Origin of the sequence: Microbacterium sp. M3 (genome assembly GCF_033548675.1) — a bacterium.
In the GTDB taxonomy this organism is placed as follows: Bacteria; Actinomycetota; Actinomycetes; order Actinomycetales; family Microbacteriaceae; genus Microbacterium; species Microbacterium arthrosphaerae.
The window spans coordinates 225959-281536 of sequence record NZ_JAWTZT010000002.1; the positions used below are offsets into that span (position 1 = coordinate 225959).

General features: G+C 70.4%; 57 protein-coding genes, 1 tRNA gene and 1 pseudogene (2 of these 59 only partly in view). 35 read left to right on the plus strand and 24 right to left on the minus strand.

Going from position 1 to position 55578, the window contains the following annotated elements:
- On the plus strand, positions 1-340 hold the final stretch of the coding sequence (locus R8Z57_RS06360) for a dihydrolipoamide acetyltransferase family protein (RefSeq protein ID WP_318352942.1). 1076 nt of this gene lie to the left of the window's left edge; the window shows 340 of its 1416 coding nt (coding positions 1077-1416); its start codon lies beyond the left edge, outside the window; it ends in the stop codon at positions 338-340.
- 38 nt (positions 341-378) lie between these two features.
- Here R8Z57_RS06360 and R8Z57_RS06365 read toward each other — a convergent pair whose 3' ends face one another.
- The gene (locus tag R8Z57_RS06365; RefSeq protein WP_318352943.1) at positions 379-2196 is read right to left on the minus strand and encodes an alkaline phosphatase family protein; all 1818 of its coding nucleotides are present in this window, start codon (positions 2194-2196) and stop codon (positions 379-381) included.
- Between the two features lie 30 nt (positions 2197-2226).
- Positions 2227-2823: a TetR/AcrR family transcriptional regulator gene (locus tag R8Z57_RS06370; RefSeq protein ID WP_318352944.1), complete on the minus strand. Its 597-nt coding sequence runs from the start codon at positions 2821-2823 to the stop codon at positions 2227-2229.
- Positions 2824-2979: 156 nt separating this feature from the next.
- On the opposite strand from R8Z57_RS06370, the gene R8Z57_RS06375 reads away from it, so the two are divergent.
- The 5 genes from R8Z57_RS06375 to R8Z57_RS06395 are packed head-to-tail and all read left to right on the plus strand — an operon-like array spanning position 2980 to position 9275.
- Positions 2980-4584 carry a carboxyl transferase domain-containing protein gene (locus R8Z57_RS06375; RefSeq protein WP_318352945.1) on the plus strand — a complete coding sequence of 535 codons (1605 nt, stop codon included), beginning with the start codon at positions 2980-2982 and terminating at the stop codon, positions 4582-4584.
- A 53-nt stretch (positions 4585-4637) separates the two neighbouring features.
- The gene (locus R8Z57_RS06380; protein ID WP_318352946.1) at positions 4638-6737 is read left to right on the plus strand and encodes an acetyl/propionyl/methylcrotonyl-CoA carboxylase subunit alpha; all 2100 of its coding nucleotides are present in this window, start codon (positions 4638-4640) and stop codon (positions 6735-6737) included.
- A 12-nt stretch (positions 6738-6749) separates the two neighbouring features.
- Entirely contained in the window at positions 6750-7919 is a 1170-nt protein-coding gene (locus R8Z57_RS06385; protein WP_318352947.1) for an acyl-CoA dehydrogenase family protein, read from the plus strand.
- A 16-nt stretch (positions 7920-7935) separates the two neighbouring features.
- The gene (locus tag R8Z57_RS06390; protein ID WP_318352948.1) at positions 7936-8469 is read left to right on the plus strand and encodes a MaoC family dehydratase; all 534 of its coding nucleotides are present in this window, start codon (positions 7936-7938) and stop codon (positions 8467-8469) included.
- Positions 8466-9275 (plus strand): CoA ester lyase, encoded by an 810-nt coding sequence (locus tag R8Z57_RS06395; protein ID WP_318352949.1) that lies wholly within the window; start codon positions 8466-8468, stop codon positions 9273-9275. Before R8Z57_RS06390 ends, R8Z57_RS06395 begins: the two co-directional genes overlap by 4 nt.
- A gap of 29 nt (positions 9276-9304) precedes the next feature.
- On the opposite strand, the gene R8Z57_RS06400 is transcribed toward R8Z57_RS06395, so the two are convergent.
- From R8Z57_RS06400 to R8Z57_RS06410, 3 genes are read right to left on the minus strand one after another with little or no spacing between them, the layout of a single operon-like run.
- Complete coding sequence (locus R8Z57_RS06400) at positions 9305-9685, minus strand: hypothetical protein (protein WP_318352950.1); 381 nt, start codon at positions 9683-9685, stop codon at positions 9305-9307.
- Between the two features lie 10 nt (positions 9686-9695).
- Positions 9696-10301: a histidine phosphatase family protein gene (locus tag R8Z57_RS06405; RefSeq protein WP_318352951.1), complete on the minus strand. Its 606-nt coding sequence runs from the start codon at positions 10299-10301 to the stop codon at positions 9696-9698.
- Between the two features lie 23 nt (positions 10302-10324).
- Positions 10325-11179: a Sir2 family NAD-dependent protein deacetylase gene (locus R8Z57_RS06410; protein WP_378722206.1), complete on the minus strand. Its 855-nt coding sequence runs from the start codon at positions 11177-11179 to the stop codon at positions 10325-10327.
- A 130-nt stretch (positions 11180-11309) separates the two neighbouring features.
- Here R8Z57_RS06410 and R8Z57_RS06415 point away from each other — a divergent pair, with 130 nt between their 5' ends.
- On the plus strand, positions 11310-12113 hold the full coding sequence (locus tag R8Z57_RS06415; RefSeq protein ID WP_318352952.1) for an RNA methyltransferase: 804 nt from the start codon (positions 11310-11312) through the stop codon (positions 12111-12113).
- Positions 12114-12131: 18 nt separating this feature from the next.
- Here R8Z57_RS06415 and R8Z57_RS06420 read toward each other — a convergent pair whose 3' ends face one another.
- Positions 12132-12821 (minus strand): SDR family oxidoreductase, encoded by a 690-nt coding sequence (locus R8Z57_RS06420; protein ID WP_318352953.1) that lies wholly within the window; start codon positions 12819-12821, stop codon positions 12132-12134.
- Between the two features lies 1 nt (position 12822).
- A complete protein-coding gene (locus R8Z57_RS06425; RefSeq protein ID WP_318352954.1) occupies positions 12823-13680 on the minus strand; it encodes an SGNH/GDSL hydrolase family protein in 858 nt (285 codons plus the stop codon).
- 258 nt (positions 13681-13938) lie between these two features.
- Between R8Z57_RS06425 and R8Z57_RS06430 the strand changes: the two genes are divergently transcribed.
- From R8Z57_RS06430 to R8Z57_RS06445, 4 genes are all read left to right on the plus strand, one after another.
- A complete protein-coding gene (locus R8Z57_RS06430) occupies positions 13939-15741 on the plus strand; it encodes a DEAD/DEAH box helicase (protein ID WP_318353561.1) in 1803 nt (600 codons plus the stop codon).
- A gap of 113 nt (positions 15742-15854) precedes the next feature.
- Positions 15855-16340 carry a hypothetical protein gene (locus R8Z57_RS06435; protein WP_318352955.1) on the plus strand — a complete coding sequence of 162 codons (486 nt, stop codon included), beginning with the start codon at positions 15855-15857 and terminating at the stop codon, positions 16338-16340.
- Positions 16341-16442: 102 nt separating this feature from the next.
- A complete protein-coding gene (locus tag R8Z57_RS06440; RefSeq protein ID WP_318352956.1) occupies positions 16443-17531 on the plus strand; it encodes a VIT1/CCC1 family protein in 1089 nt (362 codons plus the stop codon).
- 81 nt (positions 17532-17612) lie between these two features.
- Positions 17613-17697 (plus strand) — tRNA-Leu (locus R8Z57_RS06445).
- Between the two features lie 91 nt (positions 17698-17788).
- Here R8Z57_RS06445 and R8Z57_RS06450 read toward each other — a convergent pair.
- Positions 17789-18391, minus strand: coding sequence for a response regulator transcription factor (locus tag R8Z57_RS06450; RefSeq protein ID WP_318352957.1), 603 nt, complete (start codon positions 18389-18391; stop codon positions 17789-17791).
- Complete coding sequence (locus R8Z57_RS06455) at positions 18388-19599, minus strand: sensor histidine kinase (protein WP_318352958.1); 1212 nt, start codon at positions 19597-19599, stop codon at positions 18388-18390. The genes R8Z57_RS06450 and R8Z57_RS06455 overlap by 4 nt, the downstream gene beginning before the upstream one ends.
- A 168-nt stretch (positions 19600-19767) precedes the next feature.
- On the opposite strand from R8Z57_RS06455, the gene R8Z57_RS06460 reads away from it, so the two are divergent.
- From R8Z57_RS06460 to R8Z57_RS06470, 3 genes are all read left to right on the plus strand, one after another.
- Positions 19768-20319: a small multidrug efflux protein gene (locus R8Z57_RS06460; RefSeq protein ID WP_318352959.1), complete on the plus strand. Its 552-nt coding sequence runs from the start codon at positions 19768-19770 to the stop codon at positions 20317-20319.
- A gap of 105 nt (positions 20320-20424) precedes the next feature.
- Positions 20425-21720, plus strand: coding sequence for a M20/M25/M40 family metallo-hydrolase (locus R8Z57_RS06465; RefSeq protein WP_318352960.1), 1296 nt, complete (start codon positions 20425-20427; stop codon positions 21718-21720).
- A gap of 56 nt (positions 21721-21776) precedes the next feature.
- Positions 21777-22598, plus strand: coding sequence for an undecaprenyl-diphosphate phosphatase (locus tag R8Z57_RS06470; RefSeq protein ID WP_318352961.1), 822 nt, complete (start codon positions 21777-21779; stop codon positions 22596-22598).
- 228 nt (positions 22599-22826) lie between these two features.
- Here R8Z57_RS06470 and R8Z57_RS06475 read toward each other — a convergent pair whose 3' ends face one another.
- Positions 22827-23708: a PAC2 family protein gene (locus tag R8Z57_RS06475; protein ID WP_318352962.1), complete on the minus strand. Its 882-nt coding sequence runs from the start codon at positions 23706-23708 to the stop codon at positions 22827-22829.
- A 92-nt stretch (positions 23709-23800) separates the two neighbouring features.
- Between R8Z57_RS06475 and R8Z57_RS06480 the strand changes: the two genes are divergently transcribed.
- The 9 genes from R8Z57_RS06480 (at position 23801) to lnt (ending at position 33825) form a co-directional block, all read left to right on the plus strand.
- Positions 23801-24514, plus strand: a complete 714-nt coding sequence (locus R8Z57_RS06480; RefSeq protein WP_318352963.1) for an HAD family phosphatase — start codon at positions 23801-23803, stop codon at positions 24512-24514.
- Positions 24511-25539, plus strand: coding sequence for a tRNA (adenine-N1)-methyltransferase (locus R8Z57_RS06485; RefSeq protein ID WP_318352964.1), 1029 nt, complete (start codon positions 24511-24513; stop codon positions 25537-25539). The genes R8Z57_RS06480 and R8Z57_RS06485 overlap by 4 nt, the downstream gene beginning before the upstream one ends.
- A 9-nt stretch (positions 25540-25548) precedes the next feature.
- Positions 25549-26511, plus strand: coding sequence for an FKBP-type peptidyl-prolyl cis-trans isomerase (locus R8Z57_RS06490; RefSeq protein WP_318352965.1), 963 nt, complete (start codon positions 25549-25551; stop codon positions 26509-26511).
- Between the two features lie 80 nt (positions 26512-26591).
- Positions 26592-27605, plus strand: coding sequence for a helix-turn-helix transcriptional regulator (locus tag R8Z57_RS06495; RefSeq protein WP_318352966.1), 1014 nt, complete (start codon positions 26592-26594; stop codon positions 27603-27605).
- Positions 27602-28564, plus strand: coding sequence for a WYL domain-containing protein (locus R8Z57_RS06500; RefSeq protein ID WP_318352967.1), 963 nt, complete (start codon positions 27602-27604; stop codon positions 28562-28564). Before R8Z57_RS06495 ends, R8Z57_RS06500 begins: the two co-directional genes overlap by 4 nt.
- Before the next feature lie 71 nt (positions 28565-28635).
- Positions 28636-28899 (plus strand): Sec-independent protein translocase subunit TatA, encoded by a 264-nt coding sequence (tatA, locus tag R8Z57_RS06505; protein WP_318353562.1) that lies wholly within the window; start codon positions 28636-28638, stop codon positions 28897-28899.
- 66 nt (positions 28900-28965) lie between these two features.
- On the plus strand, positions 28966-29724 hold the full coding sequence (gene tatC, locus R8Z57_RS06510) for a twin-arginine translocase subunit TatC (protein ID WP_318353563.1): 759 nt from the start codon (positions 28966-28968) through the stop codon (positions 29722-29724).
- Positions 29721-32219 carry a DEAD/DEAH box helicase gene (locus R8Z57_RS06515; RefSeq protein ID WP_318352968.1) on the plus strand — a complete coding sequence of 833 codons (2499 nt, stop codon included), beginning with the start codon at positions 29721-29723 and terminating at the stop codon, positions 32217-32219. The genes tatC and R8Z57_RS06515 overlap by 4 nt, the downstream gene beginning before the upstream one ends.
- Positions 32220-32268: 49 nt before the next feature.
- Positions 32269-33825 carry an apolipoprotein N-acyltransferase gene (gene lnt / locus R8Z57_RS06520; RefSeq protein WP_318352969.1) on the plus strand — a complete coding sequence of 519 codons (1557 nt, stop codon included), beginning with the start codon at positions 32269-32271 and terminating at the stop codon, positions 33823-33825.
- A gap of 25 nt (positions 33826-33850) precedes the next feature.
- Here the strand turns inward: lnt and R8Z57_RS06525 are convergent, their stop codons facing one another.
- From R8Z57_RS06525 to R8Z57_RS06540, 4 genes are all read right to left on the minus strand, one after another.
- Positions 33851-34231, minus strand: a complete 381-nt coding sequence (locus tag R8Z57_RS06525) for an RNA polymerase-binding protein RbpA (protein WP_318352970.1) — start codon at positions 34229-34231, stop codon at positions 33851-33853.
- 126 nt (positions 34232-34357) lie between these two features.
- Complete coding sequence (locus R8Z57_RS06530; protein WP_318352971.1) at positions 34358-35134, minus strand: glycerophosphodiester phosphodiesterase family protein; 777 nt, start codon at positions 35132-35134, stop codon at positions 34358-34360.
- Positions 35131-36126, minus strand: coding sequence for an SPFH domain-containing protein (locus tag R8Z57_RS06535; RefSeq protein WP_318352972.1), 996 nt, complete (start codon positions 36124-36126; stop codon positions 35131-35133). Before R8Z57_RS06535 ends, R8Z57_RS06530 begins: the two co-directional genes overlap by 4 nt.
- Positions 36123-36635 (minus strand): NfeD family protein, encoded by a 513-nt coding sequence (locus R8Z57_RS06540; protein ID WP_318352973.1) that lies wholly within the window; start codon positions 36633-36635, stop codon positions 36123-36125. Before R8Z57_RS06540 ends, R8Z57_RS06535 begins: the two co-directional genes overlap by 4 nt.
- A 43-nt stretch (positions 36636-36678) precedes the next feature.
- Between R8Z57_RS06540 and R8Z57_RS06545 the strand changes: the two genes are divergently transcribed.
- Together R8Z57_RS06545 and R8Z57_RS06550 are read left to right on the plus strand one after the other, a co-directional pair.
- Positions 36679-37452 carry an SDR family oxidoreductase gene (locus tag R8Z57_RS06545; protein WP_318352974.1) on the plus strand — a complete coding sequence of 258 codons (774 nt, stop codon included), beginning with the start codon at positions 36679-36681 and terminating at the stop codon, positions 37450-37452.
- A gap of 3 nt (positions 37453-37455) precedes the next feature.
- A complete protein-coding gene (locus R8Z57_RS06550) occupies positions 37456-39441 on the plus strand; it encodes a S9 family peptidase (RefSeq protein WP_318352975.1) in 1986 nt (661 codons plus the stop codon).
- A gap of 68 nt (positions 39442-39509) precedes the next feature.
- Here the strand turns inward: R8Z57_RS06550 and R8Z57_RS06555 are convergent, their stop codons facing one another.
- A complete protein-coding gene (locus tag R8Z57_RS06555; RefSeq protein ID WP_318352976.1) occupies positions 39510-40067 on the minus strand; it encodes an HdeD family acid-resistance protein in 558 nt (185 codons plus the stop codon).
- A gap of 164 nt (positions 40068-40231) precedes the next feature.
- On the opposite strand from R8Z57_RS06555, the gene R8Z57_RS06560 reads away from it, so the two are divergent.
- The 3 genes from R8Z57_RS06560 to R8Z57_RS06570 are packed head-to-tail and all read left to right on the plus strand — an operon-like array spanning position 40232 to position 41813.
- A complete protein-coding gene (locus tag R8Z57_RS06560) occupies positions 40232-40825 on the plus strand; it encodes a sulfite oxidase-like oxidoreductase (RefSeq protein WP_318352977.1) in 594 nt (197 codons plus the stop codon).
- A complete protein-coding gene (locus R8Z57_RS06565; RefSeq protein WP_318352978.1) occupies positions 40822-41547 on the plus strand; it encodes a ferredoxin reductase in 726 nt (241 codons plus the stop codon). The genes R8Z57_RS06560 and R8Z57_RS06565 overlap by 4 nt, the downstream gene beginning before the upstream one ends.
- Positions 41547-41813 carry a DUF6510 family protein gene (locus R8Z57_RS06570; protein WP_318352979.1) on the plus strand — a complete coding sequence of 89 codons (267 nt, stop codon included), beginning with the start codon at positions 41547-41549 and terminating at the stop codon, positions 41811-41813. Before R8Z57_RS06565 ends, R8Z57_RS06570 begins: the two co-directional genes overlap by 1 nt.
- A 9-nt stretch (positions 41814-41822) precedes the next feature.
- Here the strand turns inward: R8Z57_RS06570 and R8Z57_RS06575 are convergent, their stop codons facing one another.
- Complete coding sequence (locus R8Z57_RS06575) at positions 41823-42743, minus strand: AEC family transporter (protein ID WP_318352980.1); 921 nt, start codon at positions 42741-42743, stop codon at positions 41823-41825.
- 88 nt (positions 42744-42831) lie between these two features.
- On the opposite strand from R8Z57_RS06575, the gene R8Z57_RS06580 reads away from it, so the two are divergent.
- On the plus strand, positions 42832-43281 hold the full coding sequence (locus R8Z57_RS06580) for a pyridoxamine 5'-phosphate oxidase family protein (protein WP_318352981.1): 450 nt from the start codon (positions 42832-42834) through the stop codon (positions 43279-43281).
- A gap of 398 nt (positions 43282-43679) precedes the next feature.
- Here R8Z57_RS06580 and R8Z57_RS06585 read toward each other — a convergent pair whose 3' ends face one another.
- Complete coding sequence (locus R8Z57_RS06585; RefSeq protein ID WP_318352982.1) at positions 43680-43925, minus strand: hypothetical protein; 246 nt, start codon at positions 43923-43925, stop codon at positions 43680-43682.
- Positions 43926-44178: 253 nt separating this feature from the next.
- On the opposite strand from R8Z57_RS06585, the gene R8Z57_RS06590 reads away from it, so the two are divergent.
- Together R8Z57_RS06590 and R8Z57_RS06595 are read left to right on the plus strand one after the other, a co-directional pair.
- Positions 44179-45225 carry a hypothetical protein gene (locus tag R8Z57_RS06590; RefSeq protein ID WP_318352983.1) on the plus strand — a complete coding sequence of 349 codons (1047 nt, stop codon included), beginning with the start codon at positions 44179-44181 and terminating at the stop codon, positions 45223-45225.
- A complete protein-coding gene (locus R8Z57_RS06595; RefSeq protein ID WP_318352984.1) occupies positions 45222-45620 on the plus strand; it encodes a GntR family transcriptional regulator in 399 nt (132 codons plus the stop codon). Before R8Z57_RS06590 ends, R8Z57_RS06595 begins: the two co-directional genes overlap by 4 nt.
- A gap of 202 nt (positions 45621-45822) precedes the next feature.
- On the opposite strand, the gene R8Z57_RS06600 is transcribed toward R8Z57_RS06595, so the two are convergent.
- From R8Z57_RS06600 to R8Z57_RS06610, 3 genes are all read right to left on the minus strand, one after another.
- The gene (locus R8Z57_RS06600) at positions 45823-46404 is read right to left on the minus strand and encodes a sigma-70 family RNA polymerase sigma factor (RefSeq protein ID WP_318352985.1); all 582 of its coding nucleotides are present in this window, start codon (positions 46402-46404) and stop codon (positions 45823-45825) included.
- Positions 46404-46991, minus strand: a complete 588-nt coding sequence (locus R8Z57_RS06605) for a hypothetical protein (protein WP_318352986.1) — start codon at positions 46989-46991, stop codon at positions 46404-46406. Before R8Z57_RS06605 ends, R8Z57_RS06600 begins: the two co-directional genes overlap by 1 nt.
- A 215-nt stretch (positions 46992-47206) precedes the next feature.
- A complete protein-coding gene (locus R8Z57_RS06610; protein WP_318352987.1) occupies positions 47207-48196 on the minus strand; it encodes a helix-turn-helix transcriptional regulator in 990 nt (329 codons plus the stop codon).
- Between the two features lie 100 nt (positions 48197-48296).
- Here R8Z57_RS06610 and R8Z57_RS06615 point away from each other — a divergent pair, with 100 nt between their 5' ends.
- Together R8Z57_RS06615 and R8Z57_RS06620 are read left to right on the plus strand one after the other, a co-directional pair.
- Positions 48297-48692 (plus strand): RidA family protein, encoded by a 396-nt coding sequence (locus R8Z57_RS06615; RefSeq protein ID WP_318352988.1) that lies wholly within the window; start codon positions 48297-48299, stop codon positions 48690-48692.
- 73 nt (positions 48693-48765) lie between these two features.
- Positions 48766-49684 (plus strand): annotated as a pseudogene (locus tag R8Z57_RS06620) (IS481 family transposase).
- A 333-nt stretch (positions 49685-50017) separates the two neighbouring features.
- On the opposite strand, the gene R8Z57_RS06625 reads toward R8Z57_RS06620, so the two are convergent.
- Together R8Z57_RS06625 and R8Z57_RS06630 are read right to left on the minus strand one after the other, a co-directional pair.
- On the minus strand, positions 50018-50494 hold the full coding sequence (locus tag R8Z57_RS06625; RefSeq protein ID WP_318352989.1) for an ATP-binding protein: 477 nt from the start codon (positions 50492-50494) through the stop codon (positions 50018-50020).
- Positions 50495-50663: 169 nt separating this feature from the next.
- Positions 50664-51461, minus strand: a complete 798-nt coding sequence (locus R8Z57_RS06630; protein ID WP_318352990.1) for a helix-turn-helix transcriptional regulator — start codon at positions 51459-51461, stop codon at positions 50664-50666.
- A gap of 283 nt (positions 51462-51744) precedes the next feature.
- On the opposite strand from R8Z57_RS06630, the gene R8Z57_RS06635 reads away from it, so the two are divergent.
- Positions 51745-52956 (plus strand): hypothetical protein, encoded by a 1212-nt coding sequence (locus R8Z57_RS06635; RefSeq protein ID WP_318352991.1) that lies wholly within the window; start codon positions 51745-51747, stop codon positions 52954-52956.
- Positions 52957-53035: 79 nt separating this feature from the next.
- Positions 53036-54400 carry a DUF222 domain-containing protein gene (locus R8Z57_RS06640; RefSeq protein WP_318352992.1) on the plus strand — a complete coding sequence of 455 codons (1365 nt, stop codon included), beginning with the start codon at positions 53036-53038 and terminating at the stop codon, positions 54398-54400.
- A gap of 48 nt (positions 54401-54448) precedes the next feature.
- Here R8Z57_RS06640 and R8Z57_RS06645 read toward each other — a convergent pair whose 3' ends face one another.
- Both R8Z57_RS06645 and R8Z57_RS06650 read right to left on the minus strand, forming a co-directional pair.
- A complete protein-coding gene (locus R8Z57_RS06645; RefSeq protein WP_318352993.1) occupies positions 54449-55120 on the minus strand; it encodes a hypothetical protein in 672 nt (223 codons plus the stop codon).
- A gap of 137 nt (positions 55121-55257) precedes the next feature.
- On the minus strand, positions 55258-55578 hold the 3' portion of the coding sequence (locus R8Z57_RS06650) for a DUF1269 domain-containing protein (protein WP_318352994.1). It continues 207 nt past the right edge of the window; only the last 321 of its 528 coding nucleotides appear in the window; the start codon falls outside the window, past its right edge; its stop codon occupies positions 55258-55260.

The following is a 55578-nucleotide window of genomic DNA, read 5'->3' on the forward strand; positions in this document are numbered from 1 at the left end:
CGAGCTCGCCGATGCGATCCGCGCGCTCGCCGAGACCGCCCGATCGGGCAAGACGCCTCCGGCCGACATGATGGGCGGCACCTTCTCGATCACCAACGTGGGTGTCTTCGGTGTCGACGCGGGCACACCCATCATCAACCCGGGCGAAGCCGGCATCCTGGCCCTCGGCGCCGTCCGGCGCCAGCCGTGGGAGCACCGCGGCGAGATCGCGCTGCGCGACGTGATGACCCTCGCGCTCTCGTTCGACCACCGTCTGGTCGACGGCGAGCAGGGATCGCGGTTCCTCGTGGACGTCGCCGACATCCTGCGCGAGCCCGGGAGGGCGATGCTGCTCCGGTGAGGAGCTCACTGACCGGCCGGCCCGCGACGGTCGGCCGGTCAGTCCTTCTTCGGGTAGAACAGCCCGAGCCCGTGCTTCTGCAGGACGTCGTACGCCTCGGCGTACGTCTCGGGCTCCGGCGAGCCAGGTGCGGCGTACCGTGCTTGGAGGAGTCCCAGCAGTCCCCGCCCGGGCGGGCTGAGCGGCTTGTCCTTATGGGGACCGTCCTTGAGATCGGGCAGGTGGTCCTCGGCGGGGTTGGGTGGCACGTACATCGGGTGCACCACGGGCCACGTCGCGGGGTCGCGGGGAGTGTCGAGGTTCACGACCGAGAACAGGTCACAGGCCTCGGCATCGCGCCGCGTCAGCGGTCGCAGACCGTGGAGCCGGGCGAGCGTCGCGGCGACGGCGGCATGATGCATCTCGTCGTGCACGATGGTGCCCGCGCGCGTGTAGGCCGACACCGCGATCGTCGGAACGCGCACTCCGAGGCGGTCGAACGCGAAGCCCATCTCGCCCGGCTCGTCGTCGGCGACGGGCGGCGTCGCGGCCGGCGGGGGCACATGGTCGTATGTCCCGCCGTGCTCATCGAAGGTGATGAGCAGCAGCGTGTTCATGGCATTCGATCCGTCGGGCGTCGCGCTCGCCTTGATGGCGTCGTAGACGTCGGCGACGAGCTTCTCGCCCGCGCGCACATCAGAAACGGCGGAGTCCACCACGACCGAGCCGTCGACGTCGCTCTCGCGCAGTGCGCCGAACGGCGGGTGGAAGTCGTTGTGGTTGTACACCAGCCGCGGCTCGATGAACGCGTAGGCCGGGAGCGTTCCCGCCTTCGCGTCTTCGAAGAACTCGCTCATGTGCCCGAAGCGCCGCGTACGCCAGTATTTCTCCAGCACCGGCGCGTGCAGGATGCCGGTGAGCGAGACCAATTGCATCTCGTCGAAGTACACCTTCCACGGGACGCCGGCCTCCTCGAGGCGGTTGAAGATCGTGGGCACCGGCGCCGCGTCGAGCCACTTGTCGTAGCCGCCGCCGTGCTTGTTGGTGACGAAGCCGTGCGAAGTCGACGCGTGGAAGAACGACCTGTTGCAGTACGTCTGCGACGGCACGGCTGCGAACCACGCGTCGAACACCGCGAATCCCTTCGCGAGCGTCGAGAGCACCGGGAGCTGCTCGGGGGAGAATCCGCCCATGATGTGCGACGCCTCGTCGATCGTGGGTTCTTCGCCGTGGCGCAGACGCGTCAGGTTGTTCCAGTAGTCGTGGAGGAAGCCGTCCATCGTTGCGGCAGTGCCGGACGGCGGGGCGTTGAACGGCGCGGCCATGTCGCCGACCTGGCTCGCGGCGTTGTGCCCCGGGTCGACCACGCCGAACAGCTGCGTGTTGACATGCGGAAACTCCTCGCCGGGATCGGGGTCGGGGCGCGCCATGACGTCGTCGGTGGGGCCCGAGTAGGCGTGGACGGCGACGCGCTCGCCGGAGGGCGCCGTATTGGCGTAGTCGCCGAATGCGAGCCCGTCGAACGTCGCGCCCTCGGGCAGGGTCTCCGGCGTGTAGAGCCAGCCCAGGAGATTGTCGAACGATCGGTTCTCGCCCATCAGCACGACGACGTGGTCGAAGCCCGGCTCGGACCGCGGCGGCACCGCCCCGAAATCGACCGACCCTTCGCGGTATCCGATCGTGTGCCCGATGGTCGCACCGGCCGCGGCGCCGACCGCGCCGCCCACGACGAGCCCCGCGGTGGCGAGGCCGCCGAGCTTGAGGAAGTCCCGCCGCGAGCTCGCATCGACCGGCGCGGGCGCACGCGACGGGGCAGGCGTGTCGTTGCCCTCGACGCGCCACGCCTCGGCGTCGTCGTGTCGGCCATGCCCCGTCATGGTGCGTCCAGACTAGGCCCTCGCCTGCGGTCAGGCGGTGAGAGAGGCGCGGGCCATCGACTGCAGGATCCCGCGCACGTCCCGCTCGCCGGGGCGCGAGCGGGAAGCCCGCACGGTGTAGGGCGTGGAGTTGATGAGACCGAAGCACGCGTGGGCGCGCACCCGCAGGTCGTCCTCGTCGCGGTCGGGGTGGACCGCGGCGAGGATGGCGATCCAGACCTCGACGTACTCGCGCTGCAGGCGTCGCACCGTGCGGCGATCGTCGTCGCTGAGGCTCGCGAGGTCGCGGTCCTGCACGCGGATGACGTCGGCGTCGTTCAGGGCGAACTCGACGTGGAAGGCGATGATCGACTCGAGCTGGGTGCGGGCGTCGTCGTGTGCGGCGAGCACCGCACGGCCGCCCGTCAGGAGCCGCTCGCTGACCTCGACCAGGATGGCGCCCAGCAGCGCCTGCTTGTTGGCGAAATGGCGGTAGAGCGCCGGGCCGCTGACGCCGACGGCGCCGCCGATGTCTTCCAAGCTGACCCCGCTGAACCCGCGCTCGGCGAAGAGGGCGGCCGCCTCGTGGAGGATCGCCGCGTGCCGGTCGGCCTTCGCCCGTTCGCGATCGGTGACACCGCTTGTCATTTCCGTACTCCGCCCGTGGATCCGTTGGGGGCTTGTGAATTCAGTTAAGGCTCGCTAACCTAAACCTCAGTTAGTGAACACTAACCAATGCGGTCGCGTCCCGACAACGGACGTGATCCGATCGTGACGTCGACGGAGATGACGCGGGGTGGACGGATGAGCGTGCTGAGCACGGCAGCGGTGCACGACGAGGCGTTCACGCGCACCCGCGACGGGCAGCGCGAACTGGCCGAGCGGCTGCGCGCGCGCCTGGCCGAGGTGTCTCTCGGCGGCCCCGTCGCCTCCCGCGAGCGTCACGTCGCACGCGGCAAGCTGCTGCCGCGCGACCGGGTCGTGCGGCTCCTCGACGAGGGGAGTCCCTTCGTCGAGATCGCGCCGCTCGCCGCCGAGGGGCTCTACGGCGGCGAGGCGCCGGCGGCGGGCGTCATCGCGGGGATCGGCCTGGTGCACGGCCGGCAGGTGATGGTGGTGTGCAACGACGCCACGGTGAAGGGCGGCACGTACTACCCGCTGACCGTCAAGAAGCACCTGCGTGCACAGGAGATCGCCCTCGAGAACCGCCTGCCGTGCATCTACCTCGTCGACTCGGGCGGCGCCTTCCTGCCGATGCAGGACGAGGTGTTCCCCGACCGCGACCACTTCGGCCGCATCTTCTTCCACCAGGCGCGGCTGTCCGCCGCCGGCATCCCGCAGATCGCCGCGGTGCTCGGCTCGTGCACGGCCGGCGGGGCGTATGTGCCCGCCATGAGCGACGAGACGGTCATCGTGCGCGATCAGGGCACCATCTTCCTCGGCGGGCCGCCGCTGGTGAAGGCCGCGATCGGCGAGGTCGTCACGGCCGAGGAGCTGGGCGGGGGAGAGCTCCACGCGCGTCGCTCGGGGGTGGTCGACCATCTCGCCGAGGACGACGAGCACGCGCTCGAGATCGTGCGCGACATCGTCGCGACCCTGCCCGCCCCGCCGGCGCCCGCGTGGGAGGTGCTGCCGGCTCGAGAACCGGCCGTCGACCCCGCCGACCTGTACGGCGTCGTGCCCGTCGACGTGAACCAGCCCTACGACGTGCGCGAGGTGATCGCGCGCCTCGTCGACGGCAGCGAGCTGCACGAGTTCAAGCGCGAGTACGGCGACACGCTCGTCACCGGGTTCGCCCGCGTCCACGGCCACCCCGTGGGCATCGTCGCGAACAACGGCGTGCTCTTCGGGGAGTCCGCGCTCAAGGGCGCCCACTTCATCGAGCTGTGCGACCAGCGGGGGGTTCCCCTGCTGTTCCTGCAGAACATCTCGGGCTTCATGGTCGGCCGCGACGCCGAAGCCGGCGGCATCGCGAAGGACGGCGCGAAGATGGTCACCGCCGTGGCCACCACGCGGGTGCCGAAGCTCACCGTCGTCATCGGCGGGTCGTTCGGCGCCGGCAACTACTCGATGTGCGGCCGGGCCTACTCGCCGAGATTCCTCTGGACGTGGCCGGCGAGCCGCATCTCGGTGATGGGCGGCAATCAGGCGGCGTCCGTGCTCTCCACGGTGAAGCGCGATCAGCTCGAGGCACGCGGCGACGAATGGTCGGCCGACGACCAGGCGGCGTTCGAGGCGCCCATCCGCGCGCAGTACGAGGAGCAGGGCGACCCGTACTACGCCACCGCCCGGCTGTGGGACGACGGCATCGTCGATCCCCTCGACACGCGCGACCTCCTCGGGCTCGCGCTCGACGTCGTCTCGCGCACACCGCTCCCCGAGCCGCGCTTCGGCGTCTTCCGGATGTGACGGGGGAAGTGCGAAGCATGCCTCCGGTCATCGAGCGAACGAAGCGAGACGAGATGCTGTTCGACACCGTCCTCGTCGCCAACCGCGGCGAGATCGCCCGGCGCGTGATCCGCACGCTGCGGGCGCTCGGCATCCGCTCCGTCGCGGTCTACAGCGACGCCGACGCCACTGCGCCGCACGTGCGCGAGGCCGATGCCGCCGTGCGCATCGGCCCGGCGCCCGCCGCGCAGTCGTATCTCGACGTCGAGGCGGTCGTGCGCGCCGCGGTCGAGAGCGGGGCACAGGCGGTGCACCCCGGGTACGGCTTCCTGTCGGAGAACGTCGCGTTCGCGCGCGCCTGCGCCGCCGCCGGCATCGTGTTCATCGGCCCGGGGGAGCAGGCGCTCGCGGTGATGGGCGACAAGATCCGGGCTAAGGAGCACGTGGCGCGGCACGAGGTCCCGACGGTCCCCGGGTTCAGCGCGGCGGGCATGACGGATGCCGAGATCGCGGCCGCCGCCGAGCGCACCGGCTATCCGCTCCTGGTGAAGCCGTCGGCCGGTGGCGGCGGCAAGGGCATGCAGGTGGTGCGCGCGGCGAGCGAGCTCGCCGAGGCGCTGTCGACCGCCCGACGGGTCGCGGCGGCCGCCTTCGGCGACGACACCCTGCTGCTGGAGCGCCTGATCGAGCGTCCGCGTCACATCGAGGTGCAGGTGCTCGCCGACCAGCACGGACACGTCGTGCACCTCGGCGAGCGCGAGTGCACCCTTCAGCGCCGGCACCAGAAGGTGATCGAAGAGGCGCCGTCGCCGGTCGTCGACGCCACCACGCGCGAGCGCCTGGGCGCGGCGGCGTGCGCGGCCGCGGCATCCGTCGAGTATCGCGGCGCCGGAACGGTGGAGTTCCTCGTCGCCGCCTCCCGCCCCGACGAGTTCTTCTTCATCGAGATGAACACCCGGCTGCAGGTCGAGCACCCCGTCACCGAGCTGGTGACGGGCCTCGACCTCGTCGAGCAGCAGCTGCGCATCGCCGCGGGGGAGCCGCTCGGGTTCGCGCAGGCCGACGTCCGCCTCGACGGCCACGCGATCGAGGCACGGGTCTACGCGGAGTCGCCGGAGCGCGGCTTCCTCCCGGCCACCGGCGAGGTGCTCGCGTGGCGTGCTGCGACGGACGTGCGGACGGATGCCGCGGTCGAGACGGGCAGCGTCGTCACCGCCGACTACGACCCCATGATCGCGAAGGTCATCGCCCACGGCGGCGACCGCGTCGAGGCGCTGGCGCGCCTCGACGCGGCGCTGGCCGAGACGGTCGTGCTGGGCGTGGACACGAACCTCGGCTTCCTCCGGCAGCTGCTCGCGCAGGACCACGTGCGCTCCGGCGACATGGACACCGGCCTCATCGACCGGATGCCCGCCCCCACGGCGCCCGCCCCCGGCGACCTGGCCCTGCGCGCGGCCGCGGCCTTCGTGCGTGCCCGCCGCGATGCCGGGATCGCAGCTCCTCGACGAGACAGCCCGTCGTCGGCGCCCAGGACGTGGTCGCTCGGCGACGACGTGCGATCCCGGCGCAGCGGTGCGACATGGCAGGGGCTGACCGGGTGGCGGGCGGGAGGCGCCCCGGTGAACCCGGCGGTGGCGTTCGAGACCGCCGACGGCGGCATCCTCGTCGCGGCACCGGACGAGCGCAGTCCCGAGGTGTCCGTGGGCAGCAGGCCGGCGCACGCCCGGCGGCTGGGAGCCGCCGCTCCCGACGGGGTGACGCTCGCCGCCGCGGCGGACGGCATGCTGTGGGTGCACGCGGATGGCGCGACGACGGCCCTGCGCCCCCTCAGCCGTCGTGCCGCCATGGAGCGGCGCCTCGCGGCTCGCGAACGGGCGGCCGCGGCATCCGATCCCGAACTGCGCGCCCCGATGCCCGGCGCCGTCGTCGCGGTCCACGTGGCCCCGGGCGCGACCGTCGCCGCCGGCGACCGCGTCCTCACCATCGAGGCGATGAAGATGGAGCACCCCGTGCTCGCGCCGCATGCCGGCGTCGTGCGCGTGGACGTCGCGACTGGCGACCAGGTGCGCCGCGACGAGGTGATCGCCCACGTGGCCGTCGCCCCCGCGCCGATGCCCGACGACCCTGACCCGACCAGCGCGGAGGCCCACGAGGCCGCCGCGACCCACTCCTGACCGAGGAGCATCATGAGCAACGAGCTCGGCTACGACAGCTACGACCTCACCGACGACGAGCGCGAGCTCGCCGCGATGGTGCGGCAGTTCGCGGACGAGGTGGTCGCGCCGCGTTCGTACGAGGCGGACCGCACCCACACCCTGCCGCTCGAGGTCGTCGCGCAGATGGGGGAGCTGGGCCTGTTCGGCCTGCCGTTCCCCGAGGAGTACGGCGGGCAGGGAGGCGACTACTTCGCGCTGTGCCTCGCGATCGAGGCGCTCGGCCGCGTCGACCAGTCGATCGCGATCACCCTCGAGGCGGGCGTCAGCCTCGGGGCGATGCCGGTCTTCCGCTTCGGCACCGACGAGCAGAAGCGCGAGCTGCTGCCCGACCTGCTCGCGGGCCGCGCGCTCGCCGGCTTCGGCCTCACCGAGCCGGAGGCGGGATCGGATGCCGGAGCCACCCGCACGACCGCGCGCCTGGACGACGGGCACTGGGTGATCAACGGCTCCAAGCAGTTCATCACGAACTCCGGCACCGACATCACGCGCTTCGTGACGGTGACGGCCGTCACCGGCGAGAGCGGCGGTCGGAAGGAGATCTCGACCATCGTGGTGCCGAACGGGACGCCCGGCTTCACGGTCGAGGCCGGGTACGACAAGGTCGGCTGGCGCGCCTCCGACACCCATCCGCTGACGTTCCAGGACGTCCGCGTCCCGGAGGCCAACCTGCTCGGCGAGCGCGGCCGCGGCTTCGCGAACTTCCTCCACATCCTCGACGAGGGCCGCATCGCGATCGCGGCGCTCTCGACCGGCGCCGCAGAGGGATGCCTCGAGGCCGCCGTCGACTACGCCACGAAGCGGACGGTCTTCGGCGAGCCGCTCGCGACGCGGCAGGGCATCCAGTTCCTCCTCGCGCGCATGCAGCAGCGCGTGCACGTGGCGCGCCTGGCCTGGCACCAGGCGGCGCGCCTGCGGGATGCCGGCAAGCCCTTCAAGGCGCAGGCCGCCATGGCGAAGCTCACGGCGAGCGACGCCGCCATGGACAACGCCCGCGACGCGACGCAGGTGTTCGGCGGCAACGGGTTCATGAACGAGTACCCGGTGGCGCGGCACTACCGCGACTCGAAGATCCTCGAGATCGGCGAGGGCACCACCGAGGTGCAGCTGCTCGTGATCGCCCGGGCGCTCGGTGTGGCGTGAGGGTAGCGTGGCAGAGGTGACCCCGGACGCGCGCGACCACGGCTCCGCGCACGAGATCGTGCAGCGCGGGCTCTACTACGACGAGCTCGAGGTCGGTGCGCGCTATCTGCATCGTCCGGGCCGCACCGCGACCGAGGCCGACAACGTGCTGTTCTCGTCGCTGACGATGAACACGCAGGCCCTGCACCTGGATGCCGCGTTCTCGGCGTCGCAGCCGTTCGGCCAGCGCCTCATGAACTCGATGTGGACCCTCGCGACCATGGTCGGGGCATCCGTCTCGCAGATCACCCAGGGCACGCTCGTGGCGCAGCTGGGGCTCAGCGACATCTCGTTCCCTGCGCCGCTCTTCCACGGCGACACGCTTTACACCGAGACAGAGGTGCTCGACAAGCGCCTCTCGGCGTCGCGACCGGGGCAGGGGATCGTGACCCTGCGCCACACCGGACGCAACCAGCGCGGCGAGGTGGTCGCCGTCGCCACGCGGACCGCGCTGATGTGGTGCGGCCCCGCACCCGCGTCCACGGACACCGTCGAAGGAGAAGACCGATGACGTTCGAGCTCGGGCCCGCACTGCTGTTCTGCCCGGCCGACCGCCCCGAGCGGTACGCCAAGGCGTTCCAGCGTGCCGACGCCGTGATCCTCGACCTCGAGGACGCGGTCGCGCCGGCCGACAAGATCGCCGCCCGCGGGCACCTCATCGAGTCCGAGCTCGACCCCGCCCGCGTCATCGTGCGGATCAACCCGCCCGAGACCGAGGACTTCATCGCCGATCTCGCCACGCTGTCGCAGACCGACTACCGGCGCATCATGGTCGCGAAGGCGCAGTCGCCCAAGCGGATCGCGAAGATCGACGCGCGGTTCGAGGTGGTGGCCCTGTGCGAGACCGCCAAGGGGGTCGCGCAGGCCGACCGCATCGCCGCGCTCGACAACGTCGTCGCGATGATGTGGGGCGCCGAAGACCTCGTCGCCAGCCTCGGGGGCACGTCGAGCCGCAAGCCGAACGGCCGATATCGCGACATCGCCCGGTATGCGCGCTCGCGCGTGCTGCTGGCTGCGGGCGCCCGCGGCAAGGCCGCGATCGACGCCGTGCATCTCGACATCGACGACGTGAAGCGCCTGGCGATCGAGGCAGCGGATGCCGCGGCATCCGGTTTCCGTGCGAGCGCCTGCATCCACCCGAGCCAGGTTCCCGTCATCCGCGCGGCCTATCGTCCCGACGAGAAGACCACGGCGTGGGCGCGCGCGGTCCTGGACGCCGCAGCACGGGAGCGCGGCGTCTTCTCGTACCAGGGGCGCATGGTGGACGAACCCGTCCTCCGTCACGCGCGCGGCATCCTCGCCCGCGCCGAGGGATGAGCGACGAGTCGCCGCCGAGCCCCGCGCCGTCAGTCCTCCGCGGTCTGACGCACCCGCTCGTCGGCGATCTCGCGGGCCGCGCGGCCGATGAGCTGGTACGGGACGTCCTTCGTGTGCGGGAAGACCACGGAGTCCTTCTCGGAGCGGTAGGGGCCGATCTCCGATTCGAGCGGCTCGGGAAGCACCGGCACCGGGTACAGCCCGATGTGCTTCTTCCAGCCGGCGAAGTGCAGCGCATAGCGTCCGCCGAGCATGACGGCGGCGATGCCGTATCGCATCTTCTGCTCGGGCGCTTCGCCGGAGGCCGCGGTGACAGCGCCGACGATCTCCGCGCGGATGCGCGTGAGTCGTGCGGCGACCTCGGGCGGGAAACCCGCGATGTACTCGTCGACGGTTGCGGCAGCGGCCATGGCGCCGAGCCTAGGCCACGAGGCCCGCGTAGGCGACGAGGCGCAGGTGCTCCCGCTCGTACATGAAGTCGTGCGCCGAGCCGTTGAGAAGACGCTCGCCGGGTGGCGGCAGCTCGCCGGCGGTCGCATGACGCATCAGCTCGCGGATGAGCGCTCCGTGGCTCACGACGACGAGCCCGGCCGACGTCGGCGCCGTCGCCCGGCGGTGATCGCGTACGGCGCGCCCGAGCGCGGCGATGCCGCGTGCCCGCAGGTCGGGCCACGGCTCGGCGCCGGGTACCTCGGCCGTGTACCAGTCGCCCCAGCGGGCGCGGAACTCCTCGACCTCGACGCCCTCCGCCTCGCCGTACGAGCGCTCTCGCAGACCGCGATAGGTCCGCGGCGGGGCGACGCCCAGCCCGTCGGCGATGATCTCGGCCGTCTCCCGCGCGCGGGCGAGGTCGCTCGACACGATCGTGACGGGTGCCGCCCCCACGAGGCGCTCCCGCAGCAGGGCGGCGGTCGCATGCGCCTGGGCGCGGCCGTTGTCGTTCAAGGGGATGTCGGTCGATCCCTGGATGCGCCGGTCGCGGTTCCAGTCCGTCTCGCCGTGGCGGATGAGGGTCAGCGCGGTCACACCTCGAGCCTACCCGCGCCCGATCAGGTGAGCGCCGGCAGGCCGTCCGCGAGAGCCCGCAGCACCTCGCTGGTGCCGGCGTCGATCTTGACGGTCGCGCGGGCGTCGGCGCGCGTGACGCCGCGGTTGACGATCACGACGGGCAGACGCCGGCGGCGGGCCCGCTCGAGGAGCCGGATCCCCGAGTTCACGACGAGCGACGAGCCGGCGATCAAGAGCGCCTCGCTGGTGTGGACCAGCTGCTCGGCCTCTCGGAACTTCTCCGCCGGGATGAACTCGCCGAAGAAGACGACATCGGGCTTCAGCATGCCGCCGCAGACACTGCACTCGGGGATCCGGAAGCCGTCCGTGCTCTCCGGCAGCACGTCGCCGTCGGGCCCGAGCGGCACGTTCTCGGGGACGCGGATCCACGGGTTGTCGTCCTCGACGCGGGCCGCCAGGTCGCGACGGTCGAACACCTGGCCGCAGTGCGTGCAGAAGACGCGGCGCATCGTGCCGTGGAGCTCGACGACGCGGCGGCTGCCGGCGCGCACGTGCAGTCCGTCGACGTTCTGCGTCACCACGCCGGTGGCGAGTCCCCGCGCCTCGAGCGCGGCGATGGCGCGGTGGCCGTCGTTCGGCTCGGCGGCGGCGAACGCCTTCCAGCCGAGGTGGCTTCCGACCCAGTACCGCCGGCGGGAGGCGTCGCTCGAGAGGAACTGCTCGACCGTCATGGGGGTGCGCACCGGTGCCCCGGCACCGCGGTAGTCGGGGATGCCGGAGTCGGTCGAGACGCCGGCGCCCGTCAGCAGGGCGATGCGACGGCCGGCGAGCGTCGCGATGGCCTGGGCCACGGCATCCGTCGTCCGCGCGTCGAATCCGGTCGCGATCGTGGTCACGGGCACCCCCTTCGTGGTCGAGTGTAGGCCCCGAGGTTTTCGGGGATGTTACGGCCGCCACCTGCGCCGCTGGTGCGCCGGTCAGCGGCCACGGCGGCGGAGGTCTGCGCACGTGGGACCATGGGACGCGATGCACGCGATCCCGATCACCGACGCCTCCGACGAGCGACTCGCGGACTACCGCGACCTCACCGACGTCGCGCTGCGGCGGGTGATCGAGCCGCAGGGCGGCCTCTACATCGCGGAGTCGGCGAAGGTCATCGCACGCGCACTCGCCGCCGGCCACCGCCCACGCTCCGTGCTCGTGCAGGAGAAGTGGCTCGCCGATCTCGAGGACCTGCTGACGGATGCCGACACGCCGGTGTACGTCGTCGCGCCCGACATCGCCGAGGCCCTGACGGGGTACGCCGTGCACCGCGGGGCGCTCGCCTCGATGCACCGGCCCGGGCTCCCGCCGGTCGCCGAGGTCGTCGCAGACGCGCGGCTGATCGTCGTGCTCGAGGACATCGTCGACCACACGAACGTCGGAGCGATCTTCCGCGCGGCCGCCGGACTCGGCGCCGACGCGGTGCTGATCAGCCCGCGGTGCGCCGACCCGCTGTACCGCCGCAGCGTGCGGGTGAGCATGGGCACGGTGTTCCAGGTGCCCTGGACGCGGCTGCCCGAGTGGGGCGAGGCCCGCGAGGTGCTGCACGGCGCGGGGTTCGAGCTGGCCGCCCTCGCGCTCGCCGACGACGCCGTGCCGCTGGACGTCTTCCGCGCGCGGGGCCCGGAGCGTGTCGCGCTGATGCTCGGCGCCGAGGGCGACGGTCTCTCGCGGGGCGCCCTCGCCGCGGCCGACACCGTCGTGACGATCCCGATGGCGGGCGGCGTCGATTCGCTCAACGTCGCCGCGGCGAGCGCGGTCGCGCTGTGGGAGCTCCGCGCCCGCTGACGGGCTCTCGCGGTCCGGTCAGACGCCCGGACGCACCGTCAGCTCGGTGAGGTCGGCATCCCGCGGGAGGTCCAGCGCGGCGAGGATCGTCGTCGCCACCGAATCCGGGCGGATCCACTTCGCGGCGTCGTAGTCCGCGCCCTCCTGCTGGTGCACCTTCTCCTGCATCGGCGTCGCCGTCCGCCCGGGGTAGACGGTCGTCACGCGCACACCGCTGCGGCGCTCCTCCTCGCGCAGGGCGTCGGCGATCGCGCGCACGGCGAACTTGCTCGCGGCGTACGAGCCCCACTCCGGGCTCACGCGCAAGCCGGCGCCGGAGTTGACGAAGATCACGTGTCCGCGCGAGACGCGCAGTGCCGGCAGGAGCAGCCGGGTCAGCTCGGCGGGCGCGACGGCGTTCACATTGAGCTGATGCTGCCAGGTCGCGACCGGGGTGTCGGCGACCGCACCGAGCTCCACGACACCGGCGACGTGGATGAGCGAGTCCAGCCGCGACGGCAGGCTCTGGTGGCTGAACGCCCACGAGAGCCGCGACGGGTCGGCGAGGTCGCCGACCAGGGTCTGGGCGGCGGGGAAGCGCTCGCGCAGCTGCGCGGCACGGCCGGCGTCGCGCACGAGCAGCCAGAGGTCGTCGCCGCGGGCGGTGAGTCGCTCGGCGAGAGCGGCCCCGATGCCCGATCCGGCACCGGTCACGAGGTGCGTCGCCATGTCAGACCTCCTCGCCGCGCGTCGACGGCGTCTCACCCGGTGCGAGCGTGATGATCGGGAGCGGATCGGGACGCTTCGCCGTGACGTGATCGCCCGACGACTGGTGACGCAGCCGCCGGAGCACCCACGGCACGAGGTATTCGCGCGCCCACACGAGATCGACGGCGCGGGCTTCGCGCCACGTGCGCAGCGGCAGCGGGTCGGGCTGCATCGGCTGGAGGTCGTTCGGGACGTTGAGCGCCCGCAGCACCATCCGCGCGACCTCGTGGTGCCCGAGCGCGTTGTAGTGCAGGCGGTCGTCGTCGAAGAAGCGCATGTCCTGCACCTCTTTCAGCGCCCACTGGTCGGCCACGATGCAGTCGTACCGGTCGGCGATCGCGCGGATGTTCTCGTTGTAGATCGCGACCTTGCCGCGGATGCCGCGGAAGACCGGCGTGAAGGCCGTGTCGATGCCGGTGAACACCACCACCGTGGCGCCGTCGCGGGAGAGACGGACCACCGCGTCCTCGAAGAGCTGTGCGATGGCGTCGGGGTCGCCGTTGGGGCGGATGACATCGTTGCCGCCGGCGGAGAAGGTCACGAGATCGGGCTTCAGCGCGATAGCCGGTTCGACCTGCTCCGCCACGATCTGACCGATCAGCCGGCCGCGGATCGCGAGGTTCGCGTAAGCGAAGTCGTCGACCTGCTCCGACAGCACTGCGGCGACGCGGTCGGCCCACCCGCGGAAGCCGTTGGGTACCGACGGCTCCGGGTCGCCGACGCCCTCGGTGAACGAGTCGCCGATGGCGACGTACCGGCGCCACGGGTGCGGCTCGGCGTTGGCGACATAGGGACTGCGCGCGTCTTCGGTGGGGGGCATCCGTCTTCCATTCCTCGGCTCGTGACCGCTGCCCAGGCTATCGCGCAGGACACCGCAGCCGAGCGGTGCGCGGCCCCGGATGTCGGGGCGGTCGTCTATCGTGGTGACTCGTTGTCTACGGGGGAGGTGTATTCGGTGACGGACGAAACGACGATCGAATCGCCGCCCGCTCGCACCGAGACCCCGTTCGTCGCCGACGAGCACGACAGCGCCCGCGACGCCGCGCCGCACGCCGCAGCTCACGGCGGCGAGCCCCACATCGGCAGCTTCGCCGCAGAGCACCTGTCGCCCACCTACCCGCAGCGCGCCCCGTGGGGCACGGCGCAGCGCCTGCGTGCGTGGCAGGCCGAGGCGCTCGACCTCTACTTCGGGCTCGACGGCCCCGACGGCGTCGGCGGCGGCCCGCGCGACTTCCTCGCCGCCGCCACGCCGGGCGCCGGCAAGACGACCTTCGCCCTCCGCCTGGCGAGCGAGCTGCTGCGCCGCCGCATCGTCAACCGCATCGTGGTGGTCGCGCCGACCGAGCATCTCAAGACGCAGTGGGCGGATGCCGCGGCCCGCGTCGGCATCCGCCTCGACCCCGCGTTCAGCAACCGCCACTTCGCTCCCGCGCGGCAGTACCACGGGGTCGCCGTGACCTACGCACAGGTCGCGGTGAAGGCATCCGTCCACCAGCGACTCACCATGGACGCGCGCACGCTGGTCATCCTCGACGAGGTGCACCACGGCGGCGACGCGCTCAGCTGGGGCGACGCGCTGCGCGAGGCCTACGGCCGGGCCACACGCCGGCTGCTCCTGAGCGGCACGCCCTTCCGCAGCGACACCGCGCCCATCCCGTTCGTCGAGTACCACCCCGACGCCAAGGGGATCCGCGTCTCGCGCACCGATTACGCGTACGGGTACGGCCGCGCGCTCGAGGACGGCGTCGTGCGTCCCGTGCTCTTCATGGTGTACGCCGGGCAGATGCGCTGGCGCACGAAGACCGGCGACGAGATGGAGGCCCAGCTCGGGCAGGACAACACCAAGGACATCACCTCGCAGGCGTGGCGCACGGCGCTCGACCCGGAGGGCGACTGGATCCCCGCCGTGCTGCGGTCGGCGGACCGCCGTCTCACCGAGGTGCGCGAGCATGTTCCGGATGCCGGCGGCCTCGTCATCGCGACGGATCAGACCGCTGCGCGCGCCTACGCCGCGATCCTGCGCGAGATCACGGGCGAGGCGCCGACGGTCGTGCTCTCGGACGAGGCCGAGGCGTCGAGCCGCATCGAGGAGTTCTCGAAAGCCACGACACGGTGGATGGTCGCAGTGCGCATGGTGTCGGAGGGGGTAGACGTCCCGCGGCTGGCCGTCGGCGTATATGCCACGAGCGCGTCGACCCCGTTGTTCTTCGCCCAGGCGATCGGGCGCTTCGTGCGTGCGAGGCGTCGCGGCGAGACCGCGAGCGTGTTCCTCCCGAACGTCCCGCAGCTCCTCGCGCTCGCGAACGAGATGGAGCGCCAGCGCGACCACGCGCTCGACCGCGACTCGGACGGTGACGACGAGTGGAACGCCGAAGAAGACCTCATGGACGCCGCGGAGCGGGAGGACAAGGCGTCCGACGCGCTCGAAGAGGAGTTCACGTACCAGGCACTGGGCTCGCTCGCGCACTTCGACCGCGTGCTGTACGACGGCAAGGAGTTCGGCCAGCTCGCCGTGCCGGGCACGCCCGAGGAGGAGGAGTTCCTCGGCATTCCCGGCCTGCTCGAGCCCGACCAGGTGCACGACGTCCTGATGTCGCGCGTGTCCCGACAGTCTCGCCACCGGACGGCGCGGGAGGCCAAGGAGGCGACCGCGGCACCCGAGGAGGAGCCCGCGCTCCCGCAGGCGCTGCACCGCACGCTCAAGGAGCAGCGGCAGCTTCTCAACAGCCTCGTCGGGCTGTACGCGCGCCAGACGGGCGAGGCGCACGGGCTCGTGCACGCCGAGCTGCGGCGCATCTGCGGCGGGCCCGCCGTCTCTCACGCGACCGTCGCGCAGCTGCAGTCGCGCATCGACGTGCTGCGCAAGCGCGTGCGGTCCTGACGGGACCGAGCGCGGCGGTCAGGACGCGGCGAGCGCGGGCGGTCAGGACGCGGCGAGCGCGGTGGTGCGGTGGCCGCGAGCGGGGGCCGGCATCGCGCGCCTAGACTCCCGGCATGGCCGCGGCGTACTCGTTCGTGTCGCACTGGCAGGCGCCGGCGTCGCCCGAGCGCGTGTGGGCCGAGCTGGAGCGGAGCCTCGTGCCCGTCACGACCGGCCCCCGCGCGCGGCCGGGGTGGTGGCCGGGAGTGGAGGTGCCGATGCCGCCGCGGCGGCTCGTGCCGGGGGAGCGCGTGGTGCTCGCCGTGCGCAGCCCGCTCGGCTACGTGCTGCGGATGCGGCTCGAGCTCACGGACGTCGAACCCGGCCGGACTCTCGCAGCGCGCAGCGACGGCGACCTGCGGGGGAGCGGACGCCTCGAGGTGGCGCCGGCGCTCCGTGACGCGACGTGTGCCGAGGTGAGAGTCCGGTGGGACGTCGAGACGCGGCGCGCGTGGATGAACGCGACCGCGTGGGTGCTGCGCCCGGCGTTCACCCGGGCCCACGGGACGGTGATGCGCCGGGGCGAGCGCGGCCTCCGCCGGGCCCTCAGCGGGGCGTGACGTTCGGAACCCCGAAATGCTGGCAATCCGTGCTTTCCGGGCGGTGCGGCGCGCGGCGCTGGCTAGCGTTGACGGGTCCCGAACCGCCGACTGGAGGCCCGAGTGAGCGCGCCCGCCGCACCGACCGACCGCGACCGACGCCGCTGGGCGCGCTACCTGGTGAACGAGCGTGCCGAAGCGCGCGTGTACCGCGAGCTGGCAGGCCGTCGCGAGGGGGAGGAGCGCGAGATCCTGCTCGCGCTCGCCGAAGCCGAAGGGCGGCACGAGGCCCATTGGCTGGGACTCCTCGGCAGTGAGCCGGCGCGGCTGCCGCGACCTGACGTGCGCACCCGCACGCTCGGCTCGCTCGCCAAGCGCTTCGGTTCGATCTGGGTCCTCGCGCTCGCGCAGAACGCCGAGGCCCGCTCGCCGTACGACGACGAGCCCTTCGCGACGCCGCGCATGGCCGCCGACGAGAAGATCCACCACGAGGTGGTCCGCGGGCTGGCGGCGCGTGGTCGGCGCCGGCTGTCCGGGACCTTCCGCGCCGCCGTCTTCGGGGCGAACGACGGCCTGGTGTCGAATCTGGCGCTCGTCATGGGCATCGGGGCCACCGGCGTATCGAGCCAGTTCGTGCTCTTCAGCGGCATCGCGGGGCTCCTCGCGGGGGCGCTGTCGATGGGCGCCGGCGAGTTCGTGTCGGTCCGCTCGCAGCGTGAGCTCCTCGCCGCCACGGAGCCCAGCGACTACGCGGACGGCGCGATCCCTCATCTCGACATCGACGCGAACGAGCTCGCCCTGGTCTACCGGACGCGCGGCATGCCCGAGGCCGAGGCATCCGCCCGCGCTCGGAGAGTCGTCGAGGCGGCGCGGGCCGCCGGCCAGGGCCGCACCGAGACCGGCCCCGTCGCCGTCGTCGACCACGGCGAGGTGGTGGGCAGCGCGTGGGGCGCCGCGCTGTCGAGCTTCCTGTTCTTCGCGTCCGGCGCGATCATCCCGGTGCTCCCGTGGATCTTCGGGCTCTCGGGGGTGGCGGCCGTCGTGCTCGCCCTCGTGCTGGTCGGGATCGCGCTGATGACGACCGGCGCCGCGGTGGGCCTGCTGTCGGGTGCTCCGCCGCTCCGCCGCGCGCTGCGGCAGCTCGCGATCGGCTTCGGCGCCGCGGCCGTCACGTACGTCCTGGGGCTGCTGTTCGGCGTGTCGATGGGCTGACGCGCCCGGGCTGCCGCCGATTCGTTGAACGCTCGGTGACGTGGTAATGTCATTCCTCGGTTGCGAAACCGGAAACCACCTGCGCGGGTGGCGGAATAGGTAGACGCGCTAGCTTGAGGTGCTAGTGCCCGTATAGGGCGTGGGGGTTCAAGTCCCCCCTCGCGCACAGTGAAGAAGGCCCCCGGAAGGGGGCCTTCTTTCGTTGTGTCACCGACGTGGGTCGCGGGGGCGGGAGATCGGCCGCCGCGCGTCGGTTGTCAGATCCAGCCGCGCTCCTCGGCGACCAGCACCGCCTGCTGGCGGGTGCCCACCCCGAGCTTGCCGAGGATCGCCGACACGTGGTTGCGCACGGTGCCCGGCGCCAGGGACAGGCGGCGGGCGATCTGCCCGGTGGTCTCGCCGCGGCGGCCGGCGCGCAGCACGTCGAGCTCGCGGTCGGTGAGCGGCGAGCGCTCGTCGCTGAGGGCGTCGGCGGCCACCTCGGGGTCGACGTAGCGCCCGCCCGCCGCGACCCGGCGGATGACGGCCGCCACCTCATCGGCGCCGCGCGACTTCGGCAGGAAGCCCGAGACCCCCGACGACAGCGCGCGTCGCAGCACCCCCGGTCGGGCGTGGCGCGTCACGACGACGCAGCGCGTGGACACCGCGCGCGTGACACGGGAGGCGACCTCGACGCCGTCCATGCCGGGCATCTCGAGATCGAGGAGGCACACGTCGGGAACCAGCCGCAACGCCGCGGCGAGCGCCTCGTCGCCGTCCGCGCATTCGGCGACCACCTCGATGTCGGGCTCGAGCCGCAGGAGGGCGGAGAGCGCGGAGCGGATCATGCCCTCGTCGTCGGCGAGGAGCACCCGGATCATCGCGCGGCCGCTTCGCTCGCGGCGGGCACGGTCACCGTGACGGCGAACTCGCGCGCCTCCCGACGGATGGCGAGCGTGCCGCCGGCATCTGCCACGCGACGCCCGATGCCCTCCAGGCCCGCGCCGTCATCGCTCGGAGCCGCGTCGCCGGCGTCGTTCGCGATCTGATACCGCCACCCCTCGGGCTCCCGTGTGAGCGCCACGCGCACCCAGCCGCCCCCGCCATGGCGCAGCACGTTGGTGGTCGTCTCGCGGATGATGGGCGCCAGGACCTCGCCCGGCGCGTCGTCGGCGCCGGCGGCCACGGTCGTCTGTACCGCCGTGCCAGCGGCGCGCAGGAGGTCGGCCGCGTTCGCGATCTCATCGCTCAGCGGCACCGAGCGGAACCTCGTGGCGAGGTCGCGCGTGCCCTGCCGCGCCTCGTCGACGCTCGCGCGCGCGGCGCGCAGCTGCTCGAGTCCGGCCGGTGCATCCGTCGCCATCAGCCGCTCCGCGAGTTCGAGCTGGAGTGCGATCACCTGGAGGTGGTGCCCCTGGAGGTCGTGGACGTCGGTGGCCACCCGCAGGCGCTCCTGCGTGGCGGCCAGGCGCGCCTCCGAGGCGCGGGCGCGGTCGACCGTGATGAGGACGTCCCACCACCACAGCGACACCGCGGTCATCAGCGGCAGCGTGGTGCTGAAGAACCCGAGCAGCCACCAGTTGACCTCGGGCTGCTGCGAGAACGACAGCCGCGCGTCGACGAACCACGCCGCCGCGAGCAGCACCGTTCCCGCCGCGACCATCCGGGCGCGCACGCCGGCGGGCCAGTTGAGCAGCAGCACGGACTGCACGACCGGCAGCACGCCCAGGAGCCACAGTCCGGAGAGGAGCCCCGCGACCAGCCCGACGAGCGCGGCCACCACGAGCGGCAGGAGCAGCCTCGGCCACCGAGCCCACGGGCTCTCGTCGATGCGGTGCCGGTAGTACTGCAGCAGCGGCACCGTCGACGCCGTCCACAGCAGGCCCGCGATCCCGATCGTGGTCAGGACCGGGGCGACACGGCCCGCTTCGAGGAGCGTCAGCACCCACATCAGGGCGACCACGAGCTCATACAGCAGGACGCCTGAGGCGGTGTACCACCACGTGGCCGAGATGCCGCGCGAGAGGCGGCGGTGGCGCGTCCCGGTCCCGGCCGGAGGATGCTCGACGGGCACGGGCGGGCGGCTCATGCGTCCCACCCTAGGGGCATGACACATGTCACCCTCGGCGCGTGCGGACCTCCCGGACGCCGGTGACAGCACGGCACTTCCCGCCGTCCGCGCGGGCCGATGGACTGTGATCTGTCGGAGGAACACGGCTCCGGCGCCACCTCCTTCCCCGACTGCAAAGGCCCCGCCATGAACCTCATCGACACGTTCCAGGACCTCGTCGCGAACGTCCCCGACCTCGTCCAGCCGTTGATCGTCGCCGCGGCCGCGGCCATCCCGTTCGTCGAGGGCGAGGGGGCGGCCACCATCGGCATCCTGGGCGGCATGAACCCGGTGGTCGCCGCCACCGCCGCCGTCATCGGCAACTTCGTGTGCGTGGCGGTGCTCGTGCTGCTCACCGCGCGGACGCGATCCGCGGTCGTCACGGCTCATCGCTCGCGCCGCCGGGTGGCGGCCGGCGGAGCCGGCGAGACCGCCGTGCGCGTCGAAGAGACCTCGGCTTCCGGCGACGACCGCGGCGCCGCGCGCCGCGCGAAGTTCCAGCGGGCGTTCGAGCGCTACGGCGTGCCGGGCGTGAGCCTGCTCGGTCCGCTGCTCCTGCCGACCCAGTTCACCGCCACCATGCTCGCCGGCGCGGGCGTCGGCGTCGCCCGCATCCTCGCCTGGCAGGCCGTCGCGATCGTCGGCTGGACGACGCTGCTGACGCTGATCGTCACCGGCGTGCTCTCGGTCGCCCACTGATCCCACGGTCTCGCCCCGGCCCCCGGCCCCCGGCCCCGGCCCCGGCCCCGACCCGCCCCGCCCCGCGAACCGCGGGAGCGGGGCAGGGCAGGTAGGTTGGAGCGCATGCCCGAAGCCGAACTCCCCGAGGTCGCCGCCGTCGCGCGCGACCTCATCCGCTTCGACACCACCAACCACGGCGGCGGTCGTGCCGCGGGAGAGCGGGAGGCGGCCGAGTACGTCGGCGCCTACCTCGAGCAGCTCGGGCTCGCGCCCGAGTTCTACGAGCCGATCCTGCGCCGAACCAACGTGATGGCCCGCGTGCCCGGCCGTGACGCGAGCAAGCCGGCGCTCGTGCTGCACGGCCACCTCGACGTGGTGCCCGCCATCGCCGAGGACTGGAGCGTCGATCCGTTCGAGGGCGTCGTGAAGGACGGCATGCTGTGGGGGCGCGGCGCCGTCGACATGAAGGACATGGACGCCATGATCCTCACGTCGGTGGCCGACATCCTCCGTGCCGGCGACCAGCCCGAGCGAGACCTCGTGCTGACGTTCTTCGCCGACGAGGAGAACGGCGGCATCGAGGGGTCCGCGCTGGTGGTCGAGAACCACCCGGAGTGGTTCGCGGGGGCCACCGAGGCGATCAGCGAGGTCGGCGGGTACTCCATCCCGATCGGCGACCGGCACGCGTATCTCCTCCAGGTGGGGGAGAAGGCGCTCATCTGGATCCGGCTCGTCGCCCGGGGCCGCGCCGCGCACGGGTCGAAGCTGCATGACGACAACGCCGTGACGCGGCTCGCCGAGGCCGTCGCGGCGCTCGGTCGTACGGCCTGGCCCGTCACCCTCACCGACACCACGCGCGAGATGACCGCGCGCCTCGCCGGGCTCACCGGTCGGGCCGCCGACGACGCCGATGCGGTCGCCGCCGCCACGGGCGCGGCATCCGGATTCCTCCGCTCCACCCTGCGCACGACCACGAACCCGACCGGTCTCGTCGCCGGCTACAAGCACAACGTCATCCCCGACCGCGCCGAGGCGCTCATCGACGTGCGGGTGCTGCCGGGCACCGAAGACGCCGCGCTCGCCGACATCCGCCGCATCGTGGGGGACGGCGTGGAGGTCGAGATCGTCCACCAGGACATCGGCCTCGAGGTGCCCTTCTCCGGTGACCTCGTCGAGGCGATGGTCGCAGCCCTCGGCCGGCACGACCCGGGGGCGCCGGTCGTGCCGTACCTCATGGGCGGCGGCACCGACAACAAGGCGCTGGCCGCCCTCGGGATCGCCGGCTACGGCTTCGCGCCGCTGCGGCTTCCGGCCGACCTCGACTTCACCGGCATGTTCCACGGCGTCGACGAGCGCGTGCCCGTCGACGCGCTGGTCTTCGGCCAGGCGGTCCTCACGGACCTGCTCCGCACCTACTGAGAATTCGACGGATGCCGCGGCCCGCGGCATCCGTCCTGCACTGCTGAAAGGCGCCCATGCTGCTGGAAGCGATCATCCTCGGCTTCGTCCAGGGTCTGACCGAGTTCCTCCCGATCTCGTCGAGCGCGCATCTGCGCATCCTCGGCGAGTTCCTGCCGTCGGCGGAGGATCCGGGCGCCGCGTTCACCGCGATCACGCAGATCGGCACGGAGGCGGCGGTGGTCGTCTTCTTCTGGCGCGACATCGTGCGCATCATCGGCCAGTGGTTCCGGGCCCTGTTCGGCCGGGTTCCGCGCAACGACCCCGACGCGAAGCTCGGCTGGCTCATCATCATCGGCAGCATCCCGATCGTCGTGCTGGGCCTGCTGTTCCAGGACCAGATCGAGACGGTGCTGCGGTCGCTGTGGATCACGGCGGGCATGCTCATCTTCTTCGGCGTGCTCTTGGGCATCGCCGACCACGTCGGGGCGAAGAAGCGCAAGCTCAAGGACATGACGGTGGGCGACGGCGTGATCTACGGCTTCGCGCAGTCATTGGCGCTCATCCCGGGCGTGTCGCGCTCGGGCGGCACCATCACGGCCGGACTCTTCATGGGGTACGAGCGCGCCGCCGCCGCCCGCTACGCCTTCCTGCTGGCGATCCCCGCCGTCTTCGGCAGCGGGTTCTTCCAGCTCTTCAAGAGCATGGATGAGCCCGGCGTCTTCACGCTGGGGGAGACCGCCGTGGCGACCGCGGTCGCCTTCGTCGTCGCGCTCGGCGTGATCGCGTTCTTCATGAACTGGATCTCGAAGCACAGCTTCCTGCCGTTCGTGGTGTATCGCGTGGCGGTCGGCTCGCTGCTCCTGGTGCTGCTGAGCACCGGCGTCATCAACCCGTAGCGCGCACCGCCGCAGGTCGCACACGAAGTCGGGCTCACCCCCTCGCGTGCCGAGATGCCACGATCTCGGCGAGACACCATGTCGTCGGCGCCGAGGACATGGTGTCTCGCCGAGAACGTGCTGTCTCGACGGACGGAGCTCGCCGGCGGATGCCGCCACGCGCGGGGGCGCCGGAGCGGCGGAGAGGCGGAGAGGCGGAGAGGCGGAGAGGCGGGGGAGAGCCCCGGCTCAGCGGCCGGAGCGGGGGTCGTCGCGACCGGGCTTGGACGGACCGTCGCCCGGCTTGCCGTCGGTGCGGCGGAGGTAGCGCTCGAACTCCTGGGCGATCGCGTCGCCCGAGGCCTCGGGGGAGTCCCACGTGTCGCGCGTGCGCTCGAGCTGGTGGATGTACTCCGTCATCTCCTCGTCGTCGGCCGCGGCCGCGTCGATCGAGGCCTCCCAGGCCGCGGCCTCCGTGGCGAGGTCGCCGCGCGGCACCGTGGCGCCGGTGAGGTCTTCGAGCCGGTCGAGCAGTGCGAGGGTCGCCTTGGGTGACGGCGTGTGACCGGCGACGTAGTGGGGGACGCTGGCCCACAGGCTCGCCGTCGGGATGCCGGAGCGCTCGGCCGCGTCGCCCAGCACGCTGAGGATTCCGACCGGCCCCTCGTAGGTGCTGCGCTCGAGGTCGAGCGACCCGCGCAGCGCCTCGTTGTCGCTGCCGGCGAACACCGAGATCGGCCGGGTGTGCGGCACGTCCGACATCATCGAGCCGATCGCGACGAAGCCGGTGATGTCTTCCCGCAGGGCGACGTCGATCAGCTCGGACGCGAAGGCCTGCCAGGCACGCGCCGGCTCGACGCCCGTGAGCAGCCACAGCTGCGTGCCGCGGGTGGCGCGCGCGGGGCGCAGGAGCGTCGCCTCCGGCCACTGCAGCGAGCGGCGGCCGTCGCCGTCCAGCGCCACGTGCGGCCGCGTGTACTGGTAGTCGAAGTAGAGCTCGGGATCGACCGAGAACACCGTCTCGTACGAGCCGCCCTCGCGCAGCTGCGTGAGGGCGGACGATGCGGCTTCACCCGCATCGTTCCATCCGTCGAACGCGGCGACGAGTATCCGGCGACCCAGTCCGTCCACGAGACCTCCTCCGCCCGCGAGCGTCGCGGGGTCCTTCCAGGATAGGCCCCCGGCCCTCGGAGAGGCCGGAGACGCCTCGGTAGGATTGCACGGTGAACGCGCCCCGACTCTCCGCCGTGCTGTGGGACATGGACGGCACCCTGGTCGACACCGAACCGTATTGGATGGCGGCCGAGACGCCCCTCATCGAGAGCTTCGGCGGCACCTGGTCGCACGAGCAGGCGCTCGGGCTCGTCGGGCTCGGGCTCGAGGACTCCGCCCGCATCCTGCAGGGCACGGGGGTGCGGATGAGCACCGACGCGATCATCGACCACCTGACCGACGAGGTCATGCGTCAGCTGGCGACCACCGGGGTGCCGTTCCGTCCCGGCGCGCGCGAGCTGCTGGCGAGCCTCCGCGAGGCGGGCGTCAAGACCGCGCTCGTCACCATGTCGATGCGTCGCATGGCGCAGACCGTCGTCGACCTCATCGACTTCGACGCCTTCGACGTCGTCATCGCCGGCGACGACGCCACCCGGCCCAAGCCCTTCCCCGACCCGTACCTCCAGGCCTGCGAAGCGCTGGGCGTCGCGCCCGAGTCGACCGTGGCGATCGAGGACTCGCCGAACGGCCTGCGCTCGGCGGTCGCGTCGGGGGCCTCGGTCATCGGCGTGCCGCTCATGGTGTCGCTCACCGGGGCAGGCGCGCACGGCCTGTGGGAGACGCTCGAGGGGCGCACCGTCGACGACGTCGCCGACTTCCACCGCTCGCACCGCGCCCGGGTCGGCGCGGGTGCGCCGCACACTGCCGAGGAGATCGCCCGATGACCGATGACACCACGACCGACGTCCCGCGGCCCAGCGGCCCGTTCCGCCTGGGAGACCGCGTCCAGCTGACGGGCCCCAAGGCGCGTCTGCACACCATCACGCTGCGCGAGGGCGGTGAGCTGCACACGCACCACGGCGTGCTCAAGCACGAGCAGCTGGTGGGGCAGCCCGACGGCTCGGTCGTCGCCAACAGCGGCGGCCACGAGTACCTGGCCCTGCGGCCGCTGCTGCGGGACTTCGTCATGTCGATGCCCCGCGGCGCCGCGATCGTCTATCCGAAGGATGCCGCGCAGATCCTCGCCGAGGCCGACATCTTCCCGGGCGCCACGGTGGTCGAGGCCGGCGTGGGCTCCGGCGCGCTCTCGCTGTGGCTGCTGCGGGCGATCGGCTCCGAGGGGCGGCTCGTGTCGTTCGAGCGCCGCGACGACTTCGCCGCGGTGGCGCGTGCCAACGTCGAGACCTTCACCGGCCACGTCCCCGCGAACTGGGACGTGGTCGTGGGCGACCTCGCCGAGCAGCTGTCGGACGCGGTGGCCGCGGCATCCGTCGATCGTGTCGTGCTCGACATGCTCGCACCGTGGGAGTGCATCGATGCGGTCGCCGAGGCACTCACGCCCGGCGGCGTGGTCGTCTGCTACGTCGCGACCGCGACCCAGCTGAGCCGCGTCGCGGAGTACATCCGCGGCACCGGCCTGTTCACCGAGCCCGATGCCAACGAGACCATGGTGCGCGGCTGGCACGTCGAAGGCCTCGCCGTGCGCCCCGATCACCGCATGGTCGCCCACACCGGCTTCCTGGTGTGGGCCCGCCGGCTCGCACCCGGCGCGATCCCGCCCGAGGTGAAGCGTCGCGCGTCGAAGTCGAGCTACGGCGACGAGGACGTCGAGCTGTGGACGCCCGGCGCCGTGGGGGACCGGCAGATCACCGACAAGAACCTGCGCAAGCGCGTCCGGGAGGCCGAGCGGGCCGCGGAGGGCGCCCGCCAGGCGGCTGGGCGGTCTGAGACGCCCGACGAGGGCATCTAAACTAGCCCGGTGCGCAAGATCCCCGCTGCCCTCGTCGTCCTGGGACTGGTGACCGTCGGTCTCACCGGCTGCTCGCTGCCCGGCGCATCCGACTGCTCGCGCCCCGCGGTCTCGGACGCCGATGTGATGGACCTCATCGACGTCACCGGCGACACCGACGAGGTGCCCGACGTCGACATCTACGCCCCGCTGCACACGTCGGAGCTGGCGTACGAGGATGTCGTGGTCGGTGAGGGCACCGCGATCACCTCGCCGGATCAGCTGATCGTGGTCGACCTGGCCTTCTTCAGCGGCGAGACCGGCGACCCCATCGTCGCGACCGAGTACAACGGCGACCTGACCGCCGTGTCGGCGCCGTCCGGCTGGGCCACGAACTTCCCGGGCTTCGAAGAGGCGCTCGACTGCGCCACCGAGGGGTCACGCATCGCCGTCGCGCTCTCGCCCGACGACGTGAGCGACAAGGTGCGCGCCGACTGGAGCCTGGGCGAGGACGAGAGCGTCGTCGCCGTCATCGACGTGCGCAAGGTGTATCTGCCCGCAGCCGACGGTGCGAACCAGTTCAACAGCGGCTTCGGGCTGCCGACGGTCGTCCGCGCGCCCGACGGGCGGCCCGGCCTCATCATCCCCGACGGCGCGCCCCCCACGGAGCCCGTCGTGCAGGTCCTCAAGAAGGGCGACGGCCCGGTCGTCACCGGCGAGCAGCCGGTGCGCGTCCACTACACCGGCGTGGTGTGGGGCGAGGACGAGGCGTTCGAGAACACGTGGGAGGACTTCCCGGTCTCGGTGACCATGGACGCGGTCGTCTCCGGCTTCGCGGACGCGATCGAGGGGCAGACCGTCGGGTCGCAGGTGCTCGTCGTGGTGCCGCCGGAGCAGGGGTACGGTGACGAGCAGCACGCGGCCATCCCGCCGGGCTCGACGCTGGTGTACGTCATCGACATCCTCGGCCTGGACGCTCCGCAGGAGGGCTGAGATCGCGACACCCGGGCTGTGGCGCGGCGTGCGAGCGCCGCCACCGCCGCCCCGGCGGTGGCGGCCCCTAAGATGGGCGGGTGCCTGCCACTGCTGCCGCGAAGATCCCGCCCGAGGAGCGCCTGGTCAACCTCGTGGTGGCGCTCATCGCGACCGATCAGGGACTGACGAAGGACACCATCCTGACGTCGGTCGCCGGCTACCGGGAGCAGAGCGAGGCAGGGGCTTCGAAGGACGCGCTCGAGAAGATGTTCGAGCGCGACAAGGAGTCGCTGCGCGGCCTCGGCGTCCCGATCGAGACGATCGGGGACTGGGCAGACCCCGACGACCTCCGCGAGGCGCGGTATCGCGTGCCCACGGCCGAGTACGAACTGCCGGAGGACATCGAGTTCACCCCCGCTGAGCTGGCGCTCCTGACGCTCGCCGGCGGCGTGTGGAGCGAGAGCTCCCTGTCGGACGACGCGCGCAGCGGGCTGCGCAAGATCCGCGCCCTGGGCGACCTCGTCGACGAGCCGATCATCGGGTTCTCGCCCCGGCTGAGCATGCACGATCCTGCGTTCCCGGCGCTGCAGCAGGCCATCGAGCAGAGCCGCGTGGTGACCTTCCCGTACCTCAAACCCGGGGAGGAGGCGCCGCGCACCCGTCGCGTGCAGCCGCTCGCCCTGGTGGAGTACGAGGGTCGCTGGCACGTGTTCGGCGTGGACCTCGACGTGCGCGCCGACCGCACCTTCCTGCTCGCGCGCATCGTCGGCCCGGTCGCGGTCACCCGCTCGTCCTTCGACCCGGCGCTGCGCGAAGGAGCGGGGGAGCGGGCGCTGGCGGGCCTCGAGGAGGTCGCCGCACGCAACTCCGCGCTGCTCGAGGTGAACCCGGGGACCGAGGCCGCCCTGCGGCTCGCCCGTCGCGCGCAGCCGGCCGAGCAGGGCATCCGCGTGCCGTACGTCGATGCGCACATCTTCGCCGACGAACTCGCGTCGTACGGGCCGGAGGTGCGGGTCGTCGAACCCGCCGACCTGCGCGACCGTGTGATCGATCGCCTCGCCGCGACGCGCGAGCTGCACGGCGGCGCCATGACCACGGGGAGCCCGTCATGACCGCGAAGAAGCCGCTCGTCGCGACCGACCGCGCCGCCCTGATGCTCCAGCTCGTGCCGTACCTCATCGGCAAGGGCGAGGTCTCGCTCGCCGAGGCCGCCGACGAGTTCGACGTCGCGCCCGAGCAGATGCGGTCCATGGTCGAGAAGCTCACCGTCATCGGGCTGCCCGGCGACCGCGGCTATTGGCAGATGGCCAATGACCTCTTCGACATCGACTGGGACCTCCTCGACGAGCGCGACCTGATCGTCATCACGAACTCGGTGGGCCTCGAGCGGTCGCCGAAGCTGACCGCGCGGGAGGCCGCGGCTCTGCTCGCCGGCCTGCAGCTCGCGCGATCGATCCCGGGCGTCGGCGACACGGACCTCTACGCGGGGCTGCTCGCCAAGCTCGCCCGCGGCGCATCGGGCACGCCGGCCGAGGTCATCCTCGCGCCCGAACCCGTCGATGCCGTCCGCGATCTGGTCGCCGACGCGCTGCGCCGGGGCGTCGCGGTCTCGTTCACATACAAAGCGCCGGATGCCGCGCCCACGACGCGGACAGTCGACCCGGTGAAGGTCCACATCGCGAGCGGGCAGTGGTACCTGCAGGGCTGGTGCCACCTGCGCGAGGCGATGCGCACCTTCCACCTCGACCGGGTCAGCGAGCTGGAGCTCACCGGCATCCCGAGCACCCACGCAGGCGAGCAGGCGCCGGACTGGTTCGACACCGACGCGGGCGATGTGGTCGCGCGGATCCGGTTCCCCGAGGAGGTCGCACCTCTGCTCGGCGACTACCTCGACCGCGCCCAACTCGAGACGGCTGACGGCACGACGGTCGCCACGATGCGCGTCGCCGACGAACTCAGCCTCCGCCGTCTGGCGGCGCGCCGCAGCGGGCTCGTCGAGGTGATCGAGCCCGCCGCTGCACGGCGCGCCGTCGCGGAATGGGCCGAGGCAGGCCTCGCGCAATACCGCTGACGGCGGCATCCGATCATCGCGTCATATTAGACTTGACGACGATCCCGCTGAAGCGAACGACGGAGCACCTCATGTTGGGCAATCTGAACGGCTGGCACCTGCTGATCCTGCTCGTCGTCATCCTGTTGCTGTTCGGCGCGGCAAAGCTGCCGGCGCTCGCCAAGAGCATGGGCCAGTCGGCCCGCGTGTTCAAGGGCGAGATGAAGGCCATGAAGGACGACGACAAGACGACCGAGTCCTCGACGGCGACGAACGCCGCCGACACCGGCGCGTCTGACGCAACGACTCCCGCCACCACTCGCAGCACCGACAGCGCACCCGACCAAAAGTCGTAGCGGATGGTGGCCGCAACGGGCTCCGCGCCGATCGACGGTCCGGAGGCGCCGAAGCGCGACAAGCGGATGTCGCTCGGCCAGCACCTGCTGGAGCTTCGCCGGCGTCTCGTCTTCGCTGCGATCGGTCTTCTGATCGGCATGGTGGTGGCCTTCATCATCACCGACCCGATCATCCACTGGATCACCGAGCCGATCCGGATCATCGCGGAGAAGCGGGGTGACGACTTCTCTGCGCTGAACTTCGGGGCCGTGACGTCCGCGTTCGACCTGCGGATGCGTATCGCATTCTCGATCGGCATCTTCCTGTCCGCGCCGATCTGGCTGTGGCAGATCTGGGCGTTCATCATGCCCGGACTCACCCGCAAAGAGATCCGGTACACCGTCGGCTTCGTGGCCGCCGCGGTGCCGCTGTTCTTCCTCGGCTGCTACGTCGGACTCCTGATCGTTCCTCACGTCATCGAGCTGATGTGGAGCTTCACACCCGAGGGCGCCGTCAACTTCTACGCAGCAGCGGAGTATTACGACTTCGTCTTCAAGCTGATGATCGTCATCGGTGTCTCGTTCATCCTCCCGGTGTTCCTCGTCGCGTTGAACATCGCCGGGGTCATCTCCGGCCGTGGCATCCTGAAGGGCTGGCGGGTGGCCGTCCTGGTGGCCACGGCGTTCGCCGCCCTGGCCACTCCGGCCGCCGATGTCGTGAGCATGCTGATGCTCGCCGGTATCCTCGTCGTGCTGTTCTTCGCGGCGGCGGGCCTCTCCATGCTGTTCGACCGGCGCAAGGCGAAGCGCGCGATCGACCTGCTTCCTCCGGAGCCGGCTTCGTGAGCGACCCTGCTCCCGCCGAGCGGTACGCGCGCGCGAGCGCGGCGGCTCGGCTGGATCGGACGCATCCGATCACGGCCGACTTCGCGGCGTCCCAGCGGTTCACGCTCGATCCGTTCCAGATCGAAGGATGCCGCGCCCTCGAGGACGGTCGCAGCGTGCTGGTCGCCGCGCCCACCGGGGCGGGCAAGACGATCGTCGGCGAGTTCGCGGTGCATCTGGCGATGCGAGAGCCGGGCGACAAGGCCTTCTACACGACGCCGATGAAGGCGCTGTCGAACCAGAAGTTCCGCGAGCTGCAGGATGTCTACGGCCCGGACGAGGTCGGCCTCCTCACCGGCGACACCAACATCAACGGCAATGCCCGCGTGGTCGTCATGACCACCGAGGTGCTGCGCAACATGCTCTACGCCGACTCGCCGGCGCTGCGCGGGCTGCGCTACGTCGTGATGGACGAGGTGCACTACCTCGCCGACCGCTTCCGCGGGGCGGTGTGGGAGGAAGTCATCATCCACCTCGCACCGAGCGTGCGGCTGGTGTCGCTGTCGGCCACCGTCTCGAACGCGGAGGAGTTCGGAGACTGGCTCGACACGGTGCGCGGAGACACCGAGGTGATCGTCTCCGAGACCCGGCCGGTGCCGCTCGAGCAGCACGTCCTGGTGCGCGGCGATCTGCTGCCGCTGTTCGACGACCGCGCCGGCATCGCCACGGCCCAGGTCAATCAGGAGCTCATGCGCATCCGGTCGTTCAAGGGCTCGAACTACGACAACAACAGGCGGGTGCAGGCATCCAACAGCGCCCGGCACGCCGGATACGAAGCGTCCCGCCGCCGTCCGCAGCGCGGCATGAAGCGGCCCGTGCGCTCGGCGAACGTGCAGCGCATCGAGCGGCTGGATCGCCCGGACGTCGTCGAGCTGCTGTCGCGGGCGAACCTGCTGCCGGCGATCTTCTTTATCTTCAGCCGCGCGGGCTGCGATGCGGCCGTGCAGCAGGTGCGGCGGTCGGGTCTGCGGCTGACCTCGCAGGAGGAGCGCCGCGAGATCCGCGAGATCGTCGAGGAGCGCACACGCAACCTCCTGGAGGAGGACCTCGCGGTCCTGGGGTTCTGGGAGTGGCGCGACAACCTCGAGCGCGGCGTGGCCTCGCACCACGCCGGCCTGCTGCCGGCCTTCAAGGAGGTCGTCGAGGAGCTCTTCCAGCGCAAGCTCGTGAAGGCGGTGTTCGCCACCGAGACGCTCGCGCTCGGCATCAACATGCCCGCGCGCACCGTCGTGCTGGAGAAGCTCGAGAAGTTCAACGGCGAGGCGCGCGTCGCCATCACGTCGGGGGAGTACACGCAGCTCACCGGTCGCGCCGGTCGCCGCGGCATCGACGTCGAGGGCCACGCGGTCATCCAATGGACCGAGGGACTCGACCCGCAGGCCGTCGCCGCACTGGCCTCGCGACGCACCTACCCGCTGAACTCCAGCTTCCGCCCGACGTACAACATGGCCGTGAACCTGATCGACCAGTTCGGGCGGGCGAAGGCGCGCGAGATCCTGGAGTCCTCGTTCGCGCAGTTCCAGGCCGACCGTGCGGTGGTGGGGCTCGCGCGGCAGGTGCGCGAGCAGGAGGAGTCACTGGCCGGCTATCAGAAGGCCATGACGTGCGACCGCGGGGACTTCGCGGAGTACTCCGGCATCCGGCGCGAGCTGAGCGACCTCGAGAAGCTCAACCGCAAGGACGCGAACGCCTCTCGTCGCACGCGCGACGAGCGGCAGCGCCAGATCACGAGCCTCCGCAAGCGGATGCAGCGGCATCCGTGCCATCAGTGTCCCGACCGCGAGCACCATGCGCGGTGGGCCGAGCGCTACTGGAAGCTCAAGCGTGAGATCGACCGGCTCCGCCGCCAGATCGAGAGCCGCACCGGCACCGTCGCGCGCATCTTCGACCGCGTCGTCGACGTCCTCGGTGCACTGGAGTACGTCGCCGTCGCCGACGACGGCGCGGCGTCCCTGACCTCGGCCGGCCGCACAATGCGCCGCATCTACGGCGACCGGGATCTTCTCGTGGCCGAGTCGCTGCGCCGGGGGATCTGGCAGGACCTGGATGCCGCATCCCTCGCGGCACTCGCCTGCTCACTGGTCTACGAGCCGCGCCGGGACGAGGCCGGCCCGGGGGAGCGGGGCCTGCCTCGCGGCGCCTTCCGCCCGGCGTTCGAAGCGACCATGACGCTCTGGCAGGAGCTCGACGACCTCGAGCGCGAGCACCACCTTCCCGGCACCGAGCCGGTGTCGGCGGGTCTCGCACAGGCGATGCACACGTGGGCGCGCGGCGGGATGCTCGACCGCGTCCTCAGCGAGGCCGACATGGCGGCCGGCGACTTCGTGCGGTGGTCCAAGCAGACGATCGACCTCCTCGACCAGCTGTCGCTCGTCGCCGAGCAGCCCATCGCCGGCACGGCGCGCAAAGCGCTCGACGCCGTGCGCCGGGGGATCGTGGCGTACTCCGGGGTGTAGCGGCCCACCCGGCGGCGGAGGCGCCGTCACGCTCGCTTAGGCTGAATCCGTGCCACCTCGCCCGATCTTCCCGCTGTGGGCGGCGGTTCCGCTCTCGGCGCTGGCCGGCGTGCTCCTCGATGTCGCCTTCCCCTCGGTCGCGTGGTGGCCGATGGCGTTCGCCTCGGTGGGGCTCGCCCTCATGACGCTGATCGGGCGCGGCGCGTGGGCGGCCCTGCTCACAGGCTTCGCCTACGGCATCGCCTTCTACCTGCTCAACGTCGACTTCACCGCCGAATGGGTCGGGCCGCTGCCCTGGCTCGCGCTGTCCGTGCTCGAGGCGTCGTTCGTCGCGGGCGGTGCGGTGCTCATCGCACTCGCCTACCGGTGGGTGCCGCTCGTCGTCCGACGGCGCCGCCGGACGCTGGTGACATCGTTGCTCGTCGCGGGCCTGTGGACCGCACGAGAAGCGGTGGTCGGGGCATTCCCGTACGGGGGCTTCCCGTGGGGCCGCGTCGGCACCTCGCAGGTGAACGGCCCGTTCGCCGAGGTGGTGTCGTGGACGGGCACCGCCGGACTGACCTTCCTGATCGTGGCCCTGGTCGCGGCAGCGGTCGAGCTCGTCCGGTTCCCGCGCAGGAGCCGTGTCGGCGGCATCCGTGCGCTCCTCCCGGTCGCCGTGCCGGCGCTCGTCGCCACCGCGCTGGTCCTCATCCCGGCGTGGCCCACCACGCCGGCCGGCACGATGCGCGTCGCGAGCGTGCAGGGCAACGGCCCGGCCGGCTACTTCGACGAACGCGAGGCGGGTGAGATCCTCGAGTCCCAGTACGAGGCGACCGAGCCGCTGTTCGGCGCGGATGACGTCGACGTGCTGCTGTGGCCGGAGGGGAGCGTCGACCTCGACCCCGACGCGTCGCCGGCCGTCGCCGCGGCGCTCGATCGCGTGGTGAGGCAGGTGGGCGCGCCGCTGGTCGCGAACCGCATCGACCAGCGCGGGGACGAGTACTTCAACATGTCGTTCGTCTGGGAGGACGGCACCGGCATCGAGCAGACCTACGACAAGCGCAACCCCGTCCCATTCGGCGAGTACGTGCCGGATCGGGAGTTCTACGCGTCGATCGCTCCCGACCTCATCGGCATGATCGGCCGGGACTACACGCCCGGCACCGCGCCTCCGGTGTTCGACATCGACGGGACGATCGCCGGACTCGCCATCTGCTTCGACGTCATCTACGACGCGCTGATCTGGGAGGGCGCACGCGACGGCGCCCGGGTGTACCTCTTCCAGACGAACAACGCCGACTTCCGGGGCACCGACGAGAACCTGCAGCAGCTCGCCGTGGCGCGCCTGCGTGCCATCGAGACGGGGCGCTCCGTCGTCAATCTCTCCACCGTGGGGACCAGCCAGGTGATCGCGCCCGACGGATCCACCATCGACGGACTGCCGGCGAACGAGCCCGGGCACATGCTCACCGATGTGCCGCTTCGCGCCGGACTCACGCCCGCCGTCGTCATCGGGCCGTGGCTGAACGCACTCGTGGCGTGGGGCAGTGTCGTCGTGCTCCTCGGGCTGGGCCTCGCCGCGCGCCGCCGGTCGCTCCGGAACGCGAAAACGCCGACCCCGTAGGGTCGGCGTCACGCGGGCCTGAGTGTCAGGCGCTGAGCTTGTCGGTCGCCACGCCGGCTGCGCCGCGGCGGGCGCGGACGTACGCGAGGCGCTCCTCCAGCAGCTCTTCGAGCTCGGGGATGGTGCGGCGCTCGAGCAGCATGTCCCAGTGGCTGCGAGGGGTCTTGTCGCCCGAGTGGTCCACCGTCGCCGTACCGTCGCCGACGCGCAGCAGCGCCTCGGCGCCGCACGTGCGGCACTCCCAGGCCGGGGGGACCTCGGCGTCGGCTGCGAAGGTCAAAGTCGTGTCACGCCCGCACGTGGTGCAGGTGTAGATGTGCTGTGCACGCTCATGGAACACGACGCCCTCTTCGCTCTGTAGGCTCTGGGCGCCGAGTCGGATGCCGCGCAGGCTGCGGTCTGCCATTTTGTGGTCCTCTCGTCGCTGTACAGGTATAACGAAGCGACCTGAGCGGATCATCCGAAGGGGCGCTGTTCATCGACCTTTCACAGTTGATGCACAGGGGCGAGGCCGAACCTTCAACTCGGGGTGTCAGCGCAGGGTCGCCAGCGCCACGTCGGCCCGGTCGGTGACGATGCCGTCGACCCCCGTCTCGACGAGCCGCCGCATGTCGCCGGGGTCGTTGACGGTCCACACGTGCACCTCGACGCCGTGGCGGTGCGCGGCGGCGACGAGGCGTGGGGTCACCACGCGCAGGCGGCCCTGGCGCTCGGGCACCTGCAAGGCGTCCACGCCGGCCAGGGCGCGTGCGACCAGACGTTCGGAGCGGGCGGACACCGCCGCGAGCACGCGCCCGATGGTGCCGCGCCCACCCGAGGTGGCGGGGCGGATGCCGCGGCCCGTGGCCGTGGCGGCGTCCAGGGCGGCACGCCGCCGGGCATCGGAGAAACTCGTGAGCAGCACGCGGTCCCCGAAGGGGGCGACGATCGCACCGACGTCGGCCGCGGCATCCGTCGCCTTCACATCGAGGTTGAACTTCAGCGTCGGGAACGAGTCCAGCGCCTGGGCGAGCGTGATGAGCCCGCCGCGGTCGGTCATGAGCAGCTCGAGCTCGCGCGCCGTGACGGCGGCGACCTTGCGCGGGTCGCCGGTCACGCGCGAGAGGTCGTCGTCGTGGAACAGCACCACGACGCCGTCGGCGGTGCGGTGGCAGTCGGATTCGACGTATTCCGCGCCGGCCGAGTGCGCGGCCGCGACGGCGGCGAACGAGTTCTCGACGATCCCGTGGTGCGAGTCCTCCGCCGTGACGAGACCCCGGTGCGCGAGCACGCGCGGCGTCGTGGCGCCGGCGAACCAGGGGTGCGTCACGGCGTGGGCGGAGTGATGGCCGGCGGCGGACCGCCGGCGGCCGGGCCACCCGGCGTCACCGTGCTCTGCGCGCGGCCCTTGGCTGCGGCATCCGCCATCACACCCGAGAACGACCCGGTGAGCCCCTTGAGCGCGTCGGTGAACTCGCTCGGGATGATCCACAGCTTGCTCGATGCGCTGTCGGCGATCTTCGGCAGCGTCTGCAGGTACTGGTAGGCCAGCAGTTTGTCGTCGGGGTTGCCGGAGTGGATGGCGTCGAACACGGTCTGGATCGCCTCGGCCTCGCCCTGCGCGCGGAGCACCGCTGCCTGCTTGTCGCCCTCGGCCTTCAGGATCTCGGCCTGCCGGCGGCCCTCGGCCTCGAGGATCTGCGACTGCTTCGATCCCTCGGCGGTGAGGATCGTGGCGCGGCGCTCGCGCTCGGCGCGCATCTGCTTCTCCATCGAGTCCTGGATCGAGTGCGGCGGGTCGATGGCCTTGAGCTCCACGCGCGACACGCGGATGCCCCACTTGCCGGTCGCCTCGTCGAGCACGACGCGCAGCTGGCCGTTGATGTTGTCGCGGCTGGTGAGCGCCTCTTCGAGGTTGAGACCTCCGACGACGTTGCGCAGGGTGGTGGTCGTCAGTTGCTCGACCGCCCCGAGGTAGTTCGCGATCTCGTAGGTCGCGGCACGGGCGTCGGTGACCTGGAAGTACACCACGGTGTCGATGGAGACGACGAGGTTGTCTTCGGTGATGACGGGCTGCGGCGGGAACGACACGACCTGCTCGCGCATGTCGATGAGGGGCCGCAGCCGGTCGATGAAGGGGACGAGCAGGTTGAGGCCCGGCGTCAGCGTCTTGTGGTACCGGCCGAGACGCTCGACGATCCCGGCGTTGGCCTGCGGGATGATGCGGATCGACCGGAAGATCACGACCAGCACGAAGATGAAGACCGCGATCGCGAGAAGCCATCCGATGGCGGCGGGGATGGCCGAGGTGAAGTCGTTCATGCGCGCGGGTCCTCCGTGGGGGGAGCGAGGGGAGCGGGGGAGTCGGACCGGACGATCGCGGTCGCGCCGTCGATGCGGCTGACGCGCACCCGGGTGCCGGGCTCCAGCTCGCCGGCGTCGGCCGGCCCGCCGGATTCGGCGCGGGCGGTCCACACGTCGCCGTTCGAGAGCTTGACCTGGCCGCTGTGCGCGCTCACCGACGAGACGACTGTGCCGCCGAGCCCGATGAGGGCGTCGACGTTCGAGGGCGTCGGGTCTTCGCCGCGTCGCAGGCGGCGCAGGAGCGGCGGCCTGAGCAGCAGCACGAGGATCGCGGCGACCGCCGCGGCGATGATGACCTGAAGCCAGATGGGTGCGCCGGCGACGTCGGCGACGAGTCCGGCCAGGCCGCCGATGCTCAGCATCAGGAACGTGAAATCGAGGGTGAGCATCTCGATCACGAGGAAGACCAGGATCAGGACGAGCCACCCGATCCATGCCCACTGTTCGATCGTCTGGATGAGCTCCACGGTGCGCCTCCTCAGCTCGAACCTAGCAGGTAGGGTCGAGGGCGTGACTGAGACAATCCTCCCGCTTCCCGAGAGCTCGCTGAGCGGCAAGACCGCCCTCGTGACGGGCTCGTCCCGTGGCATCGGCGCCGACACCGCGCGGTACCTCGCACAGGCGGGCGCGAACGTCGTCATCAACTACCGCAACAAGGCGCCGCGCGCCGAGAAGCTCGCCGGCGAGCTGCGTGAGCTGGGCGTCGAGGTGCTCGTGGTCGGCGCGGATCTCACCGACGCGGCATCCGTGCAGGCGATGTTCGACGAGGTGCAGCGTGCGTTCGGCGGGCTCGACATCCTTGTCCTCAACGCGTCCGGCGGCATGGAGTCCGGCATGGCCGAAGACTACGCGCTGCAGCTCAACCGCGACGCCCAGGTGAATGTGCTCGAGACGGCGCTGCCCCTCCTCGGCGAGGGCTCGCGTGTCGTCTTCGTGACCAGCCACCAGGCGCACTTCATCCGCACGACGCCGACCATGCCCGAGTACGAGCCCGTCGCGCTCTCCAAGCGCGCCGGTGAAGACGCGCTGCGCGAGCGCATCCCCGCGCTGACGCAGCGCGGCGTCGAGTTCGTCGTCGTCTCGGGCGACATGATCGAGGGCACCATCACCGCCACGCTGCTCGAGCGCGCGAACCCGGGCGCGATCGCCGCCCGGCGAGAGGATGCGGGCAAGCTCTACAACGTGTCGGAGTTCGCCGCCGAGGTGGCCGCCGCGGCGCTGGAGCCGGTCCCCGCCGACAACACGCGCCTTGTGGGCGACGTCTCGTCGTTCTCGGCGGAGTGACCCGTGAAGCCGCACGACATCGAGACACTGATCTCGGTCGGGCGTCCGGCGATCGCCGCTGACGGCTCGTTCGCCGTCTTCGCGACCTCCCGGCCCGACATCACCGCCAACCGGGCCGTCGGCCAGGTGTGGCGCATCGATCTGCCCGACGGCACGCCGCGCCGCCTCACGCGGGGCACCGCCGACGGCGCGCCGAAGCTCTCGCCCGACAGCGCGAGGCTGGCGTTCGTGCGCGCCGACGCGAAGGGCAAGCCGCAGGTGCACGTCGTGGCGGCGACCGGCGGCGAGCCGGTGCAGGCGACCGACGCCGTGCTCGGCGTCGAGGACTACGCATGGTCGCCCGACGGTGCGAGCATCGCCTTCCTCGCTCGCGTGCCCGAGCAGGGGCGCTACGGCAGTGTCGAGGGATTGGATGCCTCGGCCGAGGCGCCCCGTCACATCACCGGCGTGCGGTGGCATGCGAACGGCATGGGCTACATCGGCGACCGCCCGGCCCACGTCTTCGTGATCGCGGCGCCGCAGCCCGACGCCGAGCCCTTCTACGAGCCCGCCCCCGCCGTGCGCGGTGACGACGAGCCGGCGCCGAAGAAGACCGTGGTCGCCGCGGAGGCGCGCCAGCTGACCGAGGGCACCACCTCGCACGGCGGACTCGCGTTCACGGCCGACGGCCGGGAGCTGCTCACCGTGCCGGACGACATCGAGCCGGAGCGGCGCGACCTGCGTTCGCGCCTGGTCGCGGTCGCGGTCGACGGCTCGGGGGAGCGCGAGGTGCTCGGCACCGACGCGGGTCTCTCCCTCTACGGCGTCGAGGTCGCCGGTGACGGCACCGTGGCGATCCTCGCTCACGGGGTGGGCGAGGGCACCGACTTCATCGCGCCCGGCGTCGGGCTGTGGCTGCTCGAGGAGTCCGGCCCGCGCCGGCTCACCGACGAGGAGACGATCGACCTCGGCGAGGTCGGCAGCCACATCACCGTCGACGGCGAGGCCTTCCTGGTCCAGGACCGCACCCGCGGCCGGGTGCGCCTGTTGCGGGTCGGCCGCGACGGCGACGTCGCGGAGGTCCACGGCGGCGACGTGGAGGTCGTCGGTCACGCTGCTGCGGGCGCTCGCGTCGTCGCCGCCATCGCCCGGGAGGACTCGTTCGGCGAGCTCGTGGTGATCGAGGGCGGGTCGGCGAGCGCCGTGACGGCCTTCGGCGCCGCGGCCGCGGCATCCGGAATCGTCCTTCCGAAGGAGCTCACCGTCACCGGACGCGACGGCTATCCCGTCCACGGCTGGGTCGCTACGCCCGCCGGTGACGGGCCCTTCCCGGTGATCCTGCAGATCCACGGCGGGCCGTTCGCGTCGTACGGCGTCCACCTGTTCGATGAGACGCAGGTGCTCGTCGACGCCGGCTACGCCGTCGTCTACTCGAACCCCCGCGGTTCCGCGGGGTACGGACGCGCCCACGGGGGCAGCATCCGTCAGCAGATGGGCACGGTCGACTTCGCCGATGTGATCGACTTCCTCGAGGGAGCGATCGCCGACGACGCCAGGCTCGACGGTGAGCGTGTGGGTGTGATGGGCGGCTCGTACGGCGGATACCTCACCGCGTGGGTCATCGCGCACGACCACCGCTTCGCCGGCGCGATCGTGGAGCGCGGATTCCTCGAACCGCAGTCGTTCCAGGGCACGAGCGACATCGGCTCGTTCTTCGGCGACGAGTACGTCGGCGTGTCGGCCGACGACATCGCACGGCAGAGCCCGATGGCCGTCGTCGGACAGGTCACCACGCCGACGCTCGTGATGCACTCGGAACTCGACTTCCGGTGCCCGCTCGAGCAGGCCACCCGCTACTACTCGGCGCTCAAGCGTCAGGGGACCGAGGCCGAGCTGCTGGTGTTCCCCGGAGAGAACCACGAGCTCACGCGGGCCGGTCAGCCGCGCCACCGCGTGCAGCGGTTCGACGCGGTGCTCGACTGGTGGTCGCGCCACCTGCCGGTCGACTGAGGTTCGTCCGCACACGGAACGGCCCCGCGAGCGTGAGCTCGCGGGGCCGTTCGGCGTGATCCGGTGGATCAGATGTCGCCCTTGAAGGTGAAGGCACGGACGATGTTGATGATGCCGAGCACGATGAGCGAGATGCCCAGCAGCCACCACAGCACCGCGACGCCCCACACCGGGGAGAACAGCACGATGATGCCCGCGATGATGCTCAGGATGGCGAAGAAGATCGACCAGCCCTTCGACGCGGCGTCGCCGAGCGTCGACAGCGCGACGATGCCCTCGACGATCCACATGATGCCGACGAGGATGCCGACGAACAGCGCCAGCCAGGCGGTCGACGCGGTGAGGTTGAACAGCGCGACGACGCCGGCGATCACGAAGAGCACGCCGAGCACGATGTGGCCGACGCGCGCCCATCCGCCCTTCGTCTTCGAGAAGATGCCGAGGCCCGCGTAGACCAGGCCGGCAGCGATCGCGTAGATGGCGATGATCGCGGTGACGACGGCCGCGGTCTTGCCGGGCCAGACGAGGATCAGGATGCCGACGATGACGGCGAGCACGCCGCCGACGCCGAGCGCCGTGCGGATGCCGTTGACGGCCGACTTCTCGGCCTCGGATGCAGTAGCCATGGGCGGGCCCTTTCTGAGAGTTCCCTGTACGAGGTGCGGCTAAAGCTTAGACCCCACGTCGAACTTCTCCGCAACCATGAACGCGTGTTGCCGGATGAGGATCCCCGCGGTGCAGCCGCCCGCGCTAGCGTGAGCGTGCGCGCTCATGAAGAAGGAGGGTTCACATGGCCGTCGTCTCGAGGGGATTCGGTGCACGTCGTCGCGAGAGCGATGCGCGACTGCCTCCCGGCCAGTATCTGACCGAGGACTTCCCGGTGCTGTCGGCGGGTCCGACGCCGCGCGTCGAACCCGACGAATGGCGGTTCGCCATCCGCAGCGAGGTGGGGGAGCAGGTCACGTGGACCTGGGACGAGTTCCTCGCGCTGCCGATCGAGGACGTGCACACCGACATCCACTGCGTGACGCGCTGGTCGAAGCTCGGCACGTCGTGGCGAGGCGTGTCGCTCGACACGCTGCTGGACGCCGTCGACACCGATGCGGGGTATGCCATGGCCCAATCGTACGGCGGCTATACGACGAACCTTCCGGTGGACGAGCTGCGCGGCGGCCGGGCGTGGGTCGCGTTCGAGTTCGAGGGCGAACCGCTGGATCCCGAGCACGGCGGTCCCGCACGCCTTCTCGTGCCGCACCTGTACTTCTGGAAGAGCGCCAAGTGGGTGCGGGGGCTCACGCTCATGGATGACGACGAGCCCGGTTTCTGGGAGCAGAACGGTTACAACATGCACGGCGACCCGTGGTCCGAGGAGCGGTATTGGTGACCGTGGGCGGCTGGCGTCCCGCCAGCGTCGTCGAGGCCATCGCCGCCACGGCAACGGCCCGCATCCTGCGGCTGCGGGTGCCGGAGTGGCCGGGCAATCTCGCCGGGCAGCACGTCGACGTCCGGCTCACCGCCGAGGACGGGTATCAGGCCGTGCGGTCGTACTCGCTGGGGTCTTACGGGTCCGGCGAGATCGTCGAGCTCGCCGTCGACGAGGTGCCCGACGGCGAGGTCTCGCCGTACCTGGTGCGCGACGTGCTTCCCGGCGACGAGCTCGAGGTCAAGGGGCCGCTGGGCGGCTACTTCGTGTGGCGGCCCGGGGGAGAGGCGCCGGTGCAGCTGATCGCGGGCGGGTCGGGGATCGTGCCGTTGATGGCGATGGTGCGCGCGGCGACGGATGCCGGGGCTGCGGCATCCGTCCGGCTGCTCTACTCCGTCCGGACCGCGGACGACGCGATATATCGCGACGAGCTCGATGCGGTGGGCAGCGACGGGGGAGTGGGTGTGACGTGGCGCTACACGCGCTCTGCCCCCGCCGGTTGGACGGGGCCGGTCGGGCGCCTCGATGAGGAGTCGCTGCGTGAGGCGGCGTGGGACCCCGCGCGTGAGCCGACCGTCTACGTGTGCGGGCCGACGGGATTCGTCGAGCATGTCGCCGATCTGCTCGTCGCACTCGGCCATCCGCCGGCGCGCATCAGGACCGAGAGATTCGGAGGGGCGTGATGCGCGCTGAGACTGCGAGGAGCATCGTCGACGGCAACGCCGCAGCGGGGATGCTGTGGGACGTCTTCGGCACGGATGTCACCGGATCGATCGCGGTCTGCGGCGGCTGTGAAGCGGCGGCGCCGCTTGCCGAGGCGGTGGTCGAACTGGACGAGACCGCCGCGATCGTCCGGTGCCGGTCGTGCACGCACACGCTGCTCACGGTCCTGCGTGACGGCGAGCGGGTGCGACTGGTCGTCGGGGCTCTGCGGGAGATCTGGCGCTGATCCGCGGCGTCAGCCGAGCAGCACCGTGATGAGGATCAGCACCGGAACGCACCCGAGCGTCGTGAGGAACACGGTGTCGCGCGAGATCGTCTCGCCGACGTCGTAGCGCTGCGAGTAGTTGAAGACGTTCTGCGCGGTGGGCAGCGCCGCCAGCACCGTCACGATCAGCACGTCGTGGGCGCTCAGCCCGAAGACGAACTCGGCGACCGCCCATGCGACGACCGGCATCGCGACGAGCTTCAATGCGGTGGCGAGCACGATGTCGCGGCGACGACCCGAGGCGCCCAGCACTCGTTGCCCGTGCAGCGAGATCCCGTACGCGATGAGGAGGATGGGGACGCACGCGTTGGCGATGAGCGTCGCCGGCTCCATCACGATCGGGGGAAGCTCGATGCCGAGCACCGAGACGAGCGTGCCGAGCACCGAGCCCACCACGATGGGATTGGTGGCGACCCGGCCGACCGCGCGCCAGAACGACGCCTTCGCGGTGGTCACGGCATCCAGGATCGCCATGGTGATCGGCGTGAACACCAGCAGCTGCAGGAGGATGACGGGCGCCGGATAGGCGGCGCTGCCGAGCAGGTACAGCGAGAGCGGGATGCCGATGTTGTTGGAGTTTACCTGCCCGGCGCTGAGCGCGCCGATGACCGTCTCGCCGGTGGAGCGGCGCCACAGCAGCTTGGCGACGAGCACGTAGACGAGGATCACGGCGACGGCAGCGAGGGCCGAGACGGGCAGCAGGGCCGAGAACAGCGTGCGGACGTCGGCCTGGGCGAGCACGACGAACAGCAGGAACGGCGAGAGCACGAAGAAGGTGAGGCGCGCCAGCACCGGTCGCGCGTGCTCGCCGAGCAGATCGATGCGGCCGAGGATCCAGCCCACGAGGATCGCCACGCCCACCACGACGAACCCGGTGAGCGATTCCAGCATGTCTACGAGCCTAGGCAGACGTCTCCGGGCGACCGAATCGCATGTCGGCGTCTGTCAGACTGGCTCGCGCCGCACGAAGGAGCCACGGATGCCTCAGCCTCGCGATCGCGCGACCCGCACGTCCGACCTGCTGGCCGCGCTGACCGCGCCGGCCGCCGACGCCTGGGTGGCGACGGCATCGCCCGAGGCGGCGCCGTATCTCGTGCCGCTGTCGGTGGCGTGGGTGTCGGATCGGATCGTGATCGCCGTCGAAGGCGCCTCGCGGACCGCGCGCAACATCACTGCGTCGGGTGTCGCGCGCGTGGGCGTCGGGCCGACGCGGGACGTGGCGCTCATCGACGCGGTGCTCGAGCGGTCGGCCGGCGTGGACGACGACACCGAACTCGGCGCGGCGTATGCGGCGCAGGCCGACTGGGATCCGCGCGGGCTCACCGGGTATGTATTTCTCGTGCTGCGCCCGACGCGTATCCAGGCGTGGCGTGAGTCGAACGAGCTGTCGGGACGCGTGCTGATGCGCGACGGCGAGTGGCTGGTGTGAGGCGGTTCCGGCGCGACGGGCGTGGAATGCGGTCGCGCCGATAATGCACATTATGTCAACTAGAAGTCGCGTTACCCGTTTGCGAAGTCTGCAACCGCTCCCCTCGCCGCGCGCGCAGACTGGTCCGTCAGCGGGGCGTCAACGCCCTGGGCGTTCAGAGCCAAGAAATGGGTTGCCCTCTGACCTTCAGATGTCGACTGAGACGAACGCCTTGCTCGGTCCTCCGCACCGCTCGGATCCCCCGACACGCTTCCAGTCGGGGCTAACGGAGGTTTCGGAAATGGTGGAGCCGTTGGCATCGACGGAGCGGATCGTGACTTCCTCCGTCATCGCCGTTGCCCCGCGAGTCGCTGTCTTCCGCCATCGCCTGGCCTCACGCGTCCGAGGGGCAGCGTTCCTCACGTCCGTTCCTCCCTCCTTGGGAGTTGTGGTGCGCGCCGCGCGAGTTGCTCTTCTCGGGCAAACACCGCTGCGTAGGTGACTCCGACGAGGAGCATAGTTCCCACCATGAGCAGGACGCCGTTGATCGCTGCAATGGTCGAACTCGCCAGGAGGCCAGTCGCGATCATCACGAGCCCCGCGCCCAACGCGACCACCGCAAGAAGACGTGCCACACGGCCCACGCGACGCCGGCCTTCGGTCATTTCGAAAGTCTCGCAGGCGAAAGGCTGTCCTGAAAGCCCTCGCTGCACTGAACGCAGGACGGTTCCCTAGCGGCGCTGGCGCTGGCGCTTGACGCGCGCTGGCATGAGCGACCCGCTCGATGCGCATTTAGCCTGCGCGGTGATGTGCGCGCTCGCGGAAAGAGAGCGCCGTCCACACCCGTGTCGGCTGTTTGTGTCTCTAGCGCGGTACAAGTTGTGCTAGAAATGTGGCACAAGCTCTTGAGGAGAGACGATGCATAGGTTCAGGACCGCGAACTTCAGTCCGCTCGACTGGGTGGGGGCTGCGTTCTCGACGCCGCTCACGTCTGTTCTTCTTGCAGTGATCGTGGCTGGCGCAGCCATCGTGATCGTTGGGTCGCGCGCGAGCACCCACGTGGTGTTGTCCGAAGGCGCCGCACGATCGGTGAAGAAGCGGTATGCACCCGAGCGCCGCACCCTGGCGATCTCCGCCATCGCAGTGGTCGTGGTTTTCGTGGCTGAGAACGTCATCCGCGGGTATGTGATCAATCTGGGCGATGCGGTCTCGTGGTGGCGGTTTGCCGCACCCGTCGCATCTAGCGCTCTCGCTATCGCCATCCTGGCGGCCTTGATCGCGCTCCGAGGATCAGCTCCATCTGAGGCTCCGGTAGTGACGGGTGCTCGGCGAACGTGGACGACGTTCGGGCCGCGCGTAAGTCTCCTCCTGTGCGGCGTGGTGCTTCTTCTGCTCGTGGCTACGACGATTGCGGCGGGCGCCACTTCAGCGGCTGACGGCCGTGGTCAGTACATCTGGCTCGAGATTCCGATTCCGAACGAGGCCGAGATCGATCCGATCCGGCTCTGGTACTACGGGTGGGCCTTCGGCGTGCCGGTCCTCATCGCCCTCACCGCGCTGATCGTCGCCACCGCGCTCGCGCTACGCGTGAACGCCGCGCGGCCCTTCATCCGACCGGAGACGGTTGCCGCAGAACGAGGACTGCGCTCCGAAGTCGCCAGCGGTGCCGTCGCCGTGGCCACGGCAGGGATGCTGCTGGCGCTGGCCGGCGCGTGGCGGCTCATCGCCCGGGCGGGATCAGGGACGCAGCTCTGGATTGAAGGTCAGAACGGTGGCGATCCGTACGAGGCAGCGTGGCGGTATGCGGAACTCGCAACCGCCGCCGGCTGGCTGGCTCCCATCCTCGAGGTCACAGCGTTCGCGCTCTTGCTCCTCGTAATCGCCCCGATGCGCAGGAAGTGGCCTTCCGCCTCCCCCGACGAGCAACGCGATGCGCTGGTCGACTTCGCGAGGGCGGACCGATGAGCGCTCATCCGGTGCTGTCACCAGCAGACGACGGCAGCCCCACGATGGACATCTACCGGCAGCTCCGTGGCCTCATCGTCTCCGGGCAACTGGGAGCCAACGAGCGGCTCCCTACCGTACGGCAGACTGCCAGCGATCTCGGCGTCGCACCCGGCACCGCCGCAAAGGCCTACAAGATGCTCGAGCAGGACGGACTGGTCGTCACCCGCACCGCTGCCGGCACGCGAGTCGCGGAGTCGGCAGCACGCCTCCCCCTCGCGGTCACCCGGCAGATTCGCGAACTGGTGACCGCAGCCGAAGCCGCCGGGGCAACCCCCGACGATGTCATCGACGTCCTTCGCGTCACCTGGCGCACGACAGCCGGCGCCGGCTTCGCCGAGTCCAAGAAAGTCTGAGGAGCGCGATGTACGAACCACGACCCGGCGATGTGACCCTCCCGCCGACCCAGCCGATCGACATCACAAAACTTCTCCGGGAAATAGCCGACTCCCAGTCGGAGCATCAACGGCCGGCAACCCATTAGTGAGGAAACGGGTAACGCGCTTTCCCAGCAGGAATGACTCTATGTGCGGATCTCGCAACTAGCGAGAACGGTACTCACACTCCCCTGGTCGGCTGTGGGACATGCGTAGCTCCCGTTTCCGGTGGTCCGAGGTGCGCGAGCTGAGCCGTGAGCCGCTGCTTCGCGCGGGAGTAGCGGGTGCGAGCGCTCGATGGGTTGAGACCCATGACGCGCGCTGCCTGCGCGATGTTGAACCCATCCCAGTGGATCAGGATGAGCAGTTCACGAGAACGCTCGTCGAGCGAATATAGAGCGTCGCGTATCTCTTGGGCCCTCAGCTTCGTCTCGATGGTGACGTCTGGTGTGTCGACAGGAGTGCGCTCGAGCAACTCATCTCTCAGCGTGTCGGCGAGAGCGAGCTGAGCGATGCCACGTCGACGGTAGTTGCGCAGCACGTTGCGGGCCACACCAAAGCACCACATCCGTGCGTCCTCCTCGACGGCGGGCACCTTGGCGGCATGCTCCCACAGCGTGAGCAGAGTCTTGCCTAGAAGGTCGGCGGCGTCTTCACGGTTGAGGGTGCGGCGCTGCAGGTAGCGCAGCAGGTCTTCCCCGTTGTCATCGACGACTATCTCTATCCAGTCGCGCAGCTCTGGTGGCGTGGGACGTCGGCTCATCAGCGCAGCTGCCCCTTGCAGTCGGTAGTTCCGCCGGCCGACTGACCAGACTTCTGCAGTTCCTCGGGGATCTCAGTCCAGATGACGGAGAGCGCACGGGTGAAGGAGAAGTTGTCGCGGAGTTCCTGGTTGTCCACCTCCCAGTCGTCGTTGGGCCCGGGGACGAACGGATTGGCCATCGCTTCGTCGTAGATGCGCTGACCAATGCCGTCCCAGTCGTGGTTCTCGACGAACTCGGTGAGTTCCTCGTCGGCTTCGGTTCGGTTTGCGGGGTCGCCGAAGTAGATCCCGTATCGACAACTCACCTGGACGCCGGTGTCGGTCGTGTAGTTGATCGGGATGTTCACGACATCCACCTGCGTGCCGTTGACCCACAGGCTGAGGGGAACCACCACGGCGGCACCGGCCAGCGTCAGCGCGCCGACGACCAGCGTTGGAATGATGACCCGACGCCGCCGCCAGAACGGCCTTCGGTTGCTGCGGATCGCCCGTTCGGCTTCCACAGACATGCTGCGGACGAGTTCCCGAACCTTGGGGTCGCTCGGCGTCGCGGGGTCTGCTTCTGCGAGCTCGTCGGTGATGTCCATGCCCGCTCCCTTCGCGCCGCCCACACAAAGTACATGTCCCACGGACGCTAAAGCGTCTCACTGAACTCGCGAGCAATACGCGGCTTTCGACTATCGGGACGGGAGGTTAGTGAGGAAACGGGTAACGCGGTTTCCCAGCATTGAAGTGACTAGGTGTACTGACCGGGGACGTTGATCGAACGGGGACGGTGCGCGGTGAATCGGACGAGCGACGGTCACGACTGATAGAGGGCGGACACTTGCCGAGCTCGTTCGGTGAGAGCCTCGCGAAGGGTTTCTGGAGAGATGACTTGCGCATCGATGTCGAGCTGCCATATCGCCCAGACCGCGTGGCGTAGGTCCTCGAATGCCACGTCGAGGCGAAGCCAGCCGTCGGGTTCTGGTTCTTCGACCCGGAGCGCGCGTGCGGTATTCAGCAGTTCTTCTCGTCGTGACGATCGGACTCTGACGATCACGGGTAGGTGGTTCTCGGAAAGGAACTGCGCGCTCCGTTCAGCCCAGATACGGTCGAGGTCGACTTGGGTGAGACGATCCGCTGCCTGGGGAAGCTGTTCGGCGCTCAGCATCCGCGACACTCGGTAGGTTCGGTCCTCGCCTGACTTCGCGGCGAGGAGATAGATGCGGCCGCGGACGGTGACGAGGCCGATCGGATCGACGGTGTGCGAGCGTGGTGGTTTGTCGGGGGCCGCGTAGTCGAAGCGGAGTTTTCTGCCGGAGAGCACGGCTCGGCGGACGTCGTTCATCACCCCCTCGGCCATGTCCTCAGAGATCAGCCGCCGTGAAAGCAGGTCGATCTCGGGTTCCACGAGAAATCGTCGGGCTGCATCGCCCACCTTCTCTCGGTGCGCCTCAGGTAATGCGTCGACGACTTTGCGCATAGCGGAGGCGAGTGGTGCGCTGAGCCCGAAAATCTTCTCACCGCGTCCCGAGCCGGCGGTAAGTAATGCAAGCGCTTCGTCGTGGTTGAGGCCGGTCAATTCGGTTCGGAACCCGGCCAGCAGCGAGAAGCCGCCGTGGCGGCCTCGGTCGACGTAGATCGGGACGCCTGCGGTTGAGAGGGCATTCATGTCGCGCAGCACCGTTCGCGTGGACACCTCCAACTCTGCCGAGATCTCGTCCGCTGTCATGCGGCCCCTCTGGCGCAGGAGGAGCACCAGCGACACAAGCCGATCTGCACGCATACGGACATCCTTGCCGAAATACACGACACAGGGTGTCGTGATTCGTCGAGAGAGTTGTATTCGAGCGTCGGTCATGGCGCTCGTACGCCGACGGACGTCGGCGGGAGAACCGAATGGAGTGGCAATGGAACGGACAGCAGTCAACCCGGTGACGTGGTCTCAGGAGATGGGTTTCAACCAGGGCGAGGTCGTATCTGGGGAGACGCGCACGCTGTACATCTCGGGTCAGACCGCGATGAGTGCGGCCGGCCGACCCGAACACGACGGCGACATGGCCGCACAACTCGCTCTGGCGGTCGACAACCTCGAAGCAGTCCTCACGGGGGCCGAGATGTCTCTGTCCAACCTGGTCCGCCTCAACGTGTACACCACCGACGTCGACGCACTATTCCCGCACTACGGGGTGCTCGCGGGGAGGCTCGGAGCTGCTGGAGCCGCGCCGACCACCACGATGCTTGAGGTCACCCGCCTTGCTATCCCGGGCCAGCTGATCGAACTCGAAGGAACAGCCGTCGCGTAGCGGCACCAGCACCCTCACCAAGAGACGGCCAGTGGCGAACGCCGCTGGCCGTCTTAACAACGGAAGGAGAAAAGTGCCCCACGCGAACGCGGCGCTGACGCCCCGTCACCGATTGAAAGTTGCTCGCCTGGTCGTTGATGATGGCTGGCCGATCAGTGAAGTTGCCGCGCGTTTCCAGGTCGCCTGGCCTACCGTCAAGCGGTGGGCCGATCGCTACCGTGCCGGCGAGACGATGCAGGATCGATCCTCGCGGCCGAGAAACTCACCCGGCAAGACGAGCCAGAAGGTGACGAAGCGGTGCCTGAGTCTCCGAATGAGATTGCGGGAGGGTCCGATCCAGCTCGCTGCGCGGCTTAGAATTGCGCCGTCAACCGTGCACCGCATCCTGACCAGCGCGCGCTTGAATAGGCTCTCCTACGTCGACCGCGCGACCGGAGAGCCGATCCGCAGGTACGAGCACCCTCACCCAGGATCGCTGGTGCACGTAGACGTGAAGAAGATCGGTAACATTCCCGACGGTGGAGGCTGGCGCTACGTCGGCCGCCAGCAAGGCGCCTTCGTGCACACCGTTATCGATGACCACTCCCGAGTGGCGTACACGGAGATCAGAGACGATGAAACAGCGGTGACTGCCGTCGACGTATTGCAGCGCGCCGTGACGTGGTTCGCCAGCCGCGGAGTCACCATCGAGCGGGTGCTGTCAGACAACGGCGGCGCGTACCGGTCCGGCCTATGGCGCGATACGTGCGGGGCACTCTCGATCGTCCCGAAACGAACACGCGTATCGGCCGCAAACGAACGGCAATGTGGAGCGGTTCCACCGCACGATGGCCGACGGGTGGGCCTATGCCCGCTGCTACCGCAGCGAGCAGGAACGCCGGAACGCGTTGTCCGGGTGGCTCCACCACTACAACCAGCATCGCCCGCACACAGCTTGCGGGAACCAACCGCCCATGTCTCGATTGACCGACGTCCCCGATCAGTACAACTAGGGGCAGAATTTGCAGACAGCCCTCCCCTGATGAACCGCTCACACAATCTTCGGCATCCGACCCCAAGCCGCCTCATCACGCTCGGCGTCGTCGGTGCGCATCCCATCTATATCGCGGGCGCCATCACTGCGCTGGTCGAAGCGACGCTCCTATGGCCACCGAAAGCGCGGGGCTACGCGCGCGCCACGATGCAGAAACGCCGTAGCGGTGGCGGACTGATCAAGCCAAGGAAGCCGGTCGCCTGGACCATGCGCAAAGGGACCTCCGTGGCGCGCACTATAGAGCGATCGCGGTGACGCTTGCCGGGCACGTGAAGGCTTGCACGGAAATCTTCTATTGCGGCCCAGCTGCGCGAAGTACGGTGAGCGGGCCTTCGTCGGCGGTCGGAGGTTCGAAGTGGTCGAAGTACTCGGCCGCGAGCTCCGCAGCGAGCGCATAGTCGTCCGCGTGTTCACGTCTGCGCTTCTGCATCCGTTCGAGCGCAACTTCTCGTGGAGTCGCGAGGTAGATCGTTTCGGGCACCACTCCGAGTGGTCGCAACAGGTCACGAAACGCGAGTCGTGATCGTCTTGACCAGAACGAGAAGTCGAGGACGACGTCGGCACCGGCCGTGACCAGTTCGACGAGGCGGGCGCGGAGTTCTCGCTCAATCTCTTCGTGCACCTCGGGCGAGAGCGGCATCTCATGGATTCCGCGTCGCCAGGCCTCCCGATCGAACGAGAGTCGTGTCATGCCGTTCGCTTCGAGTTGTCTGGCGACGGTGGATTTCCCGGATCCGGCCGGCCCGCACATCATGACGACCCTGCTCATCGTCCCGACTCTACCCAGATGGCCGATAAGGGTCGCTTAAGACGCGAGCTTTGTGGAAAAACGGTTAAGCGACTTCACCATCGAGGCGGATTCGAGCTCGCGTAGTTTGCAGCGATCTCCCCCGTCTTCGAGGCCGGTGACGTCCCGGAAGGTACGTGCCGCGACGGCTTCAGCCCGCGTCGCGATGTCTCTCCCACCACGAGGCGGCGGCTGCCCGGCCGGGAAGACCGGCCTTCTCGTACACCGATGAGAGGTGCTTGCGGACGGTGCGCTCGGTGATGAAGAGCCGCGAGGCGATCTGCGCGTTCGTCCAGCCGGCTGCCATGAGGGTCAGCACCTCGGCCTCGCGCCGGGTCGGCTCTTCTCGGACGCGCGTCGTCTCCCCGCGATCCCCGTGCGCGGAGGTTCCGGTGTCGGTCAGGGCGGCGAGCTGATCGAGGGCGTGCTGCATCGCACGGCTGTAGCGGAAGGCTGCGGAGACCGGCTGCTGCAGTCGACTGAGCGCCAGCACCTCGTCGTCGGAGAAGTCGCGTCCCGCTCGATTCAGGCCGAAGAAGACCACCGCGTCACGGCCGGTGTAGAGGGTGGCGCCCAATGAGTACCGCCCGCTCCAGGGGCTGTGCATCGCCCACCACGTCTCGGTCGTCCAGAACCACCGGAGGTCCACCTCGTCGCTGATGCGGACCGCCCGCGAGGTGCCCACGCGCTGGTGCGCGATGATTCCCGGGTGGCCGGCGGCGAACGGTGCGGCATATCGGGCTGTCGCATCGGTGCACGCGGGGCCTCCCCCGACCACCACGCCGATACGAGGCTCGGCCGCAGTGCGCCTCATCGTCGTGACGCCGACTCCCCCATCCGCGTCGAAGAGAATCGACAGCTGCTCGGCGAAGACCTTCTCGTCGAACTCGTCGTGGGCGATGGCGTGCGCCGCGTCGATCGCGCACCGCAATGTGGCCCTGTCGTCCATGGCGCCCCCTCAACCCCAGCCGAGGATCCGACGCCACCAGAGTGCCAGAACCGCAGGACCAGGGAAAGAGTGTCGGAAGCGACACCTGCGCGACGGCACCGCGCCTGTCACCATGAGCGCAGGCGGCTCACCCTCGGCTCATGCGATCCGTTCCTTCTTCCGACATACACGAAAGCCGTCCACGCGAACGAAACCATGGACGCGCGCTCCGCGGCCTGACACCCACCCGAGTGATGGATGTCAGAGGCGGTGAGCAGCCGTCGGGGCGGAAGGAGGAACCGCGATGTCTGGATCGGATGCCTCGGCGCACGCTTCCTGGAAGCGCATCGCATCGGTGCTCATCGTCGGCGGCGCTGCGGTGCTGTCGGGCTGCAGCGGTGGCCCTCGGCCGGAGATCGTGCAGACGATCGAGCCCACGACGCCCGTGACGGCGGCCGCCGAGATCGAACGCCCGGACGTGCCACCTCCCCCGGAGCAGCTCACCTTCGCCGCAGGGGCCGAGCTGGATCCGAGCGTCTGGATGGCCGGCTGGCACGCGGAGCCGATCGACATGACCCACGGCTACCCCGTCGTGTACCCGCGCGACGACTGGGAGGAGATTCATTTCGGCGAGGGCTGCGAGGGGTCGCGGTACCACCGCTTCTCGCTGGAGGGCCTTGACCTCACGCTGGATGATCGAACGCTCACCGATCAGTTCCTGGCGCAGATCCTCGAGATGCCGATTGCTGACGTCGCGGAGGGTGGTTCGGACATCACCTACCCCGTGGTCGGGCGGTGGCCCATGGAAGCGGAGTTCCGGGTGCGCGCCGGTGGCTGGACCGACGGCGGCACCTGGCTGGCGGCGGCCCGGGTCTTCGGGGCGCTCGACACGGCCCTCGTCATGCAGCTGAACTGCGAGCCGGGGCCGATGACCGGCGCGACCGGCCAGCAGATGTTCGACCTTCTGCCGACGGTGGTCGGCGAAGATGCGTTCGAGGTCGGGCTCGGCCGCGTCGACTGGAACCTGGTGGAGTCCCTCGACTTCGAGGCCGGCGCGGACCTGGTGGAGTCGTCGGAGGCGCAGTGGGTCGACGGACCATTGATGGAAGACGCCTCCTGGACGTTCGACGACGGTGAGCCCGACGACGGCAGCTGGAGTTTCGCCTCCGTCGACGGAGACTGCACCGCGGACTACGAGCAGTCGCTCCTCGAGGAGCAGGACGGCGACCTCGGCGATCGAGACGCCAGTGACGAACTGCTGGCGCTGTGGCTCGACGATCCCGAAGACATCGCCTTCGCGGTGGACGGGCACTTCGCACTGGGCGTGCCCGGCAACGACCTGCTCACGATGCGACTCATCGAGGGCGAGGATTCGGCGGGCAGGTGGGTCACGGCCGTTCGTGCGCTGGCCGGTCCCCTCTTCGGGTTCGCCGTCTCGGTCACGTGTGCCGAGGGCGATCCGCTCGACGCTCTGGAGTTGCTGATGGCGAAGTCCGCCGTGCAGGTCGTCCCGTGAGTGCTGCGAACCCCCTCAGCTGCCGGTTTTCTCACTGTCAGAGCTGGTGAAGATCGAACAGATGTACTAGGCTCGATTCATGGAGCCAGTCCGATCGAACGGCGATCTCGTGAGTGACCAGCTCCTGCTCCGCGAGTTGTTCCTGGATGCCGAGTGTGCCCAGTTCGAGGCGAATCGGCGCGCCGCGCGGCAGAGCGAGCATCTTGCCGATGTTCTCGACTTTGCGCGCGCCCACCCTGAGCTCTACGTGAACACCGACTTCGATCCGTGCCTGGGCGGAAAGACACCTCCGCTCGGCGGCGATGCCACGCTGGCGGAGCGCTGCGCGGTGCTGGAGGCCTCGTCGCGGCTTCACATCTCGGAAGGTGAAGTCCGTGCGTCGGCGGCAGTGGCGCAGCAAGCGCGTCAGGAGCTCCCTCGTGTGTGGGCGGCAGCGAGGGACGGACGCATCTCCCTGGCGCACGTGAAAGCTGTGCTCGGCCAGATGCCCGCGTTCGAGCGTGAGGCGGCCGCCGTCGACGCGTTCGATCAGCTGATGCGCGATGTCGCGGTCGGCTCCACCGTCGGCAGCACGCGTCGGCAAGCCCGTGAGATCGCCGATCGGCTCACCGCCTGCACGCGGACCCAGCGTCATGCGGCGGCTTTCGCCCGCCGCACCGTCTACGTCGAGGATGTCGCGGACGGCATGTCGTGGGTGTACGCGATGGTCTCGACAGAGCGTGCCCACGCGATCGATCGCGAGCTTTCACTGACGGCGAAGCGGATGCCGGTGGCCCAGCGCGACGGTCGCACGACGGCCCAGATTCGTGCCGATCTCTTCGCCGACCTCCTGCGCGGCGACCCCGTCGAGCGGGTGAAGGCGAAGGTGCTCGTGACCATTCCGCTCGACCGCCTCGCGCCGGAAGCGCGAGCGAGTGTGCGTGACGGGGTCCCGGGCTCACCGGTCGGGGGTCTCGACCTGAACAGCGACTGTCTCATCCCCGGTGTGGGTCCGATCGACGACGCCACGGCCCGGCAGCTGCTGCTCGACGCCGGCGCCTTCACGCGCGTCATCACCGACCCCGTCACCGGGGTCGTCCTGGACATGGACCGGCGAGCACGGCGAGCCACCGGTGCACAACGGGAATGGCTCACGCTGGTGCACGGTACGTGCGCACGCGACGGCTGCGACCGACTCGCCATCGACGGAGACATCGATCATCACTGCGCGTATCACGGTCCGGGTCGCGGCGAGACCGACATCGCCAACCTCGACCCGTTGTGCGATCCCGACCATGCGCTGAAAGACACCACGCTGCTCCGGCATCGCCGGCGGGCAGACGGCAGCGTGCAGATCCGGTTCCCCAGCGGCCACCGCACCAAGAACCCCTTCGCGGGCTTGCGCGAGCGCGTCAGCGCGCTCCTCATGTCGGTTGCGGAACCGCCGGCGACTCCGCCCTTCTGAGCGCCCGGTCGACGAGGTCGGTGGGCCTCAGGAGCCGGAGCGTGAGCTTCAGGACCCGGCGCCGGCATCGGCGACGACGAACGACACCGTCACTTCGGAGGAGTCCAGATCGACGTCCACCGTGGCCGACGACAGTGCGCCGTTGTGCTCCACGGGGCCGAGCTGAGCCGAGTACTGCTTTCCGTCGCCCTCGTGGGCGGCGGAGGTCAGGTCCTCCTCCAGCCGGGCGAGATCCTCGTCCGTCCAGCCCCACGACTCCGCGGCGTCCTGCAGGACCGGGAGCATGGAGAGCCAGTCGCCGTTCGTCTCTCGCACCAGAGCGACCGATTCCACCCGGCCGCCGGCCGTCGTCACCGTGAACGATCGGACGAGATCGACGTAGAACGCGCCGTCGTCGGCGATCACGACCGCCTGCACCGGCGTGAGGGGCTCGAACGTGCGGCTGCCATCCGCCTCCAGGCCGAGCTCGGCGGCCGGAAGCGCGTCCTCCCCCACTCTCACCCGGAGGATGCCCTTGCGGGTGAGGTAGTCCACCCCCGGGTCGGTGAGCATCGACATCCCATCCGACGCCTGCTGGTCGGCGCTGGCGGGCCGGTCGTCGTCGATCCACCACGAGTTCTGCATGAGGAGGGCGGCCACGACGAACCCGACGCAGATGAGGGCGACGATCGAGATCGGGATCCATGACAGCAGGCGACGCCGGGATCGCCTCTGCGTCACAGACTCGGGCAACGCCGCACCTCTCAGACCATCGTCGTGCGCGCAGCGCCCGATCTCCTGCCTTCGACCATAACAAGGCGGCGCCCGAGTGACCGCCGGTGTCCGGCAGGTCGCTCGGGCGCCCCGAGACCACGCGATCAGGAGTTGATCTGCTCCACGACGTCGTCGGCGGATTCCTCGATCGCCTTCCTCAGCTTCTCGTAGTCGTCCGAGTCGATGGCCTTGCTGATGCGCTTGTCGGAGCGCTGCAGCGCCTTCTCCACGCGGTCGGCCCACTTGTCGTCGACCACCGCGACGACAGCCGACGTGCCCGGCGCGAGATAGTCGTCGACGTCGACGCCCAGCTTCTTCTCGTCGCGGTTCTTCTTGATCTTTCCCAGGATCGCGCCGATCCCGGCACCCACGGCGGTCGCCGCCAGCAGCGGCGGGGCGAACAGCCCGACGACGACGCCGGCGCC

Coding starts and splice junctions, on each gene's coding strand:
- R8Z57_RS06365 (WP_318352943.1), bottom strand. CDS start 2,196: ATGACGGGGCATGGCCGACACGACGACGCCGAGGCGTGGCGCGTCGAG.
- R8Z57_RS06370 (WP_318352944.1), bottom strand. CDS start 2,823: ATGACAAGCGGTGTCACCGATCGCGAACGGGCGAAGGCCGACCGGCAC.
- R8Z57_RS06375 (WP_318352945.1), top strand. CDS start 2,980: ATGAGCGTGCTGAGCACGGCAGCGGTGCACGACGAGGCGTTCACGCGC.
- R8Z57_RS06380 (WP_318352946.1), top strand. CDS start 4,638: ATGCTGTTCGACACCGTCCTCGTCGCCAACCGCGGCGAGATCGCCCGG.
- R8Z57_RS06385 (WP_318352947.1), top strand. CDS start 6,750: ATGAGCAACGAGCTCGGCTACGACAGCTACGACCTCACCGACGACGAG.
- R8Z57_RS06395 (WP_318352949.1), top strand. CDS start 8,466: ATGACGTTCGAGCTCGGGCCCGCACTGCTGTTCTGCCCGGCCGACCGC.
- R8Z57_RS06400 (WP_318352950.1), bottom strand. CDS start 9,685: ATGGCCGCTGCCGCAACCGTCGACGAGTACATCGCGGGTTTCCCGCCC.
- R8Z57_RS06415 (WP_318352952.1), top strand. CDS start 11,310: ATGCACGCGATCCCGATCACCGACGCCTCCGACGAGCGACTCGCGGAC.
- R8Z57_RS06420 (WP_318352953.1), bottom strand. CDS start 12,821: ATGGCGACGCACCTCGTGACCGGTGCCGGATCGGGCATCGGGGCCGCT.
- R8Z57_RS06425 (WP_318352954.1), bottom strand. CDS start 13,680: ATGCCCCCCACCGAAGACGCGCGCAGTCCCTATGTCGCCAACGCCGAG.
- R8Z57_RS06435 (WP_318352955.1), top strand. CDS start 15,855: ATGGCCGCGGCGTACTCGTTCGTGTCGCACTGGCAGGCGCCGGCGTCG.
- R8Z57_RS06450 (WP_318352957.1), bottom strand. CDS start 18,391: ATGATCCGGGTGCTCCTCGCCGACGACGAGGGCATGATCCGCTCCGCG.
- R8Z57_RS06455 (WP_318352958.1), bottom strand. CDS start 19,599: ATGAGCCGCCCGCCCGTGCCCGTCGAGCATCCTCCGGCCGGGACCGGG.
- R8Z57_RS06460 (WP_318352959.1), top strand. CDS start 19,768: ATGAACCTCATCGACACGTTCCAGGACCTCGTCGCGAACGTCCCCGAC.
- R8Z57_RS06465 (WP_318352960.1), top strand. CDS start 20,425: ATGCCCGAAGCCGAACTCCCCGAGGTCGCCGCCGTCGCGCGCGACCTC.
- R8Z57_RS06470 (WP_318352961.1), top strand. CDS start 21,777: ATGCTGCTGGAAGCGATCATCCTCGGCTTCGTCCAGGGTCTGACCGAG.
- R8Z57_RS06485 (WP_318352964.1), top strand. CDS start 24,511: ATGACCGATGACACCACGACCGACGTCCCGCGGCCCAGCGGCCCGTTC.
- R8Z57_RS06500 (WP_318352967.1), top strand. CDS start 27,602: ATGACCGCGAAGAAGCCGCTCGTCGCGACCGACCGCGCCGCCCTGATG.
- tatA (WP_318353562.1), top strand. CDS start 28,636: ATGTTGGGCAATCTGAACGGCTGGCACCTGCTGATCCTGCTCGTCGTC.
- tatC (WP_318353563.1), top strand. CDS start 28,966: ATGTCGCTCGGCCAGCACCTGCTGGAGCTTCGCCGGCGTCTCGTCTTC.
- R8Z57_RS06525 (WP_318352970.1), bottom strand. CDS start 34,231: ATGGCAGACCGCAGCCTGCGCGGCATCCGACTCGGCGCCCAGAGCCTA.
- R8Z57_RS06535 (WP_318352972.1), bottom strand. CDS start 36,126: ATGAACGACTTCACCTCGGCCATCCCCGCCGCCATCGGATGGCTTCTC.
- R8Z57_RS06555 (WP_318352976.1), bottom strand. CDS start 40,067: ATGGCTACTGCATCCGAGGCCGAGAAGTCGGCCGTCAACGGCATCCGC.
- R8Z57_RS06560 (WP_318352977.1), top strand. CDS start 40,232: ATGGCCGTCGTCTCGAGGGGATTCGGTGCACGTCGTCGCGAGAGCGAT.
- R8Z57_RS06570 (WP_318352979.1), top strand. CDS start 41,547: ATGCGCGCTGAGACTGCGAGGAGCATCGTCGACGGCAACGCCGCAGCG.
- R8Z57_RS06575 (WP_318352980.1), bottom strand. CDS start 42,743: ATGCTGGAATCGCTCACCGGGTTCGTCGTGGTGGGCGTGGCGATCCTC.
- R8Z57_RS06580 (WP_318352981.1), top strand. CDS start 42,832: ATGCCTCAGCCTCGCGATCGCGCGACCCGCACGTCCGACCTGCTGGCC.
- R8Z57_RS06585 (WP_318352982.1), bottom strand. CDS start 43,925: ATGACCGAAGGCCGGCGTCGCGTGGGCCGTGTGGCACGTCTTCTTGCG.
- R8Z57_RS06590 (WP_318352983.1), top strand. CDS start 44,179: ATGCATAGGTTCAGGACCGCGAACTTCAGTCCGCTCGACTGGGTGGGG.
- R8Z57_RS06595 (WP_318352984.1), top strand. CDS start 45,222: ATGAGCGCTCATCCGGTGCTGTCACCAGCAGACGACGGCAGCCCCACG.
- R8Z57_RS06600 (WP_318352985.1), bottom strand. CDS start 46,404: ATGAGCCGACGTCCCACGCCACCAGAGCTGCGCGACTGGATAGAGATA.
- R8Z57_RS06605 (WP_318352986.1), bottom strand. CDS start 46,991: ATGGACATCACCGACGAGCTCGCAGAAGCAGACCCCGCGACGCCGAGC.
- R8Z57_RS06615 (WP_318352988.1), top strand. CDS start 48,297: ATGGAACGGACAGCAGTCAACCCGGTGACGTGGTCTCAGGAGATGGGT.
- R8Z57_RS06625 (WP_318352989.1), bottom strand. CDS start 50,494: ATGAGCAGGGTCGTCATGATGTGCGGGCCGGCCGGATCCGGGAAATCC.
- R8Z57_RS06630 (WP_318352990.1), bottom strand. CDS start 51,461: ATGGACGACAGGGCCACATTGCGGTGCGCGATCGACGCGGCGCACGCC.
- R8Z57_RS06635 (WP_318352991.1), top strand. CDS start 51,745: ATGTCTGGATCGGATGCCTCGGCGCACGCTTCCTGGAAGCGCATCGCA.
- R8Z57_RS06640 (WP_318352992.1), top strand. CDS start 53,036: ATGGAGCCAGTCCGATCGAACGGCGATCTCGTGAGTGACCAGCTCCTG.